Genomic DNA, 57,671 nt, shown 5'->3' on the forward strand with positions numbered 1-57,671 from the left:
CAGCGCGCAGGTGTCCTCGGACAGGCCCGAGCGGCCGCCCGTCGCGTTCACGGCGACGGTCCGGTAGCAGGAGGGCACGCCGGCGGGCGCGCCGGTGTCGGTCCACTCCGGGGAGTCCGTCGCGGGGATGTCGGCCTGCTTGAGGTATTCGGGGTCGGTCTCGGTGCGGCGCCAGATCTCGTAGCGGGCCGCGGCCGGGTCGTTGACGGTCCAGGTCAGCCGGACGCCGTCGGCGGTACCCGTCGCGGCCGGCATGTCGGGCGTCTGCGGGGCGGGAACGGGCTCGTTGCTGACGTCGATCCAGACCGGGTCGCTGTAGTTGCCCTGGAAGCCGCGCACCGTCAGGCAGTAACGGGCCATGCGCCAGGGGCTGGTGTCGACGTAGTGGGAGTCGGCCGTGTGGAAGGTGTCGACGCTCGCGCAGGGGCTGCCGTAGGTCGTGCGGTACAGGTAGTAGAGGTAGACCTCCGACGCGGGCGAGTCGTCCCAGTCGAGGAGGATGCCGGCGTCGACGCGGGTGGCGGTCAGTCCGGTGGGCGTGGGCGGCTTGGGCGCCGGCGGGAGCGGCCGCTGCAGCCGCACCACGGTGCCGGAGGAGCGGTTGCCCGTCAGGTCGACCGCGACGACCCGGTAGTACGGGGTGGCGTCGGCGGCGATCGGGCCGTCGGTGAGGGTGCAGCGGACCCGTTCCTCGGTGTCCGGCACGGCGGCGCACTGGGGTGTGCGGAGGTCGCCGGCGTCGGTGAACGGGCCGTCGGGGCCGGTGCCGCGGGTGACCTGGTAGCCGGCGAAGTCCTGGTCGTAGCCCGGCCAGCCGTTGGTGGTCCAGGCCAGGGTGGCGGTGGTGCCCCCCTCGGGTGCGGTGACCTCGGGCGTGCCGGGCGCGGCCGGCGGGGTGGTGTCCGGCGGCAGCGGGCGGCTGACCTCGGCCGGCTCGGTCCAGGCCGAGTACGCGCGCGGGGTGTCGGCGTCGACGGCCTTGCCGACGGCGCGCACCCGGTAGTGGCGGGTGCCGCCCTCGGGCAGGGTGGTGTCGGTGAACCGCGAGGCGGTCAGCGGTGCGTCGCCGCCGCGCGTGGTCCAGGGGCCGGAGGCGGAGGCGGCGGACTGCACCTGGTAGCCGGCGGTCAAACCGTGCACGGGGCTGCCGACCGGGTTGTCGGCCCAGTCCAGCACGGCGTCGCCGCCGTTCAGTCCGCCGGTGAGGCCGGTGGGCCGCTGCGGCGGGTGGAGGCCGGTGTCGGGGCGGAGCGCGGAGGCGACGGCCGGGGCGTACTCACCGGGCTCGGTGGTGGCCGGGGCGGACTCGTTGCCGGCGGTGTCGACTGCCGTCACCCGGTAGTACGCGGTGACGCCGATCGGGGCGTCCTTGTCGGCGTGGGCGTTGTCCTGGACGACTCGGGCGTCGGCGCTCCGGATCCTCGTCCACGGGCCGCCGGGGGCGGTGGCGCGGTAGACGTGGTAGCCGGCGAACGCGTCCCGCGTGCTGTGGTCGTCGTCCCCACTGGGGCCCCAGCTCAGGTGGTTCTCACCGAGGTCGTCGTCGGGGTCGGGCAGGCCGTTGCCGTTGAGGTCGATGTCGCCGTAGCCGTCGGCGCCCAGGAGGTCGGGGGCCTTCGGCGGGGTGGTGTCGGCCGGGACGGCCGACACTGCTGCCGAGGCGCGGGACTGGTTGCCGGAGCGGTCCACGGCGGTGACGGCGAACCGGTACGTGGTGCCGTTGCGCAGCCCGGTCGAGGTGAACGAGGTGCCGGTGAGCAGAGCGGAACCGCTGACCCGGTGGGCGGTGTCGATCGCCACGGGGGTGGTGGTGGAGCGGTAGACCCGGTAACCGGCGATGTCCGCCTCGGCGTTGCGGGCCCAGCCGAGGGTGGCCCGGCCGTCGCCGCGCGCCGCCTTCACGGAGGCGGGGGCCAGCGGGGCGGTCCGGTCCGGCGTGGTCGGGGTGAGGCCGACGGAGACGTTGGCCGGACCCGTGAGCGCCACGTAGTCGACGCGCACGGTGTGCGTCCCGGCGGGCACGGTCACCTTGACGCTCGTGCGCCGGGTGGAGGTGTAGTCGCGCCACAGGCTGACGCGGCGCTTGCCGTCGATCCAGACCCGGACGCCGTCCTGGGCCGCGGTCTTCAGCAGGAAGGGGCCGCCCCCGCCGAAGTTGCGGCGCATCGTCCAGCGGACGCCGAAACGGTCGTCGGGCAGCGATATGCCGGCGGGATGGCCCCGGCCCCAGCTCTCGTTGACGGAGGTGTCGCACAGGGACTTGCGGGGTGCGCCGGTGAGGGTGGCGTTGGCGTAGTAGTCGGCCTTCCACACCCCGGCGGAGCAGGTCACGGACGCGACCGGCACCGCGTCCGGCGGAGCCTGGGGCGGGGGGTGCACGGTGGCGGCGACGAGGGCGGCTCCGGCGGCGGCCGTGACGGGCCACAGCAGCCGGTGCGGCGCGCGGACACGGGAGTGCGGGGGAACGGGTCTGCCCATCCGGGGCGACATCCTTCCTCGGACCCGGCGCACCGCCTTCGGCATGACGGCTCGGGTGGTCCACCGGGTGATCAACCTCTGCCTCGCGATGATGGCACGGGAACAACAGTTCGCGTGCGAAATCGTACGAACGCGTACACAAATCGCTTCTCGCCGACAGGAGTTCACCGCACCCGAGGGGCAGGGCACCCCAAGGGGCTTACGGAGACGAAGAGTGACGGTGCGTCACCCCCTCCGGCGCGATGTCGACCGAGCGGGTTCGGTGCCGGTCCACCGGCACGATCCGGTCGCCGTTCGTCACGGCCGCGTACACCTGCCCGGAGCCGGCGGACAGGGCGAGGCAGGTCACGCCGGAGAGTCCGGTCGGCGCCGCCTTCACGGCGCCCGCGCAGTCGGTGACGGCGATCCTGCCGCCGGTCGGGGCGGAGACGTGGACGCGCCGGCGGACGCCGTCCACGAGGGCGTCTCCGTCCGACTTCACCGGAAGCGTCCTGGCGGGGTCGGCCACGGCCGTTCCCGCGGTGCCCACGGCGAGGACCGCGGAGCTGAGGACGACCGCGGGGGGCGGGCGGGGTCGTTCCCGGCACCGGCGGGAAGGCCCGGCGGATCCGACGAGAGGGCCCGGCGGGTCCGGCGAGAGGGCCCGGCCGCGCGGGCGTCCGGGCGTCCGGGCCGGCGCGCGGGTGTCCGGGCCGGCGTCCGGGCGTCCGGGCGTCCGGGCGCGCGTCCGGGCCAGCGCGCGGACGTCCCGGAGCGCGGGCGTCCGGGCCGGCGTCCGGGCCGGCGTCCGGGCGTCCCGGAGCGCGTCCGGGCCGGCGGGCGTCTGGGCGCGCGGGCATCCAAGCGCGCGGGCATCCAAGCGCGCGGGCATCCAAGCGCGCGGGCGTCCAGGCCGCGGTCACTCCTCGCCGCGGGCGATCGTGACGGGGCAGTGGGCGTGGTGCAGCAGGGCCTGGCTGACGGAGCCGAGCAGCAGGCCGGTGAAACCGCCGCGGCCCCGGGCGCCGACCACCACCAGTTGGGCCCCTCGGGTGGCGTCGAGGAGGGCAGGGCGGATCCGGGAACGCACCAGCCGCCGTTCCACCTCGACCTGGGGGAAGGCCTGCCGGTGGGGAGCCACCGTCCCGTCCAGCAGGCGCCGCTCCTCGGCACTCAGCCGGTCGGCGTCGGCCACCACGGCGTTCAGGGGGTCGCCGGGGCCCTCGTAGGCGCGCTCGCTCCAGGTGTTCCACACGTGCAGGGCCACCAGCGGCGCCTCGCGCAGTGCCGCCTCGGCGAACGCGAACCCCGCCGCCGCCTCGCCGGCCGGGGAGCCGTCCACCGCCAGCACCACCGGACCGGCCGGATCGGGGCGGCCGCGCACCACCATCAGCGGGCACCGGCCGTGGGCGGCGAGCTGCACCGCCGTCGAGCCGAGCAGCAGCCCGGCGAAGCCGCCCAGTCCCCGGCTGCCGACCACCGCCAGCGACGCCGACCGCGACTCGATCTCCAGCACCTCGAGCGCCTCCCCGGCCACCACCGACCGGGTGATCTCGATGTCCGGCGCGACCTCGCGGGCACGCTCCTCGGCGCGGGCCGGCGCTCCGTGCGTCATCGGCCCCAGGCCGTGGCCGGCCGGGTTCCACGGTGGCGCGCCGCCCGGCAGGTGTCCGCCCCCGTGGCCGAAGGCGTGCACGATGCGCAGGGGCACCCCGCGCAGGTGCGCCTCGCGGGCCGCGACGGCCACCGCGCCGAGGCCGGAGGCGGATCCGTCCACACCCACGATCACCGGACCGGTCACGGGGTCCTCCCGTCCGCGAGGCCGCCGACGTGCGCCTCTTCCTCTTCCCAGCCTCGGCCCGGACACCCGCCGCGTCCACCGGACGCCGGGCCGTTCCGCGGGCCGCTCGGCCCTGCCGGGCACCCCCGCACGGCCGGGACACCGATCACGACCGGCGCGGGCCGGCCGGCCGCGTACGGGGACTTGAGTGCCCGGCGGAGCCTGCCGAAGACGTGGTCACGGCGGGACCGCGGGACCACGGGTCCGCGCGGAAGACCCGGAATCACGAGTGGCGGGGAGATCCACATGGACGTCAACGAGGTGCTGCTGCCCGGCGTGGGACTGCGCTACGAGTTCGTCAACCACGAGGGCGACCGGATCGGGGTCGTCGCCCAGCGCTCGGGCGACTTCGAGCTGGTGGTGTATCCCGGCGACGACCCGGACGAGGCCCAGCCGGTCGTCCGGCTCACCGGTCAGGAGGCCGACGCCCTCGCCGAGATCCTGGGCGCCCCGCGCATCGCGGAGCGGTTCGCCGACCTGACCCGCGAGGTGCCCGGCCTGAGCGCCGGACAGGTCACCGTGGGTCCGGGCAGCCCGTTCGCCGGTCACGCCCTGGGCGACACCCGGGCCCGGACCCGCACCGGCGCCTCGATCGTGGCCGTCGTCCGCGGCGAGGACGTGATCGCCTCACCGGGGCCGGGCCAGACCCTGCGCGCCGGTGACGTCCTGGTGGTGATCGGCACCCACGAGGGCATCGCCGGGGTCCAGCGCATCGTCCAGGGCTGACCGGTGCACACACCCGTCGCCCTGCTGCTGGAACTGGGCGTCATCCTGACCGCCCTGAGCCTGCTCGGCACGGTCGCGCGGCGTTTCGCGCTCTCGCCCGTACCGCTGTACCTGGTGGCCGGGCTGGCCCTGGGCGACGGCGGCCTCGCCCCGGTCCCGGCCGCCCGGGACTTCGTCGACACCGGCGCCTCGATCGGGGTGATCCTGCTGCTGCTGACGCTGGGCCTGGACTTCACCGTCCGGGAGTTCACCGCCAGTGTCCGCCGCCACCGCACCTCCGCGGCCGTCGACCTCGTCCTCAACGCCGCGCCCGGCGCCGTGGCCGGGCTGCTGCTCGGGCTGGACGCGGGCGGGATCCTCGCGCTCGCGGGCGCCACCTACGTCTCCTCCTCGGGCATCATCGCCCGCCTGCTCGCCGACCTGCGGCGGCTGGGCAACCGGGAGACCCCGGCGGTGCTGTCCGTGCTGGTGGTGGAGGACTTCGTGATGGCCGCCTACCTTCCGCTGCTCGCGGTCGTCGCCTCCGGCGGCACCTGGTGGCAGGCGCTGCTCACCGTCGCGGCGGCCCTGGCGGCCGTCACCGCGGCCATGGGCGCGTCCTGGCGGTGGGGCCACCACGTCGGCCGGGTCCTCGCCCATCCCGATCCCGAGCAGGTACTCCTCAGGGTCCTCGGCATCACCCTGATCGTCGCCGCGCTGGCCGAGCTCATCCACGTGTCGGCCGCCGTCGGCGCCTTCCTGATCGGACTCACGCTGACCGGAACCGCCGCCGACCGGGCCCGGGCCGTGCTCAGCCCGCTGCGCGACCTGTTCGCCGCCGTGTTCTTCCTGGCGCTCGGCCTGTCCGTCGATCCCGCCGACCTGCCGCCGATGCTGCCGGCCGCCACCGCGCTGGCGGTGGTCACGGCGGCCACCAAGGTGGTCTCCGGCGGGTACGCCGCCCGCCGCGACGGCGCGGGCCGGCGCGGCCGGCTGCGGGCCGGAACCGCGCTCATCGCCCGCGGTGAGTTCTCCGTCGTCATCATCGGCCTGGCCGCACCCGGCGAGAGCCGCCTCGCGGCCCTCGTCACCACCTACGTGATGCTCCTCGCCGTCTGCGGGCCCGTCCTCACCCGGTTCGCGCCCACCCGGCCGGCGGCCCCCCGCCCGTCCGCACCACGGGACGGCGCGCCGGGGCGCGGGCCGGGCGCGGTCAGTGAGACGGGTCCGCTCCCCGCACCACCGCGACCGGGCAGTGGGCGTGATGCAGCAGGGCCTGGCTGACGGAGCCGAGCAGCAGGCCGGTGAAACCGCCGCGGCCCCGGGCGGCGACCACGACCAGCTGCGCGGACCGGCTCGCCTCGATCAGCGCCTCCCGTGCGCCACCGTGCACCACCCTGTGGTCCACCACCACGTCGGGCCACCGCTCGCGGCAGCCGGCGAGCGCCTCGGACAGCAGGCGCTCCTCCTCACTCGCGAGGGCGCCCGGCGGGTTCGCGTACGGCTGCGAGGCGTCCGGCGGCGGGGGCAGCGGCGCGTTCCACGTGGTCCAGGCGTGCAGCGCCATCAGCGGCGCCTTCCGCAGCTCCGCCTCGGCGAACGCGAAGTCCACCGCCCGCCGGCCCGCCGCCGAGCCGTCGACGCCCACGACGACCGGGCCGTCGGCACGGGCCGGCTCGCGCACCACCAGCACCGGACACCGGCCGTGCGCGGCCAGGTGCACCGCGGTCGACCCGACCAGGAGCCCGACGAACCCGCCCATCCCCCGCGACCCGACGACCACCAGCTCGGCCTCGCGCGACTGCGCCTCCAGGACCGTCAGCGGCTCACCGCTCACCACCGCGTGCCGGACGTCGACCTCCGGCGCCGTCGCCCGCGCACGCTCGACCGCCTCGGCCGTCAGACGGTCGACCGCGTTGCGGATCCCGCCCTCGGGCGGCCCCAGCGGCGAGGGACCCGTGGGCACGTGCATCGCGGGCCAGATGAACGCGTGCACGATCCGCAGGCCCGCACCCCGCGCCCGAGCCTCCCGCGCCGCCGCCTCCACCGCGGCGAGACTCGTCTCCGCCCCGTCCACACCGACGACCACCAGACCGCTCATCGCGCCTCCCGCCACACGCCCGACTCCTGGGGAACGCGTTCGCTCCCACCTCCAGGGTCACCCCGTCGCCGCCCTTCGGCGCGGGGCCGGGTGGTGCCGTCGCCCGGGCCGACCGGCATCTCCCCGCGGCGGCAACGCGTCCCCCGCCCGGATCCGGGGCCGCGCCAGTACCCGTCCGGTCCCGGGCGGGGGACCGTCCGGCCCTTCTGCGCGCGGTGGCGCCCGTGGTGTGCTGTGGGTGACGGGGAGGGGCCCGTACAGGGACGCGGAGGAGCAGCCGGGAGCTGCGCACCGCGTGATCAGGATCCGCGAGAAGCGGGTGGGCCCTCCTCGTCGACCACGTGTCCGCGGGTCCGCGGATTCACGGGTTCGCGGGTTCGCCCGCGCACCAGTGCCGTCAGCGGGTCTGCAGCCATACCGCCAGGAGACCGGCCACGGCCGTGCCGGCGCCGTAGCAGGCACCCCGCAGGAACTGGTCGGCCGCTGTGCGGCGCCGGCGGGAGAGCCACCGCACGAGGTCGCACGCCGTACGGCGGCAGCGTGCGGCCGTGGCGGACAGCCGTCGTCGGACGGCTTCCCGCCGGGGCGGCTCCGTGGGGCACCCCGGTCGGGCGCGCCGTACGTTCATGGCTGCTGCACCTGCCTTTCTGCGGAGAGCCGGTCATCGCCCCGCGAGAACCGGGGCGGCGTGGCCGGCGGTCGGGGCGGGGCGGAGCGGGCGGAAGGTGACGTGGCCGTCGGCGTCGACCCGGGCGCCGTGGACGGCGGGCTCGGGCAGGCTGTTGTAGTGGAACGGCGTGGAGAAGTAGTAGGCGCCGGTGTCCGGTACGACGACGAGGTCGCCGGCGTCGAGGAGGGGCAGCTCGCGGTCGCGGGCCAGCAGGTCGCCGGCGAAGCAGCACGGGCCCGCGACGTCCTGGGCGACGGGCCGGCCCCGCTTGGCGGTGCCGCCGGGGTCGTAGGCCTCGATCCGCAGGGGCCAGGCGTCGGGCGCGAACACGGTGCGGGTGGCGACCTGGGCGCCGGCGTGGGTGATGGCGATGGGGCGGCCGCCGACGGTCTTGGTGTACTCGACGTACGCGGCCATGAACCCGTTCTTGGCCAGGACGGAGCGGCCGAACTCGGTGACGATCTCGTAGGCGCCGGAGAACAGGGCCGGGGCGTGTTCGCGCAGGCGGTCCACGTAGGTGTCGAAGCCGGGGGTCGTCTCGTCGTCGGCGAAGTTGACGGGCAGTCCTCCCCCGATGTCGATGCCGGTGACCTGCCGGCGGCCGAGGCGGGCGTTGACCTCCTCGGCGAACGCCACCGCCTGCGCGACGCCCTCGGCGATCAGGTCCAGGGGGCAGCCCTGCGAGCCGACGTGCGTGTGCACCCAGGTGAGCCAGGGACGGTCGCGGTACGCCCGCAGCAGACGCCGCCGGTTGCCCTCGTCCGTCAGAGGGACGCCGAACTTGGAGGTCGCGGTGGCCGTGCTCATGGCACTGATCGAGCCGCCGCCGACCTGGGGGTTGACGCGCACGCCGATCCGGGAGCCGGTGTCGCGGGTGGCGAGGATGTCGTCGATGCGCGCCAGTTCCTGGAAACTGTCCGCGTTCACGGCGACGCCGAGGCTCAGGGCGCGGGTCAGTTCCGCCCGGGTCTTGGCCGGGGAGTCGAACACGATGTGCGCGGGGTCGAAGCCGGCCTCCAGCGCCCGGGCCAGTTCGCCGGCGCTGGCCACCTCGCAGCCCATGCCGCCCCGGCGCAGTTCCTCCAGGACGGGGACCAGGCAGTTCGCCTTGGCCGCGAACGCGTGCAGGACCCGGAGGGAGTCGGGGAACGCGTTCCGCAGGGAGGCGACGGTCCCTCCGACGCCGTCGAGGTCGACGAACCCGGCCAGCAGCGCCGCGTCGGGGTCCAGGAGTCCCTGCCGGACGGCCGCCCGCAGGATGCGCTCACGCCGGTCCGCCCCGGTCCCGCCCCCGTACCTGCTGTTCCTGGCACTGTTCCTGGCAGAAACGCTCATCCCGCACCTTCCCGGAGCCTCGGGTCACGACCGCCGCGCGCTTGCCGTGCGGCGGGACCACCAGGCTCCCCGCGCGGCGGTGCGGGCGTCTTCGTCGGGAGCTCCGGTGTCGCGCCCCGCGCTTCTCACCGGGGAGCGAACCCGCGGGCGGAGGGCGGCCGCCGTGGTGCGCGGGCACGAAGGAGCCGCGCCTTCTTCGTGGCGGCGCACCACGGCACACGCACCACGGCTCACGCCCGGGGCTCAGGCCTGCTCGCCGTCACGCTCCAGCAGCCGCAGTTGCAGCTGGGCGAGGAGCCGGGCGTCCGGGCTGCCGAGGTCGAGCCCGGACACCTCGGTGAGCCGGCCGATCCGGTGCCGCAGGCTGTTGGCGTGCACGCCCAGAGCCCGCGCGGTGTCCGGCACATGGCCGAAGTGGTCGAGGTAGGCGCGCAGGGTCCGCACCATCGTGCCCCCGCCGTGCCCGGCGTCGTACGCCAGCAGTCGCGCCACCGGCGTGTCCGGGGCCGGCGCCGTCCCCGTCAGCGCGTCCAGCATCTGGTTCAGGGCGATGGTCTCGGCCACCTCGCTCGCGAAGGCGACGGTGCGGTGCTCTCCCGGCGAGAGCAGGGCCCGCAGCGCCAGGTCCGCCGACCGGCGGGACCCGGGCAGGTCCGCCAGGGTCTCGACCACGGTGCCCAGGCCGATCCTCACGTCGGGTCCGAACGTGTCGGCCACCTGCCGCACCAGTGCCGCCCCCGTCCGCGCCACCTGCTCGCGGGCCCGCCGCACGTCCTGGTGCAGCGCGCCGAGCAGGACCAGGGCGCCCCGGTCGACCGGCAGCACCACCGGGGTGACGTCGTACGCGCCGCACCGCACCGCCAGCAGCGCGCACAGCTTTCCGGTCTCCTCGGCCCTGCCGGACGCTCCGGTGCGTACCGCCAGCGCGGCACAGTGCCCCCGCGCCGGTATCCCGGTGCGTTCGGCCAGGACGGCGGCGGATCCGCGCCCGTCGAGCAGGGCGCGGGCCGCGTCCTCGGCCAGGCGGGCGTGCGAGCGGTGGGACCGGTGGTGCAGCAGGTGCGCGGCGGCCACCCGTGCCGCCGACCGCAGGGTCTCGGAGGCGTGCGGCGGGAGGTCGCCGCCCGCGGCCGCCACCCAGATCGAGCCGAGGACCTCGCCGCCCGCCCGGACGGCCACCACCAGGCGTTCGGGGTCGTCCCCGTGCGCCGGACGGTGGATGACGTCCCCCGACCCCCACAGGGCCCGGAAGAACCCGGCCTCCCGCATGGCGGAGACCCGCCACTCCGGCACCCGGCGGCCGAGGATCGTCAGCCGGCGCAGCTCGTCCACCTCCTCCTTCGTGGACGAGTAGGCCAGGACGCGGGACTCCAGGTCCTCGATCGTCACCGCGCCGCCGACCAGGACCGCGACCGCGTCGGCCAGCCCGTTCAGGTCGCCCGGCGGCACGGCGGACACCGCCGGATCGGCGGGCGCCCCGGACAGGACCAGACCGGCCCGCAGCGCCCCGACCAGCTCGGTCCAGCCGCACCACGCCGTCCGCAGCAGCAGCGCCGTCCCGCTGTCCTCGGCCGCCGCCCGCAGCGCCTCGGGGGGCCGCCCCGACCTGCCCTGCCCGAACACCACCGCGACGGCGCCCGATCCGGCGGCTTCGCGCACGGCGTCGACGGCGGCGGCCGACTGCGGGTCGACGCCCACCGCCAGCAGCACCTGCCCCCGTGCCGGCCCCCGGTCCAGCGGGTCCAGCACCGTGACTCCCTCGACCACGACCCCGAGGCCGCGCGGAGCCACGCACAGCTCCAGCGCACCGGCCCCCATGACCGACAGCAGTCTGTCCAGCGTCGGGCCCGGCACCGCGTCGCCCCCCGGCCCGGCCATCGCGTCCGGCGCCATCCGGCCCCCCTCCCGTCGGCACGGTGTGTGACGGCGAGTGTAGGAGGAGTCACCCGGCCGGGTCACCGGAACCGGACCGGTCACCGGAACCGGGCGCGTCACGGGGCCGAACCGGTCACCGGACCGGTGTTCCGCGCGCCGCCCGTCACGGGGCCGAGCCGGTCACCGTGCACCGCCCGTCACGGGGCCGAACCGGTCACCGGACCGGTGTTCCGCGCGCCGCCCGTCAGGCCGGCGTCCCGACCGGGGCCGCCGTGCGCGCCGCCTTCCCCACGACCCGGCGGCGGCGGGTCGGCAGGCCCATGGTGGGGTTGGCCACTCCCCAGGCCGCGCCCTTGCAGACCAGTTCCTTGTAGAGGGCGGCGGTGCGTCCGGTCAGGGCCGCGCGGACGGCCCGGTCGTCGGCGGTGACGTACTGGATCAGGCCCTGCCTGCGGCCCAGGGAGACGCACTGGTTGAAGTAGCGCAGGGGCACCTCCGGGATCTTCCCGCCGGTCAGGCGGGCCGCGATGGCGTCGGCGGCCTGCCAGGCGGTGGGCACGCCCGAGGCGCACGACATGCGCAGCGGCTTGCCGGCGGGACCCGTGACCCCGGCCGCGTCGCCGACGGCGTACACGTCCGGGTGGGAGACCGAGCGCATGGTCCGGTCGACGACGACCTGGCCGGTGTCGGTGACCTCCAGGGTGGTGGCCCGCGCGACCGGGTGGACGGCGAAGCCGGTGGTCCACACGGTGACCGCGGCCGGTACGGACGTGCCGTCGGCGGTGGTGACGCGGTCGGCGTCCACGACGGTGACGGCGGCGTGCTCGTGCACGGTGATGCCGAGTTCGTCGAAGACCTTGCGCAGGTGCCCGCGGCCCCTGGGGGAGAGCCAGTCGCCGAGGCCGCCGCGGACGGCGAGGGCGACGTCGAGGTCGGGGCGGGCCTCGGCGATCTCGGTCGCGGCCTCCACACCGGTGAGGCCGCCGCCGACCACGACCACGGGCTGTCCGGCGTCCAGGCGGGCCAGGCGCTCGCGCAGCCGGAGGGCTCCGGGGCGGCTCGCGATCTCGTGGGCGTGCTCGGCGGTGCCGGGGACGCCCTGGTCGTTCCAGGCGCTGCCGAGGGCGTACACGAGGGTGTCGTACTCCAGTTCCTCCTCGGCGGTGTCCGTACCGGCGTCGGTGCCGGTGCCGGCGTCCGGGCCGGTGACGGCGTCCGGGCCGGTGACGGCGTCCGGGCCGGTGACGGTGACCGTCCGGCGGTCGGCGTCCACGGCGGTGACCCTGGCGAGCTTCAGCTCCACGCCGGTGCCCGCGAACATCTCGGCGAAGGGCCGGGGCCTGAGGTCCTGGCCGACCGCGAGCTGGTGCATCCGCACGCGCTCGACGAAGTCGGGCTCGGCGTTGACGAGGGTGATGGCGACGTCTTCGCGGTGCAGCCGCTTGGCGAGGCGCCCGGCGGCGACGGCTCCGGAGTATCCGGCTCCGAGGACGATGATGCGGTGCTGCATCTCCATGCTCCTGTCTTGAGCGGGTTCGCCCCTTGAACCGGACGGCCCCGCGTTTCCTGACAGGAACGCGATGTGAAGCAGCTCACACCCGCGTCAGAACGTGACGCGGACGGGCTCGCCGTGGCCGGTGGCCGCCCAGTGCCGCGTCGCGCGTTCGAGCTTGTCGGGGTTGACCTGGTTGCGGAGCCCGGCGATGCCCTCCGGGGTGACCTCCAGGCACATGACGCCGACGACGCGGCCGTCGACGACCACGACGACCGCGGGGTCGCCGTTGGCGACCGTGGGGTACATCTCGGCCGAGTCGCCGACCAGGGCGCGCTTGGCCTTGCCGGGCCTGAACAGGCCGCGCAGGAACTTCGCGACCGCGAGCGCGCCCTCGAACGCCCTGGCGCGGGCCGGGACCTTGCCGCCGCCGTCACCGATCGAGACGGCGTCCTGGGTGAGCAGCCGTACGAGCGGCTCGGTCCGGCCGCTGGTGGCGGCCGCGAGGAACTCGTCGACGATCCGCCGGGCGGCGGCCTCGTCGATCTCGGTACGGGCCCTGCCGTCGGCGACGTGCTTCTTGGCGCGGTGGAACAACTGCTGGCTGGCGGTCTCGGTGATGTCGAGGATCCCGGCGATCTCCCGGTGCGGGTAGTCGAAGGCCTCCCGCAGCACGTACACCGCCCGCTCGCCGGGCGACAGCCGCTCCAGCAGCGTGAGGACCGCGTACGACACCGACTCGCGCTGTTCGGCGGTGTCGGCGGGGCCGAGCATCGGGTCCCCGGCGAGCAGCGGCTCGGGGAGCCACTGGCCGACGTAGGTCTCGCGCCGGGCGCGGGCGGAGGTGAGCTGGTTGAGGCACAGGTTGGTGAGGACCTTCGTCAGCCAGGCCTCGGGCACCTCGATGCGCGCGACGTCGGCGCCCTGCCAGCGCAGGAACGTCTCCTGCACGGCGTCCTCGGCCTCGCTCGCCGAACCGAGCAGGCGATAGGCGATGGCCTCCAGGCGGGACCTGGAGGCCTCGAACCGTTCCACGTCGTCCACGGTCAGGGCCATGGCCCGGATCCTAGCCCGCGCGGCCCGCGGGGTGACGGCCGCCTCGTCGGGGACGCCGGCCCGCGGGAGCGGCTGCCGCGTCCCCGGGCCCACCCACGCCGGCCGCCGGACCGTGACCGCCCGGGCGGCCGGTGCAGCGGATGCAGCCGGGGCGGCCGGGGCACTGGAGACCGGCGGGCGGGCATAGGCTTCGAGGGGCGGGCCGTGCGTCGTCGGCGCCGGCACACATGTACGGGAGGCCTGAGTGGATCAAGAGCCGTTGCCCTCGGAGGGGTACGCGGAGGTCCGTATCGTCGCGGCGACGCCGGATGTCGCGCGCCGGGTCGCCGAGGTGCTGCGCCGCTGTTTCGCCTCGGCCGAACAGCGCAGTTACCCGGCCGGCCAGGAGGGCGGGACCCGGCTGCACCTCACCATCGACACCACGCGGGCCGCCGGGCCCGCACAGTCCTGGCTGTCGGCCAGCGAGTCCTCCTCGAAGGACCCCTCGCACACCGACGAGGTCTGACCGCCCGTTCTCAGGCCGCCGGCTCTCGGGCGTCGAGGATCAGGACGTGCCAGGGCGAGGCGGGCAGCGGCTCGCCGCCGGTGTCCGCCTCGGCCTCCCGCCATCCCCAGGACCGCAGCGCCTTCAGCATCCCGGTGTCGGTACGGCTCACCAGCGTGATCCCGGCCGTCGCACCGTGGTCGGCGAGCAGCCGCCGCTGGAGACGCCGGGCGAGGTTCCCCTCATGCCCCTGGTGCCGTGTCCGCACGGTGGGCTGGACGACGATCCGGGAGATCGCGAAGAGCCGCCCGGAGGCGGCCGGGCGGAGCGGGTCCGCCGGCGGGTTCCCGTCCGGACGCAGACCCCGCCACCAGGCCCCGCGGTCGTCCACGGGAAAGCCGTAGGCGCACCCGGTGACCACGGTGGTCTCGGCGATCAGCAGCGCGAACCCCGGCCGTCGCAGGTCGGCGGCGAGCCCCCGCAGGAAGGCGTCCCGGTCCCGCTCCCTCGCCCACGGCTCGCCGCCGGCGGTGTCCGCGTACAGGTCGCCCAACTGCCCCAGCCTGTCCTCGACCTGACCCCGGCTCAGCGCGCGGACGCGGTCGGCGTCCCGGGAGGAGGGGTCCTGGTCCCGGGAAGTGGGAACCGGTCCGCGGTCGCGTCCCGGTTGGAGGGGCCACCGGTGGACACCGGGCCGCGCGGGCTCCCGGGTCGTCGGCCGGCCGGGCATGTTCACGGTCATGGGGCGAGCCCTGCTCCGGGCGCGGACGGATCCGGTCCGGCGTCGTCGGTCACCGGGAACGGCAGCGGCGGGCGGCCGGTGCGCGGGACACTCCCGGCTCCTCCACGGTACTCCAGCACGTGCAGGCCACAGCGGTCGCCGAATCTTTGTTCGCCAATCGTGAGCGGACACCCCGGTGGCGTACCGTGGGGGGTATCGGGAGTTCTCCGTACGACACCTCAGCGTCGTCGTCGTTCTCGATGCACCAAGGCACCGGACCACCGCGACGGCGGCCCGGGGACAGGGAACGCGACATGCACGCGCCCACCGACCACACCGTTGCGGACGGTCAGCTCCGCCGCTCCCCCTCTCTCCACGCTCCTCTCCTTCCTTCCGCGCGGTCCCGGGCCGCCCGGCCCGGCCCTGCCCTCAGACTCCGGCTCGCGCCCGACAGCCAGGTGCCGCGCCGCCTCGACGGGGTCTGGTGGCCACGCTCCGACGACCTCCTCGCCGAACTTCCCGAGCTTCTCGCCGGACTCCCGCGCGCATGGGGGGACATCGCCAGCGTCATGGTCGACGGCACGGCGTGGGCCGGGTCGCCGGGCCGGATGCTCGTGTGCAACCAGGTCGTACGGCTGCGCAGGTCCACGGCGGTGCACGCGCCCGACACCGTCGTCCTCATGGCACCCGGCCGGGGACGCCGGGACCTGCGGGTGATACCGCCCGGCACGACGGAGGAAGCGGCCCGGCCGCTCATGTCCGCAGGGGCGACGGTCTCGTCCGAGTGACCGCCGGCGCTCGCCCGAACGAGTGAATTCTTCGACCGGCCGGGCCCGATCGGCCCGTGCTAGTGTCGATTTGCGGTGCCGTCGCCGCCCGGCAACCGGCACCGACCCGCACTTCACAGCTGGGGCCCGCACCTTGGGGTGCGGGCCCCAGTTCGCTGTATCCGGGGGATGCGGCACCCACCCTTCCCCCACCGCTCACCCTCCCCCTGGCCCCGTCCCCCGGGCCGGCCCCTTCTCTTCGCTCTGTGAGGCAACATGCGCTGTGTCATCGCCCGGTACCCGTTCGACCTGACCAAGAGCGGGGTGCTGGTCGCGATGGCCGGCGTCACTCCCGAGCTGATCACGGGCGAGTCCGTCACCGTCGGCCGCCGCCGCTACCCGGTCAAGCAGGTCGGCGAGGTCGTCACCCGGCAGGACCGGCGGGACTTCAGCAGTGGCGAGGTCGTCCGGGCCATGCGCCGTCTCGGCTTCACCTGCCACGGCCTGCCCGAGGAGGCCGCGCCCGTGAGCGCCGGTTCCCCGAGCGCCCTGCAGTCCGCGTCGCAGATGCTCGGCGGCCCCGACCCGCGGGACGTGTGAGCGCGGACGGGAGCACCACGCCGGCGTCGTGCCCCACGGCCGCGCCGGCGCCCTGAGCACGGCCCCGCCGGGCAGCCCGGTCAGGCGGCCCGGCCGGCACGGAACTTCCCCGCCCCGGCGGCCGTTGGCAGGGTGACGCGTGCGAGCCGCGCGTCGGACCGGAACGACAGGGCTGAAGCCGAGGGTGGCACGCGTGGCGATGTGGGATCGGATCAAGGACCAGGCCAAGGGGCTCCAGCAGACACAGGGGTCGCGGGGCACCGGCGGCCACGGGCGGCCGGGGGCCGCGGGCCCGGGCGGTTCGCGCGCCCAGCTGGTGAGCACGCTCAAGTCCCAGCTCACCTCTCTCAAGACCGAGTTGAAGAGCGGCGCCTACCGCGACGCCAGCATGGCGATGTGCGCCCTGGTGGCCGCCGCCGACGGGCACGTCGACCCGGCCGAGCGACAGCACGTGGAGTCGCTCATCCTGCACAACGACGTCCTGCAGAACTTCCCGCCCGAGCAGCTGCGCCAGCGCTTCAACAAGCACGTCGACCAGCTGGCGTTCGACTTCCCCCAGGGCAAGGCCGAGGTCCTCCAGGAGATCGCCAAGGCCGCGAAGAAGCCGACGGAGGCCAGAGCCGTCGTCCAGACCGGGTTCGTCGTCGCGGGTGCGGACGGGTATGTCGCGCCGGCCGAGGAGCAGGTCCTGCGCGAGGCCTGCTCGGTCCTCGGCCTGTCGGCACAGGAGTTCGGCCTCTGAGTCCCGCTCCGGGCCGACAGCGGTCAGGCTTCGGGGATCAGCGGCAGCGCCGTCGTGACCTCGAAGCCGCCCTCCGGGCGCGGGCCCAGACGCAGTTCGCCGCCGATGGAGTGGGCGCGTTCGCGCATGCCGAGGACACCGAAGCCGCGGCCCGGCTCGGTCGCGGGCGGCGCCTCGGTGGCCGGGCCGTCGTCGCTGACCGTGATCACCAGCCGGGACCCGGAGTACACCAGCCGTACCCGCGCGCAGTGACTGCCCGCGTGCTTGGTGACGTTGGTGAGCGCCTCCTGCACGATGCGGAACGCGGTCAGGTCCGCCCCCGGTGACAGTGGCCGGGGCTCCCCCTCGGTGGTGACCGTGACGGTGAGCCCCGCGGACTCGCACGCCGCGACCAGCTCGGGCAGGCGGGCCAGGCCCGGGGCCGGTTCCAGCGGGCCGGCGGCCGGGTCGTCGTGTCGGCGCAGCAGTCCCAGCGTCGCCTTCAGCTCGCGCAGCGCGGAGGACGTGGTGCCGGTCAGGTCGGTGAGGATCCGCTTCGTCTGCTCCGGGCGGGTGAGCACGAGGTGTGCGGCGGTGCCGGCCTGGGCGTTGGCCAGCGCCAGGTGGTGCGCGACGACGTCGTGCAGTTCCCGGGCGATGCGCATGCGCTCCTCCGTGACGCGCAGCCGGGCCTCCTCCTCCCGGGTGCGTTCGGCGTACTCGGCGCGCGCCTGGACGGCCCGGAGGTAGGCGCGCCGCAGCCGGGTCATGGTGCCGGCGGCGATCGGCAGCATCAGCCAGAAGACCGGGCCGATCGTCCTGAGCAGCAGGGAGAGGCCGTCCATGCTGTCGGAGAAGACGGCAGCGGCCGTCACCGCCAGGGTCGTGCCGACACCGAAGGCGCGGGTCGTCCCGGGGTCGGTGAGCATGGCCAGCCAGTAGAGCGCCGCCATGATCGGGCCCAGCAGCAGCGGGGTGACCAGGTATCCGAGCACGACCGCGATCACCGTGCAGATCGCGGTGACGACGACCGCGGTGCGCGGGTGGCTGCGGTACCGCAGCAGCGCGAGACAGGAGACGCCCATCAGGGCGGTGCAGGTCCCGCCGTGGTCGGGCGGGGCGACGCCGGGCATGGTGAGCAAACTGCCGAGGCTCGCGCAGCCCATCAGTGCGAGGACCACCGCCAGGTCGATGAGGCGGGGGTGGCGGTCCGCGTACTGCCCGACGCGTGCCGAGTACTTCTCGACGCGGTCCGTGTAGCGCTCGAGGCTGCTGCTCATCGGGATTCGGCTCTCCGGTCGGTGGTGCTGGGGCCATCGTGACCTCCGCCGCCGCGGTGGGGCGACGGGACCGCCCGTGGCGTTCACCACGGACGGTCCCGGTCGGGCGGGGGCGGGACAGGCTCAGGTGCGGGCCGGCTCCAGGCCGGCGGCGGCCGGCTCGTCGGCCGGGTCCCGGTCGCCGGGGGCGGGCCGGTGGGCGAGCGCCTCGCCCTCCACGTCGACGCGGGGCAGGATCCGGTCCAGCCACCCGGGCAGCCACCAGGCCTTGGCGCCGAGCAGGGCGAGCACGGCGGGCACGATCGCCATCCGGACGACGAAGGCGTCGAAGAGGACGGCTCCGGCCAGCCCGAACCCGATCATCTTGATCATGGAGTCGTCCTCACCGATGAACCCGGCGAACACCGCGATCATGATCAGCGCGGCGGCCACGACCACCCGGGCGCTGTGCCGGAAGCCGGACGTGACCGCATGGCCGGGCCGCTCGCCGTGGACGTACGCCTCACGCATGCGGGAGACGAGGAAGACCTCGTAGTCCATGGCGAGGCCGAACACGATGCCCACCAGGAAGATCGGCATCAGGCTCATGATCGGGCCGGTCTGTTCCACGCCGAGGATCCCGGCACCGTGGCCCTGCTGGAAGACCACGACGACCGCGCCGAGGGAGGCCAGCACCGACAGCAGGAAGCCGAGGGCCGCCTTGAGCGGGACGAGCAGGGACCGGAAGACCAGCATCAGCAGCACGACCGCCAGGCCGACCACGACGATCAGGTACGGCACCAGCGCGGCCTGGACCTTGTCGGCGATGTCGATGTTCAGCGCGGTGCTGCCGGTGACCTCGAAGGTCGCGCCGGTCTCGGCCTCGATGCCGGGGCGCTCGCCCCGGATGGTCTTCACCAGGTCCTTGGTGCGCTCGTCGGTCGGCGCGGTGGACGGCACGACCGAGAAGACGGCGGTGTCGCCGGCCTCGTTGAAGCGGGCCGGGGAGACCGAGACGACGCCCTCGGTGCCGCCGACGCGGTCGGCGACGGCCTGGGCGGCCGCCTTCGGGCCGGAGTCGCCCCGCGCGTCGACGACGACGGTCAGGGGCCCGTTGAAGCCGGGTCCGAAGCCGTCGGCGAGCGCGTCGTAGGCCCGGCGCTCGGTGGTGGAGGTGGGCTTCGCCTCGTCACCGGGCATGCCCAGTTGCAGGTCGGCCACGGGCAGCGCGAGCGCGCCCAGGCCCACCACGCCGAGCAGCAGCACGGGCAGCGGGCGGCGCAGCACGAACCGGGCCCAGCGGGTGCCGCCGTTGTCACCGGCGCCGCCCTCCACCCGGCCGCTCCTGCGGGCCTTGCGCGCCAGTACGGCGTTCGGCCAGAACCCGAGGAACGCCGGCACCAGCGTCAGCGCGATCAGTACGGCGAGAACGACCGCGCCCGCCGCGGCGAGGCCCATCTTGGTGAGCATCGGGATGCCGACGACGGCGAGTCCGGCCAGGGCGATGACGACGGTGAGGCCCGCGAAGACGACCGCCGACCCGGCGGTGCCGACCGCGAGACCGGTCGCCTCCTCGGGCGTGCGGCCGTGGGCCCGTTCCTCGCGGTAGCGGGAGACGACGAACAGGGCGTAGTCGATGCCGACCGCCAGGCCGAGCATCATCGCCAGGGTGCCGGTCGTCGTGGACAGGCCGAGGGTGTCGGAGAGGGCCGTGATCGTGGCCATGCTCACGCCGACGCCGATGATCGCGGTCAGCAGGGGCAGTCCGGCCGCGGCGAGCGAACCGAAGGTGACGAGCAGGACGACCGCGGCGATCGAGACGCCGATGATCTCGGCGACGCCGCCCGGCCCGGCGCCGTTCTGCAGCGCGTCCCCGCCGGCCTCGACGGTCAGCCCGGCGGCACGGGCGTCCGCGAGGGCCCTCTCCAGGCGGGCCCTGCTGTCGTCGGTGAGCTCGTTCGCCGCGACCTCGTAGGTGACGGTCGCGTACGCCGTCGAGCCGTCCTCGCTGACCGCCTGCGCCCGGAACGGGTCGGCGGCGCTCGCGACCTGCGGCCCGTCGGCCAGGTCGGCCACCGCGTCCTCGACGGCCCGCCTGCTGTCGGCCGCGGTCACCTTCCGGCCGTCCGGCGCGACGAAGACGACCCGCGCGGTGGCGCCGTCGGCGGAGGCCCCGGGGAAGCGCTGCTCCAGCAGGTCGAACGCCTTCTGGGACTCGATGCCCGGCATCGAGAACTGCTCGTCGGCGGCTCCGGGGGCCTTGAGGGCGCCCAGCCCGACGGCGGCCAGGACCGCCGCCCAGACCAGGGCGACGTACCAGCGCCGCCGGAAGGCCAGGCGGCCCACGCGATAGAGGAAAGTAGCCACGACAGGGGTCTCCGCATCTGGTGCCGACTGTCCGCCCAGACTCGCCGCACCACCCCGGCCTGTCGTCGTCCGCCTGCCGACAATCCCTCCTACTGAGAACGCAGTACGGCGGGCCCGCCGGGATCCACCGGCAGGACTACGAGAGGGCCCGCGCATCGGACTCGTGTTCCCACCGATGTGTCCTTCGTCGCATTCGGAGGGAATTCAGGGGTGCGGGGGTTTCGCGCGCGACGGCGCCCGCACCGGCCGTCACAGGAGGTCACGGGGGTGCGCCCGGCGCCTCCGAGCGGAAGGCGAAGGCGCCGGTGGGGCAATATCTACAGTCACCAGGTGAGAAATTGACGCAGCGCCCGGTGAATATTCCCGCACCCCGCTCACCAGGCGAAATCGTGCAACGCACTCGGCCGAACGCACCGTGCTACTGTCGTCGTCAGTTGCAGTTGTGGTTGCCAGAAGGTTTTTCCATCGGGGTGATCATCACGGCGACCGGAGGCACACAGGGTGACTCCGAACCGTCCCGAAGGAGAACAAAATGGCCAGCGGCACCGTGAAGTGGTTCAACTCTGAAAAGGGCTTCGGCTTCATCGAGCAGGACGGCGGCGGTCCCGACGTCTTCGCTCACTACTCGAACATCGCGACCCAGGGCTTCCGTGAGCTCCAGGAAGGCCAGAAGGTGTCGTTCGACATCGCTCAGGGCCAGAAGGGCCCGACGGCGGAGAACATCGTTCCCGCCTGACCCTGCCTGACGCGTGACGCAGCCGGGGCCCGCACCGTGGGGTGCGGGCCCCGGCTCGCCGCTTTTCCGGGTGCCGCGCGGGATTACCTGATTTCCCGCAGGACGGTGACGTCTTTCCCGTCCACCTGTTTCGGCCCCACCCACTCCGGCTCGTTCTCGCAATTCTCCGTGCCTTTCACGTGCTCCGGGAATTCCTTGATACGCGCCGCATCAAGGAAGGTTCCCCCGCATGAACCGTGCACGTTCCGGCGCCCGCTCCTACGGCCGCTCCGCAGGCGCCCCGCAGCGCTCCTCCGGCAACCGCTCCTCCGCGCCCCGTCGTTCGCAGGGCGGCTCCGGCCGCCGGCCGATGGCGCAGCAGGGCGAGTTCGCGCTGCCGGAGACGGTGACGCCCCCGCTGCCCGCCGTCGAGTCGTTCGGCGACCTGGGCCTGCCCGGGCCGCTGGCGACCGCGCTGACCAACGAGGGCATGACCGTCCCGTTCCCCATCCAGGGCGCCACCCTGCCGAACTCCCTGGCCGGCCGTGACGTCCTCGGCCGCGGCCGCACCGGCTCCGGCAAGACCCTCGCGTTCGGCCTCGCGGTGCTGGCCCGTACGGCGGGCCTGCGGGCCGAGCCGCGTCAGCCGCTCGCCCTCGTCCTCGTGCCGACCCGCGAGCTGGCCCAGCAGGTCACCGACGCCCTCACGCCGTACGCCCGCTCCGTGCGGCTGCGGCTGGCCACCGTCGTCGGCGGCATGTCGATCGGCCGCCAGGCGAGCGCCCTGCGGGGCGGCGCCGAGGTCGTCGTCGCCACGCCGGGACGGCTGAAGGACCTCATCGACCGGGGCGACTGCCGTCTCGACGAGGTCCGCATCACTGTCCTCGACGAAGCCGACCAGATGGCCGACATGGGCTTCATGCCGCAGGTCACCGCGCTGCTCGACCAGGTGAAGCCCGACGGCCAGCGGATGCTGTTCTCGGCCACCCTGGACCGCAACGTCGACCGGCTGGTCCGCCGCTACCTCTCCGACCCGGTCGTCCACTCCGTCGACCCGTCGGCCGGCGCGGTCACCACGATGGAGCACCACGTCCTGCACGTCCACGACACGGACAAGCAGCGCACGACCACCGAGATCGCGGCCCGCGACGGCCGCGTGATCATGTTCCTGGACACCAAGCACGCGGTGGACCGGCTGACCAAGCACCTGCTGAACAACGGCGTGCGCGCCGCTGCCCTGCACGGCGGCAAGTCCCAGCCGCAGCGCACCCGGACGCTGGACCAGTTCAAGACGGGTCACGTGACCGTGCTCGTCGCGACGAACGTGGCCGCGCGCGGCATCCACGTCGACAGCCTGGACCTGGTCGTCAACGTGGATCCGCCGACCGACCCCAAGGACTACCTGCACCGCGGCGGCCGTACCGCCCGCGCGGGCGAGTCCGGCAGTGTCGTGACCCTCGTGACCCCGGACCAGCGGCGCGCCATGAGCCGGCTGACGGCCGCGGCCGGCGTCACCGCGCAGGTCACCGCGGTCCGCTCGGGCGAGGAGGAGCTGAGCCGTATCACCGGTGCCCAGGCCCCGTCCGGCATCCCCGTCGTGATCACCGCGCCGGTCGTGGAGCGCCCCCGGCGCTCCGCCTCCTCGGGCGGCTCGTCCTCCCGCGGCCGTCGCGGCCGCGGTGGCGGCGGCGGTGGCGAGCGCGGCGGTGAGCGGTCCGCGCGCGGCGGCGAGCGCGGCGGCGAGCGGGGCCGGTCCTCCGGCGACGCGTCGTCCTCGCGCGGCCGGTCCCAGCGCCGGTCCGCCTTCGGTTCGGCGGCCTGACCCGAGGGAAACACCACGCCCCAGGGCGTGCGGGGGCGGCCGCTGAACCGCCTCCCACCTGCGCGGAAGGGCCTCGTCGGCAGTTGCCGGCGGGGCCCTTCCGCATGCCCGGCCGGGGGCGGTCCGGCGCGGGGGACACCGCGGCGGGGTACCCGTAACGGCGGACCGGCACGGCGGCGGGACCGGTGGACGGTGTTGAATCTCCTCAGGGGCCCGGGTGCCGGACAGCGGCGGGGCCCCTTCTACGCGGCGATCAACGAGGTGACATGACAGCAGACAACCCGCTCAGCGGTCGTCTGGACGACGACGACTACCCGGCGTACTCGATGGGCCGGGCGGCCGAGATGCTCGGCACCACCCCCGGCTTCCTCCGGGCCATCGGGGAGGCCCGCCTGATCAGTCCGCTCCGCTCGGAGGGCGGGCACCGCAGGTACTCTCGCTACCAGCTGCGCATCGCCGCCCGCGCCCGCGAGCTGGTCGACAAGGGCACCCCGATCGAAGCCGCGTGCCGCATCGTCATCCTGGAGGACCAGCTCGAGGAGGCCCGGCGGATCAACGACGAGTACCGTCGGGCCGCGAGCGAGGCGCAGGATTCCCCTTCGCACCCGCGTTCCCACTCGAATTCCCCTTCGGGCTCCGGTTCGGGACGGGGCTCCGGCTGACCGGTGCGAGCACGGCGGAGACCACCGCACCGCAGGAGGCCATGACGTCCGCCACGAAACGCCGGCGTCCGAGGCCGAGCCGGCGCGGTCCCGGACCGTGGTCGACGGCGACGGCCGGCGACGCCCCGAGCAGGAGCACCCGCCACGACGCCGGCACGGGGTGCCGGGCCGCCCGGGGCAGCTCCGCGGGACAGGCGTGCGGCCGCTCGCAGGGGAAGGGCACGTGACGCTGTTCGTCGGCGAGGATCCGGCCGGCGACGTCCGCGGTCAACGGGGCGTCGGTGCCGTCGCGGCTCAGCGGTGCCGGCCGGCCGCAACCCGCCGGACCGGCGGCGGCGATGACGACACATCAGCCGTGGGCGCCGGTCGGCCGGGAGCGGGGCCGGTGGGCGCCCTCCCCGTGGACGGCGGACAATGGGGGCCATGAGCATCGTCAAGATCAATGTGCTGACCGTTCCCGAGGAGCAGCGCGAGACGCTGGAGAAGCGGTTCGCCGCGCGGGCGGGCGCGGTCGAGAACTCGGACGGGTTCGAGTGGTTCGAGCTGCTGCGCCCGGTGGAGGGCACCGACACCTACCTCGTCTACACGCGCTGGCGCAGCGAGGAGGACTTCCAGAACTGGATGTCCGGGCGGGCCCAGGCGGCGCACGGCGGCTCCGGCGAGGGCGGTGCCGAGGGCGCCGGACAGCGGAAGCCGGCCGCCTCGGGTGCCACGCTGTGGTCCTTCGAGGTGGTCCAGCAGGCATCCCCCGGGCAGAGCGGACCCGCCACCGAGTAGGCTCCACACTCATGGCGCACGCTGATGACCTGCTCGTCGACATCGCCGCAAGGGTGGAGTCGGAGCACAACAGTCGGATGTCCCTCACCGTGGTGATCCCCGGGGCCGTGATCACGGGCCGGCTCGCACCGGAGACCCTGTGGAAGCAGCGGGTGGCGGAGGTACTCGAGGCCTCCGATCAACTCGGGGCCTTCTCCTCGGTCTTCACCCGCGCGGACGGCACCGGCACACCTCCCGAACCGCGGACCGGACGACCCACCCACCTGCACTTCCACGTGGCACGCATCCTCCAGGGCAACGTCGGCATCCCCGACACGGGCGGCATGTACCGCGTCGCCCTGGAGGACGTGAGCGCGTGGACGATCGGGGACCTCAGGTACGCGGATCAGTGACGGAGCACTGAGGGGCGGCAGGGCCGGCGGGCCCGGCCCGGCAGGTCCTGCCGCCCCGGTCCTCCCGCACCGCGGCCACCGCCGCCCGGCGCCGGACGCCTGTGGCAGGCAGGTGCGCGGCCTTCCGGTCGGTATCGACCGCACGTTCGCCATCGGTGCGCTTGTTCGTGCCCGTGCGCGGGAGAGCACCGGGAAGGCGACCGGAACGTCACGGGTCACGTACGGCGCGCGACGGCGACCTCACGCACCGGTCACATTTCGTTCAACCCCTGGTAGCCGGGCGGTCGGCGAGCGACCATGGCCCCATGACTCTGGCCGAGCGCGCCATGGCGCGACTGGAAGTCTGGCCCGACCTCAGTACGGGACAGGCCAGTTGTGGCGCAGGACGGGCGTTGCGCTCCGTCCACAGCGAGATACTCCACTTCCACTCCGACCGGGACGTGGACCTGCATCTGACCGTCCCGGCCATCCGGCGGATCCACTCCGACCTCATGGGATCGACGGCGGTGCGGGTGGTGCCCGGTTCCCGCTGGGTCACCGTCCACCTCGACTGCGACACCGACGTGGACCTGCTGATGGGTCTGGTCAGCGTCGCCCTCAAGGCCCACCTCTCGCAGGGCCCGGTCGCCGCCCCGGCACCGTCGCCCTTCACCTGCAACCTGCACCGGGTCACGCTGGTGCCGCGCGACGATCCGGACGACCGCTGAGGCGGGGCCGGGCCGGTGTCCGGCCGGCACCACCGAGGATCGGGTGGCGCGCTCCGGGGCGGGTCCGCTCTGGCGGCGTACGGCGTCGGCGACGGCGTCACGGACCTCGGCCCGGGACGCCGTACGAGCGGGCCCTTCGGCGGTGCGGGAGAACAGCGGTTCGTCCCGGACCCGGTCGGCCGCCGCAGCGAGGTGGATGCCCTGCCGGGTGATCTCCGCCTCGCTCACCCCCCGCCGCGCGGCCGCCTCCCTGATGATCGCCAGGTCCTCGGGGTCGGCGTGGACGTCGATGCGCTTCAGCGACGTGTACCCGGCGTGGCCAGTTCCGTCGCCGTGCCGTTCTCGTCCCACCGGACTTCCAGCACAGCGGTGACCGCGTCACGGTCGAGGGGGCCGAAGACGTGGGGGAACCGGGTGGAGTCGGGGACACCCGGTGGTGGGGCCGGGGCCGCCGCCTCCCACGCGCAGCGGGCGGTCAGGCGGTCCTCGTCGACGAGGAGCGCCAGGAGCGGCCGGGGGGCCGTGCGGTAGAAGGCGTCGGCGACGGCCAGCGTCGTCGCCTCGTCCGGCGAACAGTGCACGAAGCCCTCCTCGCCGAGGGAGGCGGGCGCGTACGGGTGGTCGGGCCGGGCGTCCCACTCCGTCTTCGGAACCAGGTGGTAGATCATCGTCCGGTTATATCCCGGCGCCCCGTTCGGAGGGGACCGGTCGTGCGGCCGTCATGAGCGGCGGCGCCGCGTGACGCCGCAGGGCGGAAAGGGGCGTGCGGGCGGCTGCCGGCATCCCGCCGACCCACGGTCGTGAACCCGATCGGCGGTTCCGGGGAACAGCGGGTGTACGTCACCGACGGCAGACACGGAGACCGCGTGAACGCCCCACCCGACAGAACCGACGACGACGCCTCGTTCATCGGCGGCTCGTTGACCCGACCCGAACTCTTCGGCGAGTTGTACCGACGCCACGCGGCCGACATCCACCGGTACGCCGCCCGCCGCCTCGGCGAGGACGTGGCCGAGGACATCACCGCGGAGACCTTCCTCACCGCGTTCCGCGCCCGCGCCCGCTACGACCTGCGACGCGCCCACGCCCGCCCCTGGCTGTACGGCATCGCCGCCAACCTCATCGGCAAGCACCGCCGGACCGAGGTACGGGCCCTCAAGGCGCTGGCCCGCACCGGTCACGACCCCGTCGCCGACTCCTGGGCCGACCGCAGCGACAGCCGCGTCACCGCGCAGGCCGCCCACGTGCCGCTCGCGGGCGCGCTCGCCGGGCTCTCCTCCGGGGACCGGCACGTCCTGCTGCTCGTCGCCTGGGCCGACCTCACCTACCAGGAGGTCGCGGAGGCCCTCTCCCTCCCGGTGGGCACGGTCCGCTCCCGCCTCAACCGGGCCCGCAAGAAGGTCCGCCGCGCCCTCGGCGACACGGACCCCACGTTCGCACACGACCTTCCGGAGGTGATCGGCCATGGCTGAACCGGTGATCGACGAGATGTCCGCACTCCGCGCCCTGCGCGCCGACGCGCCCCTGCCCGACCACGCCCGACTCACCCCGGCGCGTCAGCGACTCCTGGACGAGATCGCCGGTACGGAACAGCGGCGGGCCCGCTGGAAGCTGAAGGCACTCGGCGCGGTGGCGGCGGTCGTGGCCGCCGCGCTGCTCTCCACGCTGGTGCTGCGGGGCGAGCCGGCCACCCCGGCGGAACCGGCCGCACCTCCCCGGGCGGACCAGTGGGTGTACCTGGAGAGCCGGTACGACCTGTGGCAGTGCAGAACCAGCATCTCCAACATGGGGTACACCGAAGCCGGTCAGATCATCCTGCGAGGGCCGGAACCGTGCAGCACGGAGCCCGCGAAGCCGAGGCTGCAGAGCAGCTGGACCCGCTACGACGGCGCGGAGCAGGCCTACGGGAAACCGGATGCGAGCCGCGCGGAAGCAGAAGAGGTGCGGCCGTGGAACGGTCGCAACACCAATTACCTCACCCCCCAGGAGACGGACGCCCTGGTGGCCGACCTCCCCGACGACCCCGATGCCGCACTGCGGCTCATCCGGGCCCGGTCCATCCCCGACCGCGCGACCTACAAAGTACGGCTCACGCAGGCCCAGCGGGACTTCGAGGAGGTCGTCGACGTCCTCGCCAACGCAACGGCCGTGCCTTCCGACAAGGCCCGCACCATGCACCGCGTCATCACCGGTCTCGCCGGGGTGACCCGGCCCGTCACGACGACCGACGGCACGGGCCGGAAGGTGCTGGCCATCGGCGTCGAGGGCGAGTTCCGTGACTACGCCTGGGAGCGCAACTACGTGCAGGTGCTGCTGGACCCGGAGACCTTCGCCTACCGGGGTGTCCGCTGGGTCGCCGCGCTGGACTACTACGTGGACGGCAAGCCCTCCACCGGCCCGTTCGTCGCCAAGGGCACGGTGATCGGAAAGGCCACCCGCCTCTCGACGGTCGTCGTCGACAAGGCGGGCGAGCGGCACTGACCAGTCCCCGGCGGACACGCGCGGTGACCGTGTGCCGGTCGTCGAACCGGCTCGCGGAGACGGGGAGTCGGGGCGAGGACCGCTGCTCGTCGAGGCGCTCGCCCGCCGGTGGTGGGGCCGGCGCCGCACAAGATCGTCCGGGCCGGAGTCCGACCGTCTCCGGGGCCCGAGAACGCGGGCTCCGGCGCCGAGGGCGATCTTCCCAAAGGACCATCGGAGAGAAAGGAACCCGACCAAGCCCCACCCTTTCCCTCCCGCCGGGCACGGCTCACTCGCGTGGGTGAACATGCCAACTCGGCTGGGTTTGGGGGGTCTTCGGTGCCCTAGGCTCGGCGCAGCAGGTGACCGCCTGCGCCCGGACATGCGTCGGCCCTCGCCGGGACTGCCATCCCAGTGCGAGGGCCTGACCATCGAGTAACCACGGTTCCTCCCCAAACCAGATCGAGGAATCACGCTTCCCGATGGATGCTGAAAACACCAGCGGTCCCGCCCCCTCCGAGTCCCGGCTTGCCGCCGACCGCCACCCGAAGCGGGGGCGACGTACCTCCTGCGGTGGAGGTCTGGAACACGAGCACCACCGCCACACGAGCCGCTTCACGGTGGTCGGCAACGACCTCGCGCAGCATCCGGAGTTGTCGGGGACGGCGATCGGGTTCGGCGCGTACATCCAGTCGCTGCCGCCCGGCGCCCGGTTCGACATCAAGACGCTGGCCGCGCGTCTCCCGGAGGGCAGGGCCCGGATCGCCGCCGCGCTGCGGGAGTCGGAGACGCACGGTTTCCTGCGCCGCACACGGGAGCGGACACCCGACGGCCGGACCCTCCTCGGGACCGCACCGCCACCGTCAGCGCCCCGGAGCGGTCGGTCCCGTCCTTGACGGGGCGGAGGCGTCGGTGAGGTCGGCGCCGGTGGCGGCGTCGCGCTGGGAGTGGCCGACGCCGCGCCAGTCCAGGCACATGACGGTCGCGTCGTCCTGCAGGTGGCCCTCGTTCGCGTCGACGATCGCCGCGATCAGGGTGCGGGCGGCCTCGCGGGGATGCAGCTCACGGGTGCGCACGATCAGGTCGGACAGGTCGAGGCTGCCCGCGTTGTGCTCCAGCATGCCGTCGGTCAGCATCACCAGCCTGTCGCCCGGCCGCAGGTCCAGGGACTGGACCCGGTAGGTGTGAGGGGTGTGGAAACCGAACGGCATGTCGATCTCGGGAGTGATCTCCCGCACCCGTCCGTCCCGCATGCGCAGGGGCCAGGGGTGCCCGGCGTTGATGAACTCGGTCCTGCCGTCGAGCAGGCTGATGCGCAGGAGCTGGCCGGTGACGTAGGTCTGGCGGCCGTGCTCGCGCATGGCCTCGTCGGCCTGGCGGGCCTGTTCGGCGAGGTCGGCACCGGCCCGCCGCGCCCGGCGCAGGGCGCCCACCGCAAGGGTGGCCAGCAACGCGGCGTTGACGTCGTGCCCCATGGCGTCGGTGACCGAGAGCTGGACCGTGTCCCGGTCGATCGCGTAGTCGAAGGTGTCGCCCCCGACGTGGTCGGCCGGCTCCAGCGCCCCGGCCACCGCGAACTGCGCCGCCTCACAGGCCAGCGACGCCGGGAGCAGCCGGTGCTGGATCTCCGCGGCCAGACTCAGGGGGGTGGTGCGGCGGCCCCACTGGTACACGTCGGTGAAGGACCGGTTCGCGATGACGATGTAGGCCAGGGCGTGCGCGGCCTCGCCGATCTCCCGCATCGCCTCCGCGTCCGGCACCGCGGGCAGGAACAGTTCGAGGAGCCCGAGGGCGTCCCCGCGGTTGGTGACCGGGGCGACGATCCGCACCAGCCCGCCCTCGCCCTGGTCCGCCACGCCCGGCCGCTGGGTGCGGATCACGTCGTCGTAGAGGGTGTCCCGCAGCTTGATGCGCCGGGCGGGTTCATCGGTCTCGACGCTGCCCGCCGCCCCCAGCCGTACGACCGAGCTGCCGCTGAAGTCGGTGATCAGGAACGACACGGACGCGGCCCCGAGGTACTCCTTGAGCATGCCCGCGACCACGTCGAGGGACTCCACGGGCGCCGCGGCCTCCGCCGCCTCCAGCATCCCCGCCAGGGTCGTCGCCGTGCCTCCTCGGCTCCCGCCCCCGGGAGGACGGGAGGCCTGTCCGTCGTCCGGTCCTCTTGCGGTCACAGCGACTCCTCACCGCTCGATGACGCCCGGGACCGCGTCCCGGATGCGCGACAAGCCCCGTCCCGCGCCGGACAGGTCGCATTGCATTGCACCACGGGAACCCGGCCCGCCCCGCCCGGCAGCGCTCCCGGACCGTGCGCGGCCGCGGTCCGGCCCTCGCGGCCGCGGTCCGGCCCTCGCGGCCCGGCCCCCGCGGCCCGCGCCCGTGTCCCGCACGGGTGTCACGTGGCCGACAGGAGGATGGCCGTGTAGTGCGCGGCGAAGGCGGCGATGGTCAGGGCGTGGAAGACCTCGTGGAAGCCGAACCAGGCCGGGGACGGGTCGGGGCGCTTGAGTCCGTAGACGACGGCGCCCGCCGTGTACAGCAGACCGCCCGCGACGACGAGGACGACGACCGCGGTGCCGCCGGTGCGCGCGAAGTCGGGCAGGTTGAAGACGGCCACCCAGCCCAGCGCGATGTAGCACGGCGTGTACAGCCACCGGGGAGCCCCGATCCACAGGATGCGGAAGGCGATGCCGGCCAGGGCACCCGCCCACACCACCGCCAGCAGCACCCGCTGCCGGTCCGCGTCGAGCAGCAGGACCGCCAGCGGCGTGTAGGTGCCGGCGATGATCAGGAAGATGTTCGCGTGGTCGAGGCGCCGCAGGACCGCCTCTCCGCGCGGGCCCCACGTGCCGCGGTGGTAGACGGCGCTGGTGCCGAAGAGCAGGCAGGCCGACAGCGCGTACACGGCGCAGGCCGCCACGGCCGCGGCCGAGCGGGAGACGGCGACCAGGACGATGCCGCCGGCCAGCGCGAGGGGGAACACGCCGGCGTGCAGCCAGCCGCGCATCCTCGGCTTCAGCGCGGCCGCCGCGCGCTCGACGCCGTCCTCCAGGGCGGCGGCCGCGGTCGGCCGGGCGTCCGTGCCGGCGGGCGCGTCGGCGGCAGGGGGGCGGAGGGGGTCGGGCGGGGTGCCGGGGCGGGGCCGGGACTCCCGTCCGTGGGCCGGCGGCTGAGCGTCTTCGGCGATCATGCGTCCATATTCTGGGGTCGGCTGAAGCGGGCGGCCCGGCGCGACGCCGCGGGGTGCGGATCGGACGCCGGCGGCACCTCTCCCTGGAACACGTGGAGGGCCCTGGCGCCGTGCGGCGCCAGGGCCCGAAGGAACTGCTACACCATCTGCCGGCCTTGTTACTGCGCCGGCCCTCTGTTTCCGCAGACCCGACGGGGACACTGTCGGGTGTGCCGGGATCGCGGTTGCTCGACCGGAGACCACCTCACTATCGATGTCCTGCGGTACCCGGGTTCAAGGCACTCGCCCGGGCGATCCTGATGGCGTCGGCTCCTCCGTTCTTCCCTCGGTGATCAACTGCTTGCCAAACGGGGGACTGCGTACTGCTCTACTGCGTACCGCTGGTACTGCGTACTGCTCGGCGGCCTGTCACAGCGCCGCCCTCCGGCAGCCAGCCCCGTCGCCCGTCCTGCGTCTGCTCTGGCTTGGAACCCCACTGCCGGACCTCCCGGTGCGCGCGCCCGCAGCCGACGCCTTCACCGAGGTACCGCTCACTCACTTCACTGCTGGGTACCGCGAACCTCACTTGCGGGTACTGCCACTGCATCTACTGCGGTACTGCTCGCGGCGGCCCCTGATCACTGCGGGCCACCCGGTCCGGTCGTCAGTCCCGTCACCGTCCTGCGACAAGCCTGGCTTCGAAACTCCACCACCGAACCGTCCTGCGCACTGCAACTGCGGTACTACTGCCCGGCAGTTCGTGTCTGCCGGGCCCTTGGTTCCTTCTGGCTACGAGAGAAACCATAGCCGCACCACCGCCCAATGTCTACTCCGGCCACAACAGATTTTTGCGCGCCGGACAGTGAGGTAATCGCCCCGGAGGGCAAGGGGAGGCGGGACGAGGCGACCTCCGCCGGGTTCGCGACCGAGGGCGGGGGCACGTGCGGCCCCCTGGCCGTCCCGCAGCTCGCCACTCGCGCCCCGCGCCCCGGCGTCCGCGCCCCGCGCCTCGGCGATCGCGGCGGCCGCGCCGGCCGGGGCGACCGCCGCGATCCCGGCGGCCACCCGAAGGCTCGACCCGCGAGTACCGTCCGCGCAGCGCGGGCGGCCGGTTCCGGTGCGGCGGATTCACCCGTCCGAGAGCACGGAAATAATCGGAAATATGAATCAAGTTATTTCCGTAACGCTGTGCGCCACTCGAATGAGCGGAAATTTCCCCCGGTCCGGTTCGACTTGGCGCCAGAATATTTCTGCTTAATATGCGGCGGCAGTAACGAACAAGGTTTTCCGGGCGTCCGGGAGGGCCCGGCACCCCACGGCCCCCACACAAGGAAATGGCCTTTCGATGAAGCTGAAGATTCCTCAAGCGGCTCGCCGCCGCACTATGTCCGGCCTGCTGGCCTCGGCCCTCGCCGCAACGGTTTCCGCCGCGATGGTCTTCATGACGCCGACGGCCGCGTCGGCCATCGCGTTGCCCGTACCGCTGGGAACGGCCGCCAGTTACTCGGTTCTGGCGGGTGCGGGAGTGACCAACACCGGCAACTCGGTGCTCGCCCACGACCTCGGGACGCACCCGACCCCGTCCATCACCGGGTTCCCGCCCGGTCAGGTGGGTGGCGCCATCCACGCCGCGGACGCCGCGGCCCTCCAGGCCAAGGCCGACCTGCTCGTGGCGTACAACAACGCCGCCGGCCAGGCGCCGGACTTCGCCCTTCCGGCGGGAATCGGCGGGGGCCCGGCGCTGCTTCCCGGCGTCTACCGCGCCACGTCCGGCGTCGGTATCACCGGCGACCTGGTCCTGGACGGTCAGGGAAGCTCCGACGCGGTCTGGGTCTTCCAGATCCCCGAATCGCTGACGACGGCGACCTCCAGCCGGATCCTCCTCACCAACGGCGCCTCGGCCTGCAACGTGTTCTGGCAGATCGGCGAAGACGCGTCGCTCGGCGTCACCACCAGCTTCGTGGGCACCCTCATGGCCGAGAACTCGATCACCGCGAACCAGGGAACGAACGTCGAGGGCCGACTGCTGGCCCAGGTAGGTTCTGTGACCCTCAACAACAACAGGATCTTCCTCGGCGGCTGCGCGGCCTCCACCACCGGTGGGACGACGGCCGGAACCACGACCGGCACCACCACCGGCACGACGGCCGGAACCACGACCGGCACCACGGCCGGAACCACCACCGGCACGACCACGAGCGGCGGCCTCCTCGGCGGCGGCCTCCTGGGCGGACCGCTCGTCACCACCGGCGGCACTTCGGGCAACACGTCCGGGAACACCGCGGGCAACAGCGCCGGCAACACCGCGGGCAACACGACCGGCGGGAACACCGAGGGCAACACGATCGGCGGCAACACCACCGGCGGTCACGGTGGCGGTCACGGTGGCGGTCACGGTGGCGGTCACGGTGGCGGCCCCGGCGGCGGTCACGGCGGCGGCCCCGGCGGCGGTCACGGCGGCGGCCCCGACCATGCGCCGGGCGGGCCGGATCACGAGGGCGAGGGGCAGCCGGGCCACGGCGGCAAGGACGACCACGGCAAGCCGGACCACGGCGGCAAGGGCGACCACGGCAGGCCCGACCACGGCGGCAAGCCCCACCCCGGCGGATACGACCACGACAAGCAGTCCGACGGGAACTTCGGCTACGACGACGTTCCCGAGGGCCACGAGGGCGACGACCACTCCAAGCGTCACGAGGGCTAGGCGGCGCGCTTCGATCAGCGCGCTCACCGGATGACGGCGCGCGGCGGAATTCCCATCGAGTCCGCCGCGCGCCGTCGGTGGCAGCCGGTGCAGAACGCGGGTGCGGGCAGCCGGAACGAGAAAGACAGGGTGTGCGGTGTCGGGCGGAATTCACTCAGCGGACGCGAAGGAAGTTCAGCACTTCGCATCGGATCCGGTCGGACGGGAACGTCCTGACGCCACGGCCGCACCGCCCGGGTCGCCGAGACGTGCCCGTGCGCTGACCCACGGACTGCGCACCGCCGTGGTCCTTTGTCTCACGGCGAGTGTCGTCCACGTGGTTCTGGTGTTCCTTCACGTGGCACCGGCCAATCCCGTCTCCAAGCGATACAGCCCGATGATCAATTCCTGGGTGTACCCCTACTTCGAACAGAATTGGCGGCTTTTCGCACCGGATCCCGAATCCGTCAACCGGCAGATCCTGGCGAGAACCGCACACACCGGCCCGGGCGGATCGATGCGGGTGAGTTCCTGGTTCGACCTGACCGCCGTGGACGCTTCCGCGGTCGCGCACCAACCGTTCCCGAGCCACACAGCCCAGAACATGCTGCGCCGCGCCTGGGCCGGATACGTCGACTCCCACGGAGGGGACGACAAGGCGCGCACGGAACGCGCCCTGATGATGCGGAAGTACCTGGGCAACATCGCCGCGGACCGCGTCGCCGCCCACGGCGGCGGAGCCTTCGGCTTCATTCAGCTGCGCGTCGTCACCCTGCCCGTCGCCGCGCCCGGCACCGCCGACGGTGATCGTCCCCCGACGCCGGTCGAGAACCGGCTCCTGCCCTGGTGGAAGGTGAGCGGCCATGGAGAGTGAGGCCCGAAGGACCACGTCCGCCGTCGGCCGCCGGTGGCTCGCCGACCGGACCGGCGCCGCCTGGGAGCTGGTGACCGGTCGGCCGGTGTCCCTGTACGCCGCGTCGGTGCTGCGCATCGGCTACGGACTGCTCTACCTGGTCTTCCTGCTGCGCGAGTTCCCCCACCGTGCCCAGATCTGGGGCCCCGACTCCCCGTGGACGCCCGCCCTGGCACGGCAGCTCTTCGAACAGACGGGGTGGAGGAGCGTCCTGGCCCTGTCCGAGGAGCGTGCCTACTTCGAGCTCTGCTACGCGCTGGCCCTCGTCACGTCCGCGCTGTTCCTGCTGGGCTGGCGGACCCGCGTGACGTCCGTCCTCTTCGCCGTCGTGGTGGCCTCGTTCCACGGCCGGGCGATCTTCATGACGGACGGGGGCGACAACCTGGTCCTGCTGATGTCCCTCTACCTCGTCCTCACCGCGTGCGGCCGGCGCTGGTCCCTGGACGCGCGCAGGAAGAGGCGCGAAGCGGCCCGTGCGGGCAGCGCGCCGGAACCGGCGGGGAGCCCCTTCGCCGGGCAGCTCCGCGACGCCCGGACCACCCTGGTCACGGTGGTGCACAACTGCGGCATGTTCGTCATCGCGGCGCAGGTCTGCTTCCTCTACGGGTCGGCCGGTCTGTACAAGGTCCAGGGCGCGACCTGGGGCGGCGGCACCGCTCTCCACTACGCCCTGAACCTCGAACTCTTCCGGCCCTGGCCCGCGCTCTCCCACTTCGTGGACCAGTACACCCTCCTGGTCGCGGTCGCGGGCTACCTGACCGTGCTCCTGCAGGTGGCCTTCCCGTTCGTGCTCTTCGGCAGGCTCAAGTACCCCGTCCTCGCCATGCTGCTGAGCATGCACGTCGGCATCGCGGTGCTCATGGGGCTGCCCCTCTTCTCCGGCGCGATGATCATCGCGGACGCCGTGTTCCTCCCTGACCGCTTCTACGCCTTCCTCCCCCGCCTCTGGCGACGCGCGGCCCGGCGGACGGGCGGGTGGCGTGCCGCACCCGAACAGACGGCGGGGCCCAAAGCCGTGCCCGCGCAGGGACGGCCCGGCGGCGCACCCGGCTCCCCGCAGCGAGTCGTCCTTCCGGCGGGCCGGAGGGACACCACGCCCGGTACCGGACCCGCGTCCCCCCAGCTCCCCCCGAAGAGCGGCTGAGCCGGGCGGCGCCGTCCGGTCCCGGCCCGGCCGGGGAGACATCGTGGCCGCCCGCCGCGCCGCCCGCCCACAGGGTGGGGAAGCGGCGGGCGGCCGGACGCCGTGACCGTGCCGCACGGCAGGCGGTCCGCCCACCCTGTGGACCGGCCGGACGGCCGAGGCGGACGGTCGTTCCGGGCAGCCGCCGACGGGCCGGCGGGGCACCGGCGGTGGCCGTCCCACCTGGGCTTTCGTGCTGCGCGGCCGCTCCGTCGACCGTTCGGCGTACGGGAGTTGAACATTCGCCCCAGGGCCCGTTCCGGCCGCCCGCGCCTCCCTACGCTGACGCGCGTGCATGGACAGCGGCGGACGACGGACGACCACCGGCAGGGCGGCGCCCCCGAACGGGCCCCCCTGCCCCCGCGCGTGGCGACCGCGGCGAACCCGCTGCTCGGGCTCCAGCAGGCGGCGGGCAACGCGGCGACCGCCCGCGCCGTGACCGCGGGCGGGCCCGCCGGGGCGCGAGGGTCGCGCGGACGGCCGCTCGCGGTGCCCGCGCCGGTCGCCGAGGTCGCCGACGACTCCCTCGAACTCCCGCCGTACCTGCGGGACCTGGAGGCCGCCGGGCTCTCGTCGGCGTACCGGCTCACCGGGCACGAGTTCGTCGCCACCACCCTCGTCACCGTCATCGGGCACCGCGACGGGACGATCGCCGACATCGCCGCCGAGCTGGCGGGCCGCCCCGAGACCTTCTACGGCCGGGGCCGCGCCTTCGCCGTCACCGGGCCGAAGGGCCGGGACCGCTACGACGTCACCGTCACCCTGACCCCCGCCGACGACGACCGGCCCGGCACCTTCGCCCCCGGCGGCGGGGACCCACTCGGCGCCGCCACCAAGATCGACGTGCACCACAACACCTCCGCCTCCGTCGCCCGGTCCACCGGCTCCTCCGCCGCCCAGGGCGCGACCTTCACCGGCTTCGGGCTGGCGCCCGTCGCCCCCGGCGTCTGGGTGGGCGGCGCCATGACCGCGTCCGCACAGCCCTTCCAGTCCGCACGCGACACCCGCACCCAGCGGGGCACCGCCGAGCCGCGCGTCCTGCGCAGCGACAAGGGGTCCGTCGAGGTGCCCCGCCGGGTCCGCTACGGCGTCCGCGTCGCCAAGGACGGCACCCCCGGCGCCCAGACCTTCGCCGGCACCGGTTCCCTCACCATGCGGGTGCCCACCGAACACCTGGTGCCGGTGACCGCGGGGGCACCGCGCCGCCCGCGCCCGCTGAGCGCCGAGACCGCCCGCGCGGTGTCCCTGGCCGACTCCATGGCTCCCCTCGCCGTCGCCGACCGCGCCGCCCCGCACGGAGGCGGCGGCGGCCTGTTCGACGCGGTCGCCTCCGTGCTGCACCCGTCCCTGACCCGTCCCGGAGCACCCGGCCGGGCCCGGCTGTACGAGGCCACGGCCACCTCGACCGTCCTGGAGGACATGCCCCGGCTGCTGCGCGACGGCGTCGTCGGCGAGGACCTGACCAGCCGGGACGGATCCACCACCGGGACGTACCGGATGCGCGCCGCGATCACCCGGCTGGCCCCCGGCTGGGCCACCGGCAAGACGCAGTTGCGGACCCACCAGCAGACCCAGCACTCGGTGACGGACACGGCGGGCAAGGGCCGCGGCGGCACCCTCGGCGTCGGGCCGGCGATCGGCGTCGGCGTCCTCGGCAACGCCGCCGCCGTCCGCGCCACCGCCATGCCGCTCGCGGGGGCCCGCAAGGCCCGGTTCACCGTCGCCGACCAGACGGTGTCCAGCCGGCAGGGCGCGGAGGTCCGCGGCGACAAGGTGCTGTACCTGGGCACGGTCCGGCTCACCGCCGAGGGCACGGGGCCCGCTTCGCCGCTCGTGCGGGCGGGCCGCGGCGACCGTACGGCCCACCACACCATGAAGGTGTGGATCAGCCTGCGCGCCGACGAGGCACGGGAGCTGGGGCTGCCGCTGCCCGAGGGGGTCGGGGCGGGGGACTTCCTCACCCGGCCGGAGCGGAAGGCGGCCGGGACGGCACCGGTCCGGGACGGCCAGCCCGGGAGTTCCACCGGGCCGGGGACCCCCGCCGGGCGGGAGACGGCACGGCCGGGTGAGGAGGCCGAGGTGCCCGAGGCACCCGCGCACGTCGTGCGGCACCTTCCCTTCGGGGCCATGGGCTCCAGCGTGGCCATCAGCCGGCTCGACACCGCGCCGATGATGAAGGCCGTCCTCGACCTGTTCGGCACCGATCCGCGCCTGGCCGGCTATCTGCCCGCCTTCGGCGCCGAGCGGCAGGGCGGTGACGTCGGCGCGGAGGAGGCGGAGGTCCAGCGGCGCAACTACCGCGAGCTGGTCACCGTCCTGTCGGAGACCAACCTCCGGGTCAACAAGGACCAGTTGCTGTCCACGGGCGTACGGGTGCGGCTGCGCCGCAAGAGCCGTTTCCACGCCCACGACGTGCAGCTGCGGGTCACCGGATCGCTCCGGGAGACGGGCTACCTCGGCGACGCCAAGGACTGGCTGGTGCGCAGCCACACCGGTGTCACCTCCACCACGCAGAGCGGGCGGGCGAGTTCGCGGACCATCGGCGGGATGGCCCTCGGCCAGTTCCGGCTGATCCCCGGCGCCCTCACCGCCTCGGTCCGCGCCGACCGGACCCGTACGACGACCCGGCGCGGGCAGGGCGGGCCGACCGTGCGCACCGACGTCCTGACCAACGGCTCCGAGGACGCGAGCGCGTTCGGCGCGGCGCTCGGGCTGAGCGTCGACGTCACCATGACCAGCCGGCAGCGCAAGGCGGCCCGCGCGCTCACCCCCGGCGCGCCCGGCCAGGACACGCCCGAGGCCCGGCTCGTCGGCGGGCTGCGGCTGGACGAGCAGGACGTCCGGCTGCTCACGCCGACCGCGTTCACCCTGGACGGCGCGGGCAAGGAGCGGCTGGACTCGGCGACCGCGGCGCGGGCCGCCCGGCACCGGGACGTCCCCACGGAGTTCGCGGCGGCCGGCATCGGCGACCTCGCCGGGCTCGCGCCGCGGCAGACGGGCGGCAAGGGGGTGCGGGACTGGACTCTGGTGGAGACCGTCGGCGACGCCCAGCCGGTACGGGACCTGGCGTTCGAGCTGCTGGCGAAGGCCGCCGCCCGCAACAGGGAGGCCCGCGAGGACCGGGCCCTGCAGACGGAGGGCCTCGCGCCCCGGATCACCCTGGAGGAACGCTTCAGCCCGCAGGCCGTCACCGCCGCCCTGCGGCAGGGCGTCTCCGCCGGGTGGGTCGTGAAGAACCTGCGCCATCCGCGCCGGCTCGCCGGGCTGTCCGGCTCGGTCGGCACCCGGTTCGCGCTCACCGGCCCGCGGATCGTGCACCAGGGGACGGGGCCCGGCACCGAGACGTTCGTGCTGGGCGGCCACCAGGTCACCGGGCAGGAGGGGGTCAGCCGCAACACCGCCGTGCAGGGCGGGCTGACGGGCTCCGAGAACGGCGGCGAGTGGCGCCTCGGGCAGGGCGTGTCCGCCGGCCGCGGTCTCGGCAGCGGTGACAGCTCCGCCCTCACCCTGTCCGGCACGGTCGAGCGCAACGCCCACACCTCCCGCAAGAGCCCGCTGTACCTGGTCCAGTGCGATCTCGTGCTGCGGATGGTCGCGGAGGTCGCGGTCACGGGCGGCGGGCCGTACGTCGCGCGGGGCGGGCGCACGGTGCCGGGCGCGGTCGCCGTATGGCTGACGGAGGCTCAGGTACGGGCGGTGGGACTGCGGGTGCCGGGGGCGGAGGCCAAGGGGCCGGAGACCAAGGGGCCGGAGACCGCGCCCGCGGGGCGGGCCCCGGCGAAGGACGGGGAGCCCGCGCGGGCCGGCGAGACGTCGGCCGCCGCCGGGGCCCGCCCCGGACCCCTCGTGCCGCCCGCCCCCGTGCCGGGGCTGGCGCAGCACCTGCCGCTGGGCTTCGGGATGATCGAGGACCTGCCCGACTTCGTGCCGCTGCTGGAGCGGATGCGGGGCCGCCTGGACCGGTCCCTCGCCGACGACCTGCTGCCGCGCACGCAGTCGGCGGACCGCAACGACAACGTGCAGCGGCTGCTGCGGGTGCTGGACCGCGACGGTGCGGCGGGCCTGCTGTCGAGCGCGATGGACGGCGGGGTGGGGGTGGAGCTGTTCGACGGACGCAGACGGCCCTACCGCGCGGTGTTCACCGTACGGCGGACCGGACCCGGCAGGTACGTGGAGGCGGCGTCCGACGGACGGGACATGGAGTACATCACCTCCGCCGCCGTGCAGCAGGCGTCCGCCCACGACGAGAGCGACTCGCGGGGCGTCGAGGCCGTCCTGGCCGGTGCCGGGAAGCCGGACGGCGGGGCCGGACAGCTCAAGAGCGTCGGCGGGGCGGCCGGCCTGGGCCTCGGCTGGAGCGACACGCGCCGTACGGCGTCGACGGGGCGGGCCCAGCTGGGCACGAAGACGGTGGCCGAGGCGAAGGCGCCGTCGTCGCGGATGAACGTACCGGTCCAGGCGAGCCTGGAGATCTGGTCCGGCGACCGCCGGGTGGCCCTCACCCGCCTCGACGGCCTGTCCCTGACCCACCGGGTGCTCGACGCCGACCTGAACGCCCTGGCCCGGACGGCACCCGTGCCGCCCGCACAGGCCGGAGCCCACCGGGCCGCGGGGGCGGACGACGCGCGCGCCGACCGGCTCGGGCCGTGGCGGGCCGGCGGTCTCCGGCTGCCGATGGAGGCGCAGGTCAACGGCTTCTCGGGGGCGCCGAGGGTGCGGCAGGCGGTCGACGACGCCGTACGGCGGGCGGGTGGCGGTGACCGCTTCCGGACCCGTGGCGAGGCGGCGTACCACCTGCTGCGCGAGGCGGTTTCCACCGAGTGGCTGATCTCGGCTCTGCCGCTGCTGACGGCGGCGGGCGTGGACCTGCCGCCGGTGCACGCGACCGGTGCCTCGGGGCAGGACCTGCGCGCCTCGCTGCACGCCCGGCTGCGGAGCGGGCGGGTGCTGGGGGGCGGTGACGAGATGACGTTCGAGACGGTGGCGCAGAGCGGCCTGGACGCGCCGCGTCCCACGGGCGCGGACGGACAGCAGGCGAACGAGCACGGTTCGTCCGCGCGCGGGCTGTTCGGCGCGGGCGTGCTCAACGCCGACGAGTTCCGCATGAACCAGCTCCTCGGCACCGCCGACGGCTCGGGCAGCGCGACGGCGACCGCCGCGAACGCGGCCGGCTCGATGCCGGTCCACAAGCCCAAGTTCCGTTCCGTCCTGGTCCAGTTCACGCTGGACGTCCGCGTGGTCGCCCGTGTCACCGACCGGGTGCGGGGCGGACGGCCGTCGACCGCCGTCCAGGACGTCACCCTCCCCACCCCGGTGGTCCTGCGCCTGCCGGCCCCGGCCGCCCGCGCCCTGCTGACCGACCCGGCGGGCGGGGCCCACCTGGAGGACCGGGACGACCTGCTCGGGCTCCGGGCGGCGGCGGAGGGTGCGTAGGGTGCCGGGCCGGTACTGGGCCGGTGCCGGGCCGATGCTAGGCCTCCCCCCGCAGCGCCTGTTCCAGCTCGCCGCGGCGGCGTATGCCGAGCTTGCGGTAGGTGCTGGTCAGGTGGGTCTCCACGGTGCGGCGGGCCACGTGGAGGAGGTCGGCTATCTCGGTGTTGCTGCGGCCGACGGCGGCCAGTTCGGCGATGCGGCGTTCGCTGCCGGTGAGGGAGGCGGAGCCGGTGTGCGCGGTGGCGGCGCGGCGGGCGCCGCCCGCGCGCAGGGCCTCCTCGGCCCGGGAGCGCAGGCGTACGGCGCCCAGGCGTTCGGCGCGTTCGGCGGCCTCGCGGAGGCTTTCGCGGGCGCGGGACCGGTCGCCGGTGGCGGACAGCAGGCGGCCCCGGGTGAGGAGGGCGGCGATCAGTTCGGCGTCGGCCGGGGAGTCGCGCAGCAGGGCCACCGCCTCCTCGGCCAGGTCCAGCCCGCGTCGGCCGCCGGTCACGCGGGCCAGGACGCGCAGGGCCCGGCCGACCGTGCGGGGGGTGTCCCACACGCGGGCCAGGCGCAGTTCCTCCTCGGCCAGGGCGAGCGCCTCCCGGGGGCTGCCGAGGGCCAGTCGGCAGCGGGCCGCCGCCGTCCGCCAGGGGGTGACCACGGGGCTGAGCACGGTGCGGGCCGACTGGCGGCGGCCGCACTCCAGGAAGTCGTGCAGGGCGCCGGCGGTGTCCGCCTCGGCGAGGCGGAGGGTGCCGCGGGCGTACAGGAAGCGGTTCAGCTCCCAGGAGTCGGGCGCGTCGCGCAGGTCGAAGCGGGCCGCGAGCTGCCGTGCCCGTGCCGTGCGGCCGGTCTCGACGAGGGCCAGGAGGGTGTGCGCGTCGGCGTTGGTGGGGCCGCCGGTGGGAGTGGGGTCGCCGGTGGGGGTGAAGCCGCCGGTGGGTGTGCCGAGGTCCGTGAGCAGGCGGGCGTACTCGCCGCGGGCCGCGGTGATGTCCAGGCGGACGTTGTGCAGGGCCCGTTGCATGGGGTGCAGGAGGGAGCGGCGCTGGCCGGCCAGGCCGCGTTCCACCAGGCGTTCCGCCTCGTCGAGTTCGTCGGCCCACTGGGCGACGGCCGCCGTGGTGCCCAGCAGGAAGGGCTCGGCGAACGGTTCCGCCGGTTCGGTCAGCAGGGCCCGCAGCCGGGCCATCGCCGCCCGCGCCGAACTCGCCCCGGCGGTCGCCGCGTACCGCACGAGCAGGGCCTGGCCGGTGGCGCCGACCAGTTCCGGTGAGTGCCGAGCGGTGTCGGCGAGCCGGCGGTAGGCCTCGCGGCGGACCGTCTGGTCCTGGTCGGACAGCAGCGCGGACGCGGTCCGCACGGTGCGGAGCAGGTCGGGGTGGCCGGTCAGCCGGTCCTCCAGTGCGTGCAGCACCTCCACCGCCGCCCGGACCTCGCCGCGGCCCGTGAGGGCGGTGCCCAGCGCGAGGGCGGTGCGGACCCGGTCGCGGGGTTCGGCCGGGAGGTCGAGGGCCTCGGCGAGCCGGGGGATGCCGGCGGGGGTGTCGGCGGAGGCGTACTCCAGCGAGCCCAGTTCGGTCAGGAGCCGCCCGCGCAGGTCGGCGGGGAGGGGTTCGGCGAGGGCCCGGCGGAGGTAGCCGACCGCGTCGTCGGGGCGGCCCTCGCGGACGGCGGCGGCGGCGGCGTCCCGCAGCACCCGCAGTACCCAGGGCGGTCCGGCGGGCCCGCTGCCCAGCAACTGGCGTGCCACGCCGTCGGCCCGGTCCCCGCGCCGCAGCATGGCCTCGGCGACCGCGAGGTGCGCGGCCCGGCGGCGGGCGGCCGGCCAGCCGGCGAGCACGGCGTCCCGCAGCAGGGGGTGCGCGTAGCGGGGCCGGCCCCGCGCGTCCGCCCGCAGCAGCCCGAGCCGGGTCATCGCGGTGAGCCAGCCGGCCACCCGGGCGGGGTCCGCGCCGGTGGCGTCGGCGAGGAGGGCGGCCGTGGCGGCGAGCGGGGCGACGGCGACGGCGGAGACCGTGGGAGCGGCGGAAGCCGTGGGAGCGGCCGCCGTCGTGGGAGCGGCCGCCGTCGTGGGAGCGGCGGAAGTCCGGTGCGGGGCCTCGGGGTGGTCCCGGTCCGCCCGTTCCAAGGTCGCCAGGGTCGCCAGGGTGCGGGCGGTCTCCGCCGTCGCCGGGCCCGCGCTCTCCAGCCACCAGGAGACGGCGGCCGGGTAGGAGCCCGGGTACAGGGCGGCGCAGGTCCGCGGCACGGGGATCGGCGGCGGGGTGTCGCGCAGGTCGTCCAGGAGGGCGTGCAGGAGCAGCGGGTTGCCCGCGCCGGCCCGGACGCAGTCGGCGGTCCAGTCGTCGGGGGCCGCGGGGAAGGCGGTCCGCACGAGGTGGACGGCGGCGTCGTCGGTGAGCGGGGCGAGGGTGTGGGTGCGGACCAGGGACGGCGAGAGGGCGTGGGTGAGACCCGCGGGCCGCTGGTCGATGTCGTACTGGCTGCGTTCGGTGGCCACCACCAGTACCGGTAATCGGTCGAGCCGGCGGGCCGCCTCCACGAGCCAGCGCCGGGAGGACTCGTCCGCGAGGTGGATGTCGTCGACCGCCACCAGCACCGGGGACCGTTCGGCGTACGAGCGCAGCACCCGCCACAGCCGGGCCGCACTGCCGCGGTCGTCGAGTCCGGGCGTCGGGTCGGCGAACTCCGGTACGGGGCCGAGGAGATGGAGGACGGTGGAGAAGGGCACGGCGGTGTCCTGGGGGGAGCAGCGGGCGCGCAGCACGCGCAGGCCGCGGCCGGCCGCGTGGGCGACGGCGGCCTCCAGCATGGCGGAGCGGCCGGTTCCGGTGGCTCCGCGCAGCAGGACGAACCGGCCGCCGCCCGCGCGGGCGCGCTCGGCCTCGGCCGCGAGCAGCGCGTGCGCCCGCTCGCGTTCCCGCAGCGGTCCGGTCATGCCTGCCTCCTGGGCTGGACGCGAAAACCCGTACGCGGGTTCCGCCGAGGGCGTACGGTCGTTGTGGCGATGCTCACGGCCGGGCGCGGAAGGTTCCACGACTCCCGCACCTCACCTCCCGCACCCCCTCTGACCTGCCGCGATGCCCACGCACGGAGTCTCTCGTGGTGGCCGGTCCGCTGGTCTCGTGGTGCGCCTCGTGGTGCTCCACGATTGCGCCCGCCCCAGCCGTCACAGAAGGGTGGAACACGTCCTCCCGCCGCCGGTCCGCGCCGGACGGCGGGCTCGCGAACAGGGGGGAAACGGTTGCTCAGCGCACCCCGGACACCGGAAACCGCCACCGTCGCCATCAGCGCCCACCTCGGTACCCGTACCGGCGCGGGCCTGCACGGCCGCCCGCGCCGTACGCCGGTCTCCGTGCAGGCCTGCGACCCCCTCTCCCTCGAGGGGGCCGTCAGCCAGCTCCGCACCCGCCCGGAGGTCGAGATCCGGGCGGAGCCCGGCGTCGGCACGGTGACGCTGCTGATCGAGGACTCCCTCGACGAGGCCGCGCTGGCCCGGCTGCGCCGGGTCGTGCGCAGCGAGGGCGGGCGGGCCGTGCTGGTCGTGGGCACGATCCGCGAGAACGAACTGCTCGACGTCATCGAGTGCGGGGTCGGGGCGATCGTCTGGCGCCGCGAGGCCACCGCGAACCGGCTGGTGCAGGCGGTGACGGCCGCCGCGCGCGGCGACGGCGACCTGCCCGCAGATCTGCTCGGCCGGCTGATCAGCCAGGTGGGCAGCCTGCACCGGGGGGCGGCGAACCGGCCCGGCGCCCCCTCGCTGGGGCTCGCGCCCCGTGAGGTGGACGTGCTGCGGCTGGTCGCCGAGGGCCTGGACACCGGAGAGATCGCCAGCAAGCTGTCCTACTCCGAACGGACCGTCAAGAACGTCATGCACGGGCTCACCACACGACTGCACCTGCGCAACCGGGCGCACGCCGTCGCACATGCCCTCCGGGAAGGCTACATCTGACCGAACGGGCAATCGAAGGCGGACACGCGGGCAACGGCCGCTGCCCGCCGGCCGACCCCGGCGCGCCTGCGGTCCGGGCCACCCGGACGGCACACTCGGCGGGGTACGCCGTACGGACGGAAGAAGCGGACGGAAGAAGCCGCCCGGCAGGGCGGTCGAGGAGCGCGCGAAGGTGATCCACGAGGTGGACGAGGTCCTCAAGGGCCTCCTCGGCGGGGGCGCGCTGACGGATTCCGGCATCGACGTCTCCTTCGAGGCACCGACCCGCGACTGGGCGGCCCGCCGCAACGCCCCCACGATCAATGCCTACTTGTACGACATCCGCGAGGACGTGTCCCGGCGGCAGCGCGGCCAGGTCCCGGTCCGCGACGAACGGAACATCGTCGTACGGCGACGCCAGCCCCCGCGCTGGTTCCGGCTGTCGTACCTCGTCACCGCGTGGACCCGGACCCCGCAGGACGAACACCGTCTGCTGTCCGCCGTGTTGGCGACCCTGCTGCCGCGCGAGCTGCTCCCCGCCGACGAACTCCCCGGCGCCCTGGGCGCCCTCGGCCTCGCCGTCCCGCTGACGGTCGCCGGACTGCACACCGAGTCGCGGTCCCTCGCGGAGATCTGGTCCGCGCTCGGCGGTGAACTCAAGCCGTCCCTGGACCTGGTGGTGACCGCGCCCTTCCCGGCGTTCCCCGAGTACGACGCCGGACCGCCCGTCACCGAGGGCGCGGCCGTCCGCGTCCGCGGCCTGGACGGCGACCCGCCCGCCTCCGGCGAACGCGCCCACCGCCCGCACCAGGTGGCGGCCGCCCGAGAGGCCCGCAAGCCCCGATGACGGACGCCCCCCTGCTCGCCCGCCTCGCCGGCCTGCGCGCGCGGGTCGCCGACCTGGTCGCCCACCGGTCCGCCGGCGACCCCACGGCCGACGACCCGCTGCGCGGCCTCTACCTCTCCGAGGAGGCGGTACGGCACCTGCTCACCGCGGAGCCGCCCGCCCCGCCGCCGGACACGGTCCCCCCGCCCGCCGACGGCGACCCGCTCGACCGGCTCGCCGGCCGGCTCGCCCTCACCCCGCTCGACACGGCGGTCCTGCTCATCGCCCTCGCCCCCGACCTCGACCGGGGCTTCGAGCCGCTCTACGGCTACCTCAACGACGACGTGAGCCGCCGGCGGGCCACCGTCGGACTGGCCCTGGAACTGTGCGGGACGCCCGCGCACCTCGCGGCGGCGCGGGCCCGCTTCCACTCCGCCGCGCCCCTGCGCGCGCTCGGCCTGCTGGACGTCGAGGAACCCGAACGCCCTTTTCTGTCACGTTCGTTGCGCGTGCCCGACCGGCTCCTCGCCCACCTCCTCGGTGACGACACCCCGGACGCCGCCCTGCACGGCCACCTCCTGCCCATGCCGCAGGTGCTGCCCGCCGGGGACGACGACGGCCACGCCGGCTTCGTCGCCCGGCTCGCCGCCCGGCTGCGGCACGGCCCCCTCACCGTCCACCTGCGCGAGCACCGCGAGGGCGACGGACTGGCCGGCATCGCCGCCGCCCTGGACGCGGCCGGTCTCGGCGCCCTGCGCTACACCGGTCCCGAGGACCGCGTCCCCGAGCTGCTGCGCGAGGCCCGGCTGGGCGGGCGGGCCGTCGTGCTGTCCGCGCTGCCCGAACAACCGGCCGCGCTGATGGCCGCGTTGACGGCGGCCACCGACGTGACCGTGCTGCTGACCGACCCCCGCCCCTACGACCCGCACTGGTGCGCCCACGACCCGCTGGTCCTGGACGCCCCGCGCCGGCAGGCGGGCTCCACGGCGTCCTGGGCGGCGGCGCTCGGTCCGCAGGCCGAGGCGTTCGACCTGGCGAGTGCCGTGGCGCCGTACCGGCTGGGCGGGGAACGGGTGGCGCGGGCCGCCCACGGCGCCCTCGCGCTCGCCGCCTTCGACGGCGGCCCGCTCACCGCCGCCCACGTCCGCCTGGCCGCCCGGCAGCAGTCGGCGTCCGGGCTGGAGCGGCACGCCCGCCGGATCCGGCCCGCGGTCGGCTGGGAGGACCTCGTCCTGCCCGACCGGCCCCTGACCCAGCTGCGCGAACTCGCCCTGCGCGCCCGCCACCGCGACCGGGTCCTCGGCGACTGGCGGCTCAGCGCGGGCGGCGGCCGGGGCCGGGGCGTGCTCGGCCTGTTCGCGGGCGAGTCCGGCACCGGCAAGACCCTGGCCGCCGAGGTCGTCGCCGCCGAACTCGGCCTCGACCTCTACGTCGTCCAGCTCTCCTCCATCGTCGACAAGTACGTCGGCGAGACCGAGAAGAACCTGGAGCGCATCTTCACCGAGGCCGACCGCACCGACGCCGTGCTGCTGTTCGACGAGGCCGACGCGGTCTTCGGCAAACGGTCGGAGGTGAAGGACTCGCACGACCGCTACGCCAACATGGAGAGCGCCTACCTGCTCCAGCGCCTGGAGTCCTTCGACGGCATCGCGCTGCTCACCACCAACCTGCGCGCCAACATCGACGAGGCGTTCACCCGCCGGCTCGACCTGGTCGTCGACTTCCCGTTCCCCGACGCCGGGCAGCGCGTGGCCCTGTGGCGGCACTGCCTCTCCCACGTGCCGTGCGCGCCCGGCATCGACCCGTCCCCGACGGCGAAGGACTTCGAGCTGGCGGGCGGCTCGATCCGCAGCGCCGTCGTGACCGCCGCCTACCTGGCGGCCGGGCGGGGCGAGCCGGTCTGCGACGAGGACCTGATGGAGGGCGCCCGCCGCGAGTACCGCAAGGCGGGACGCCTGGTGCCGGGCGGGGCGGGCTGGTAGACGGCCGGCCCGTCAGGGGGCCGGGGGGGCGGGACCGCTGCCCGGAGGGGACGGGCGGAACGTCCCCGTTCCCACCCGCCCCCGGTGACTTCGGACGGCTTCGGACGGCCTCAGACCGTGAAGCGGACCGCCTCCAGGTTCTTGGCCTGCTCCATCGGGCTGCCGCCGTACATCCAGTCGCCCGGCTTCGTGCAGCCCAGGCCCATCCAGCCCTTGTCGGCGACGTGGGCGTTCTGGCAGACCGAGCCGTCGTTGACCTTGATGGTGTAGCCCTGGAGCGGGGAGAGGGACTCCTTGGTGGACCCGAAGTACATGTCGACGCCGTCGGCCGCCGAGGCCCACTTGTCGCCCGTCTTCCAGCCCTCGACCACGTAGGCGCCGTTGCCCGCCGTGCCCTTGACGCCCGACACGGCGATGTTGAGCGCCTTGATCGGCAGGTTCTTGCCGACCGTGCCCGCCTCCGCGCCGTCACACACCGGGTCCTGCCAGCCGCGGTCGGCGACGTAGGCGCGGTAGCAGATGTGCCGGCCCTCGCTGCGGGCCGCCAGCTCCTGCACGGCGGTGGCGGCGGTCCGCTCCTTCGACTCGGGCTCCTCGGAGGCGCCGCCCCCGCCACCGCCACCGCCGTCCCCGGCGTCCGGGGTGGCCGAGGCCTCCGGCTCCTCCTCCGGCTCCTCGGCGGGGGGCGGCGGCGGAACGGCGTTCGCCTTGCTCGGGGCGCTCGGGCTCGGCGCGGGCAGGGCGGTGGCCCCGGCCTGCTCCATCTTCTCCTTGGCCAGGCTGGTGACCTGGGGCCGGTAGGCCAGCCAGATCATCACGAACGCGATGGCCAGCGCGAGGCTCAGGCTCAGGGCGGTGGCCAGCCAGCGCGGCAGGAAACCGCGCTGCACGAACGTGCCGTCCACCTCCAGGGGCTGGGCCCCCGACCGCCGTACGGCCAGGCTGTACGGCTGCTCCTCCTTCGAGCCGAACCAGATGATCTGGCGCGGCCGCAGCGTCGCGTCGACGAACGCCGCGCGCCCCGGCTCGATCTGCACGTTGCCCGGCTGGAGGTCGTAGGCCAGCCGGTCGCCGGTGTCGGTGCCGCTGAGGGAGGCGGTGACGCGGGTGTTGCCGAGGTTGTCGATCGCGAGGCGGGGCCGCCCCCGGAACCGCCCCTTCACGGTCGGCGGCACCAGCTCGGCGCGGACCTCGGTGAACGGCGTGACCGTCAGGTTGCCCTCGGGCACGGTCACCGCGTCCGGGTGCTCGGTCGGCGTGACGCGCACGGCGTACGGGTTCGGGCCGGCCGTCGCGTCCGGGGTGCGGGGCGGCGAGAACGTCAGCTCCACCGTCCCCGTCGTCCCCGGGTAGAGCCGCAGCGTCGGCGGCTCGACCCTCGTCCAGGGCGCCACGCTCCCCACCGGTTCGAAGCGGTACTCGTCGACGACGTCACCGGTGTTGCGCACCCGCAGCCGCACACGGGCACTGGCGCCGGGATCGACGGTCACGGAGGCGGGTTCAAGAGAGGTCCACAGGCTCACGGACCCACGCTAGGGGGTCCCCGCGGAGGCGGTCAGGGACTCCGGGGCACGATCACTGCCCCCGGACGCCGCTTCCCCTGCCCCCGCCGCCCCCGCCGCCGGCCTCCGCGCAGCTCCCGCCGACCGGCCACCGGTCGGCGGCCGGTCGGTCACCGGTCGGCGGCCGGTCGGTCACCGGTCGGCGGCCGGGGCCGGCGGGTAGGGGTCGGCGGTGATCTTCCCCGGGCTGTCCTGCGACCTGACCTTCCCGCCGTGCAGCAGCGCGAACGTCGCCCCGTCGATGGTGCCGGTCGCGGGCAGCCCCATCGCCTGCTGGTAGAGGAGCACCCGGGTGCGCAGGGAGTCGTCCGCGAGGGCGTGGGCGCGGTTCTGGGAGCTCTGCAGGTACTGCATGTTCGCCCGCAGGTGCTGGATCTGCGCCGCGACGACGTCGTCGCCGTAGGTGTCGTGACCGGCCCACAGCAGCGCGCTGTTGACCCACACGATCTCCGGGCTGTCGTCACCTGGCTGGACGCCGGAGACGTCCGTGCTGAAGTGGGCCATCACCAGGGCCGTCATGGTGGACCGGCCCAGGTTGCCGAGGCCGTCCGTCTTCACGATGACGCCGTCGTAGACGTCGTCGAGCTTCTTCTGGGAGCACTTCAGCGCCGCGACCGTCGCCGCGTCCATGACGCCCTTGGTGTGCGGCGCGGTGAGCCGGCACGGGTCCTCCGACCGGAACTTCTCCATCCTGACCTGCGCGAACTGCACGAAGAGGTTGGGGCCGTCACCCGGCCTGAACGGCAGCGGGCCGCTCGGCTGCTCGTCCTTCTCCTTCGGCTCCTCCCCGGCGGCCGCACCGCCGCCGGCCGACGAGCCGCCGCCGTCCTCCCCGCCCCCGGCTTCGGCCGCGAGGTCGGGCAGGGCCGCCTCCGAGGCCTTCGGCGCGGGCGCCGACGCCTGCGGGCTGGGCAGGACGGGCAGTTCGACGGCGGCGGCCTTCTCCGTCCGCTCCACCGCCCCGGTGATCACACGGGGCTTGTGACCGATCCACAGGAAGAGGAACGTCAGGGCCAGCGCCAGCGAGATGCTGAGCGCGGTGGCCAGCCAGCGCGGCAGGAAACCGCGCTGCACGAACGTGCCGTCGACGGCCACCGGGCTCTTCCCGGACCTGTGCACGGCCAGCGCGTACGGCCGCTGCTCCTTCGCGCCGAACCAGATGATCTGCCGCGGCCGCAGCGTCGCGTCCACGAACACCGCGCGCCCCGGCTCGATCCGCACGCTGCCCGGCCGGATGTCGTACGACAGGTGGTCGCCCGTGTCGCTGCCGTTCACCGACGCCGTCAGCGGGGTGTTGCCGAGGTTGTCGACGGCGAGCCGGGGACGGCCCCGGAAGCGGCCCTTCACGGTCGGCGGCACGAGTTCGGCCCGCAGTTCGCTGAAGGGCGTCACGGTGAGGTTGCCCTCGGGCACGGTCACCGCGTCCGGGTGCTCGGTCGGCGTGACGCGCACGGCGTACGGGTTCGGGCCGGCCGTCGCGTCCGGGGTGCGGGGCGGCGAGAACGTCAGCTCCACCGTCCCCGTCGTCCCCGGGTAGAGCCGCAGCGTCGGCGGCTCCACCGTCGTCCAGGGGGCCGTCGGGCCCACCGGCTCGAAGCGGTACTCGTCGACGACGTCACCGGTGTTGCGCACCCGCAGCCGCACGCCGGCGGTACTGCCGGGATCGACGGTGACGGAGGCGGGTTCGAGGGAGGTCCACAGGCTCACACGAGGACGTTACGGGAAGCCCCGTGAGGGGTCGGGGATCGCCGGGGGCAGACCTCACTGCCCTTGCGGACAAGGGTTCTCGGGGCGGCACGCCGTGGACGAACGCCTCGTCCGGCGGGTGGGGGAGCGTGGCGGACCGGGGCGGGTGTTCCGCCACCGGACCGCGGAACGGCGGACCCCGGACCCGGCGCGACCGCGCGGACGGCCCTTTCGGGCAGAAAGTCTGCTCGGGGCGGGGCCCTCGAACCCTTGCGCGACCCGGGGCGGCCGTTCGCATCATGCTCACGGCAGTGGTGTAACCGCAGTCGGGCGGCCGCACCTGGGACTCCGGACCACCGGAAGGCGGATGATGCGGGAACAACAGGTGGACGAGGCGCGGAACAGGGCGGGCAAGCCCGCCCCGCGGACGGCCGCGCGGAGCACGCGGGGCCCCTCGGAGGCGCCGCTCGGCACGCTGCCCGGCGGGGGGTTCGCCCCGGCCGCCGTCACCGCCCTGCAGCGTGCGGCCGGCAACGCGGCGGTCACCGCGGCCATGGCGCGCGGCAGCCACGAGCACGGCCCCGGCTGCGGGCACGCGGCCCCGGTGCAGCGGTCCGCGGTGCACGACGTGCTGCGCGACGCGGGCACCCCGCTCGACACCGGGACGCGCACGGAGATGGAGGCACGGCTGGGCGCCGACTTCTCCGACGTGCGGCTGCACACGGACACGGTGGCGCAGCGGTCCGCGGCCGAGATCGGGGCCCGCGCCTACACCTCCGGCAGCCACGTGGTCCTCGGCGAGGGCGGCGCGGACAAGCACACCCTCGCCCACGAACTGACGCACGTCATCCAGCAGCGGCAGGGCCCCGTGGCGGGCACGGACAACGGCGGCGGCCTCCGGGTCAGTGATCCCTCGGACCGGTTCGAACAGGCCGCGGAGGCCAACGCCCGTCAGGTGATGGCGGGTCCGGTACCGCAACGGCGGGAGGGCGAGGGCGGGCCGGGTCCGGACCGGTCCGCGGGCCACGGGGAGGCGGCCGTACAGCGCATGCGGCTGCCCTGGCAGAAGGGGGCGAAGCAGGAACAGCAGGGCCCGGCGACGATCTCCCTGCGCGTCGGCGACACCTCGATCGCCACGACCCGTCAGGGCGCCTACTACCACTTCACGACCCCGGCCGGCGGGAACGCCTTCATCCACGACGTGGCGGTGAACAACGGGGCCGTCGATCCGGAACTGGCCGGGCACATCACCCGCTACCTGAACGGCGGTCTGGTGCTGTACCGGGGCATCCCGCGCTGGCACCCGACCTGGCACCAGGTGATCGGGGAGGGTGTCATCCCGCCCCTGGGCTCCGGGTGGCTGCCGGACTTCGACACCCACAACACCTCGTTCATCCCCTTCGCCCCCCGGGAGGACATCGCCCGTGGTGCCGCCGTGGGCGCCTCGGGCATGGGGCCGGGCGACCGGGCCCAGTTCGTGGAGGGATACAGCAGGCAGGGCGAGCACGAGGTCGGCATGATGGTCACCGTCCAGGTCGGTCCGGAGCACGACGTCGGCTTCTACAACGGCGGCGAGATCCAGGCCCGCGGCCCCGTGGACCTGCGGAGCATGCAGGTGTTCACGATGGGGACCGACGTGGAGGAGGCGCTGACCGGCACCCCCGGCGCCCAGCACGAGCCCCTGCGGAACACCCGTCCGGCCACGCCCACGAACGCCGAGAAGGACGCGTACCGCGCGGAGTACGGCGGGCTGCGGAAGTAAGGACGCCCCCGCATTGCCCCTACGGGCACGCTTCGTGCCCTCGCTCCGGCACCGGAGGACGTTTCGACGGGCGCGCTTCGCGCGTGAGGGTGAGAGCCGACCTGACTCGTACCCCGAGGAGAGCAGAGCATGCCGTCCTACCTGTCGCCCGGCGTTTACGTCGAGGAGGTGGCCAGCGGCTCACGCCCGATCGAGGGGGTGGGCACCTCGGTGGCGGCCTTCGTCGGGCTCGCGCCGACCGGTCCGCTGAACGAGCCGACGCTGGTCACCAACTGGACGCAGTACGTGGCGGCGTTCGGTGACTTCACCGACGGGTACTACCTCGCGCACTCCGTCTACGGCTTCTTCAACAACGGCGGCAGCGCCGCGTACGTCGTCCGCGTGGGCGGTGCCGCCGGCGGCGCCGCCGGGGAGGCGTCCGCCGCCCCCGCCGCGGTGACCGGCGGCGACGAGCGCGCCGCGCTGCCGCAGGGCGAGCCCCGGCAGCTCGGGACGTTCACCGTGACCGCGGTGGCCGGTGGCTCCGGTCCGCTCAGCGTCGAGGTCGCCGACCCCGAGGGCGAGGGCCCCGCCGAGCGGTTCAAGCTGATCGTCAAGGACGGCGACAAGCCGGTCGAGACCTTCGACGTGACCGCCAAGAAGGGCGGCCGCAACTACGTCGTCACGCAGGTGAAGGAGCGCTCCAAGCTCATCACCGTGCAGGAGGCGGCGCCCGCCGCCCAGCTGGCCCGCCCGGACAACCAGACCGTGGCGCTCGCCGCCCCGCCCGCCGCGGCCCCGGCCACCCCGGCCGCCCCGGCCGCCGGTGCCCAGCAGGCCGGCCCCGCCCAGTACCTCGGCGACAGCGCCGACCGCACCGGCTTCGGCGGTCTGGAGGCCGTCGACGAGATCTCCATGGTCGCGGTGCCCGACCTGATGGCCGCCTACCAGCGGGGCGCGATCGACCTGGAGCAGGTCAAGGCCGTCCAGCTGGGCCTGATCGCGCACTGCGAGCTGATGGGCGACCGCGTCGCGATCATCGACCCGCCGCCGGGCCTCAACGCCCGCCAGGTCCGCGTCTGGCGCCAGGAGACGGCCGGCTACGACTCCAAGTACGCCGCCCTGTACTACCCGTGGATCAAGTCCTTCGACCCGGCGACCGGCCAGTCCCGCCTGGTCCCGCCGAGCGGCCACGTCGCCGGCGTCTGGGCCCGCAACGACTCCGAGCGCGGCGTCCACAAGGCCCCGGCCAACGAGGTCGTGCGCGGCGCGGTGGACCTGGAGATCCAGATCACCCGCGGCGAGCAGGACCTGCTCAACCCCATCGGCGTGAACTGCATCCGCGCCTTCCCGGGCCGCGGCATCCGCGTCTGGGGAGCCCGCACCCTCTCCTCCGACCCGGCCTGGCGCTACCTGAACGTCCGCCGGTACTTCAACTACCTGGAGGAGTCGATCCTGATCGGCACCCAGTGGGTGGTGTTCGAGCCGAACGACCACGCCCTGTGGGCGCGGATCCGGCGCAACGTCTCGGCGTTCCTGGTCAACGAGTGGCGCAGCGGCGCCCTGTTCGGCGCGAAGCCCGAGGACGCGTACTACGTCAAGTGCGACGAGGAGACCAACCCGCCGGAGTCGGTCGACGTCGGCCGCGTCGTGTGCGAGATCGGCATCGCGCCGGTCAAGCCCGCCGAGTTCGTCATCTTCCGGCTGGCCCAGTTCTCCAGCGGCAACGGGGAGCTGGAGGAGTAACCGCTCCTCCCGCCACCCCCGACCGCAGTCAACTCCCCTAGAAGGAAAGCCAGATGAGTCTCCAGCCGGGTGATGCTCTCACTTCGCACAATTTCGGCCTCCAGATCGACGGCGTGATGGTCGAGTACCTCGCCGAGGTCAGCGGCCTCAGCCTGGAACAGGACGTCATCGAGTACCAGCAGGTCTCCGCGCAGGGCAAGCCCGTCACCAAGAAGCTGCCGGGCGTGAAGAAGGCCGGTACCTGCACGGTCGTCCGCGGCATGACGCAGTCCGCGGCGTTCAACCTGTGGATCACCGAGTCGATCAACGGCGTGATGGGCTCCGCCCGCAAGAACGCCACGATCATGGTGATGGACTACCAGAACAACCCGGTCAAGCGGTACAACATGCGCAACGCCTGGTGCAGCAAGATCGACACCAGCACGGTGAAGGCCGGCGAGGCGTCCGCGCTGACCGAGACGGTGACCATCACGTTCGAAGAACTGGTCATCGAGTAATGCGACGTTCCGCTGTGCGGGCGGCGGCGCCCGCGGGCGGGGAGCAGGAGAACACCCCGCTCCCGCCCGCGGCGCCGGCGCCCGCGCCCGTCGCGCAGCGCCTGCGGACGGAGTTCCCCTTCGAACTGCCGCGGGGCTACGTCGACGAGGCGGGCACCGTCCACCGCGACGGCGTGATGCGGCTGGCGACGGCACGGGACGAACTCGTCCCGCTGCGGGACATCCGCGTCCAGGAGAACCCGGCGTACCTGTCGGTGGTCCTGCTCGGCCGGGTCATCACCCGCCTCGGCACGCTCCCGCTCGTCCACGACGGGATCGTGGAGAACATGTTCGCCTCCGACCTGGCGTTCCTCCAGGACTTCTACCGCCAGGTGAACGCGGAGGGCCACACCCGCGCGACCGTCGAGTGCCCGCACTGCGCGGAGCCCTTCGAGGTCGAACTCGGCGGGAGCCGCCTGGGGGAATCGTGACGTACGCGACCGACCGGCTGTACGAGGAGATCGCGTACGTCGCCTTCCACTTCCACTGGGGCCACGACGAGATCCTGGACCTGGAACACCACGACCGCCGCCGCTACACGGACAGCATCGCGTCCCTCGTGACGCGCGCGGAGGGCTGAGCGATGGGCTTCCTGGACCGCTTCCGCCGCCCCGCGGACCGCGGGGCGGCGGGCGGCGCACCGGCGCCGGGGCCGGACGTCGCGGGCGCCGGTACGGCGTCGGCGGCCGGCGCGGGCCCCGCGCCGGTACGCCCGCGTACGGCCGCCTGGTCCTCCCTGCCGCCCGTGCAGCGGACGGCGGGGGGCGGGGGTGCCGCCGGTGTCGCCGACCCCGGCTTCGGCGGCCGCCTGGCCACCTGGCAGAACCCCTCGTTCACCGGCGCGCCCTCGCCGGCGGTCCTGGACGGCCGGTCGGGCGGCCTGCTGGACCACCTGACGTCGGTTCCGCCCCGGCAGCCGGCGTCACCGGCACCGTCGCCGGCCGAACGCCCCGTGCCGGTGGTGCCGGTGGCGGGACCCGTCCCGGGACCCGCGGTGGACCGTGCGGTGAGCGGGGCGGGCGGGGCTCAAGCCCCCGCGTCCGCGCCGGCGGTGGCGTCGGCGCGGCCCGCCGCCGTCCTTCCGGTGCCGTCCGCTCCTCCCGCGCCCGCCGCCCCGGCGCGGGGCATCCGGGTGCAGCCGGCCCCCGCCCGCCCCGCCACGGCGCGGGCACCCCTGACCAAGTCGACCGCCGCCGCCCCGGTCCAGCGACGCACCCTGCCCGCACGGGTCCCGTCGGCCCCGAGACCGGCCGCCGCCGGTACCGGCGGGGACACGGGGACCGGCGGCGCACCCGCGGCACCGGGCAAGGAGCCCGTCCCACCGGGTGCGGTGACGCCCCTGCCCGCCCCGGTGCCGGCGCCATCGCCGTCGTCGGTTCCGGCACGGACACCGGCCGGTGCGCCCGTGACGCCGTCCGTGCAGCGGGCGGGAGGCGGGGAGGCCCGGGACCGAAGCGGTCCGGGGCCGGTGCCTCCGGCAGGCCGGGCGATCGGCCTGGGGCCCGCCGCGGGCTCGGGTCCGGTCACCGGCTCGGGGCCCGCCGCGGGTTCGGGTCGGACGGCCGGCGGAGGGCAGGCGGTGGCCGGAGGGATGGTGGCCGGAGGGACAGTGGCCGGCGCGGGTCCGGCCGTGAGCCCGCCGTCCGACGCCGCGCCCGCGCCCGTCGTCCAGCGGAGTCCCGCGCCCGGTACGGCTGCTGTTCCGCGTCCCGGACCGCCTGGCGGTCCGGGCCCCTCGGCACGCCCCGTCGCGGTCCCGGCTCCGACCGGTGCCGGTACGCCGGGCGGCGCGCCCACCCCGTCCGGCGGCCGACCCGCGTCCGGCACCGGACCGACCACCGGCGACGGGCCCGCACCAAGTGCCCCGCGCACGGCCGCGTCCGACACGCCGTCGGCCTCCGGCGCGGGGCCCGCCTCCCGTGCCGGAACTCCGGGCGGCACACCGGGCCCCGTCGCCGTCCAACGCACCACCGGCCGCCCCGCTTCCGGCGCCGGTCCCACGTCGAGTACCGCGCCCACGCCCGCACCTGACACGGCGACGGCGTCCGGCAGCAGACCGGCGTCCCGTGCCACGCCCACGCCCACGCCCGGCAGCGGACCCGCGTCGGGTACCGGGACCCCGAGCGGCACGCCGCACCCCGTCGTCGCCCCACGCACCACCGACCGGACCGCCCCGTCCGGCGGCCGACCCGTGCCCGGCACCGGACCGACCACCGGCGACGCGTCCGCGTCGGCATCCGGCAGCGGGCCCGCGTCCCGTGCCGGGACCCCGGGCACCGCGCCGAACCCCGTGATCGCCCAGCGCACGAC

At 74.8% G+C, this 57,671-nt stretch carries 44 protein-coding genes and 2 pseudogenes (1 of these 46 running past the window's edge); 27 read left to right on the forward strand and 19 right to left on the reverse strand.

Annotated elements, in window-relative coordinates; genetic code table 11:
* The 3 genes from ACGFQC_RS10290 to ACGFQC_RS10300 all read right to left on the reverse strand — a co-directional run.
* On the reverse strand, nt 1-2,478 hold the 5' portion of the coding sequence (locus ACGFQC_RS10290; protein ID WP_363087538.1) for a fibronectin type III domain-containing protein. 621 nt of this gene lie to the left of the window's left edge; 2,478 of the gene's 3,099 nt are visible here — the first part of the coding sequence; the start codon lies at nt 2,476-2,478; the stop codon falls past the left edge of the window.
* Between the two features lie 199 nt (nt 2,479-2,677).
* Entirely contained in the window at nt 2,678-2,959 is a 282-nt protein-coding gene (locus tag ACGFQC_RS10295) for a hypothetical protein (RefSeq protein WP_363087539.1), read from the reverse strand.
* Between the two features lie 417 nt (nt 2,960-3,376).
* Nucleotides 3,377-4,258: a universal stress protein gene (locus ACGFQC_RS10300; protein WP_363087540.1), complete on the reverse strand. Its 882-nt coding sequence runs from the start codon at nt 4,256-4,258 to the stop codon at nt 3,377-3,379.
* 285 nt (nt 4,259-4,543) lie between these two features.
* Between ACGFQC_RS10300 and ACGFQC_RS10305 the strand changes: the two genes are divergently transcribed.
* Complete coding sequence (locus tag ACGFQC_RS10305) at nt 4,544-5,023, forward strand: cation:proton antiporter regulatory subunit (RefSeq protein ID WP_363087541.1); 480 nt, start codon at nt 4,544-4,546, stop codon at nt 5,021-5,023.
* 3 nt (nt 5,024-5,026) lie between these two features.
* Nucleotides 5,027-6,286, forward strand: a complete 1,260-nt coding sequence (locus ACGFQC_RS10310) for a cation:proton antiporter (RefSeq protein ID WP_363087542.1) — start codon at nt 5,027-5,029, stop codon at nt 6,284-6,286.
* Here the strand turns inward: ACGFQC_RS10310 and ACGFQC_RS10315 are convergent.
* The 5 genes from ACGFQC_RS10315 to ACGFQC_RS10335 form a co-directional block, all read right to left on the reverse strand.
* Complete coding sequence (locus tag ACGFQC_RS10315; protein ID WP_363087543.1) at nt 6,216-7,103, reverse strand: universal stress protein; 888 nt, start codon at nt 7,101-7,103, stop codon at nt 6,216-6,218. The two genes, ACGFQC_RS10310 and ACGFQC_RS10315, sit on opposite strands and share 71 nt — an antisense overlap.
* A gap of 661 nt (nt 7,104-7,764) precedes the next feature.
* On the reverse strand, nt 7,765-9,108 hold the full coding sequence (locus ACGFQC_RS10320) for a diaminopimelate decarboxylase (RefSeq protein WP_363087544.1): 1,344 nt from the start codon (nt 9,106-9,108) through the stop codon (nt 7,765-7,767).
* A 243-nt stretch (nt 9,109-9,351) separates the two neighbouring features.
* Nucleotides 9,352-11,001: a helix-turn-helix domain-containing protein gene (locus tag ACGFQC_RS10325; RefSeq protein WP_363087545.1), complete on the reverse strand. Its 1,650-nt coding sequence runs from the start codon at nt 10,999-11,001 to the stop codon at nt 9,352-9,354.
* 226 nt (nt 11,002-11,227) lie between these two features.
* Complete coding sequence (locus ACGFQC_RS10330) at nt 11,228-12,493, reverse strand: FAD-dependent oxidoreductase (RefSeq protein WP_363087546.1); 1,266 nt, start codon at nt 12,491-12,493, stop codon at nt 11,228-11,230.
* A gap of 93 nt (nt 12,494-12,586) precedes the next feature.
* The gene (locus ACGFQC_RS10335; protein ID WP_363087547.1) at nt 12,587-13,531 is read right to left on the reverse strand and encodes an RNA polymerase sigma-70 factor; all 945 of its coding nucleotides are present in this window, start codon (nt 13,529-13,531) and stop codon (nt 12,587-12,589) included.
* Nucleotides 13,532-13,775: 244 nt separating this feature from the next.
* Between ACGFQC_RS10335 and ACGFQC_RS10340 the strand changes: the two genes are divergently transcribed.
* Nucleotides 13,776-14,036, forward strand: coding sequence for a hypothetical protein (locus ACGFQC_RS10340; protein WP_363087548.1), 261 nt, complete (start codon nt 13,776-13,778; stop codon nt 14,034-14,036).
* Nucleotides 14,037-14,046: 10 nt separating this feature from the next.
* Here ACGFQC_RS10340 and ACGFQC_RS10345 read toward each other — a convergent pair whose 3' ends face one another.
* A complete protein-coding gene (locus ACGFQC_RS10345) occupies nt 14,047-14,757 on the reverse strand; it encodes a hypothetical protein (protein WP_363087549.1) in 711 nt (236 codons plus the stop codon).
* A gap of 293 nt (nt 14,758-15,050) precedes the next feature.
* Between ACGFQC_RS10345 and ACGFQC_RS10350 the strand changes: the two genes are divergently transcribed.
* The 3 genes from ACGFQC_RS10350 (at nt 15,051) to ACGFQC_RS10360 (ending at nt 16,845) form a co-directional block, all read left to right on the forward strand.
* Nucleotides 15,051-15,524 carry a DUF5994 family protein gene (locus tag ACGFQC_RS10350; protein ID WP_363087550.1) on the forward strand — a complete coding sequence of 158 codons (474 nt, stop codon included), beginning with the start codon at nt 15,051-15,053 and terminating at the stop codon, nt 15,522-15,524.
* Between the two features lie 255 nt (nt 15,525-15,779).
* On the forward strand, nt 15,780-16,103 hold the full coding sequence (locus ACGFQC_RS10355; RefSeq protein WP_363087551.1) for an SCO5918 family protein: 324 nt from the start codon (nt 15,780-15,782) through the stop codon (nt 16,101-16,103).
* 193 nt (nt 16,104-16,296) lie between these two features.
* Nucleotides 16,297-16,845, forward strand: coding sequence for a tellurite resistance TerB family protein (locus ACGFQC_RS10360; protein WP_363087552.1), 549 nt, complete (start codon nt 16,297-16,299; stop codon nt 16,843-16,845).
* Nucleotides 16,846-16,868: 23 nt separating this feature from the next.
* Here ACGFQC_RS10360 and ACGFQC_RS10365 read toward each other — a convergent pair whose 3' ends face one another.
* Nucleotides 16,869-18,104, reverse strand: coding sequence for a sensor histidine kinase (locus ACGFQC_RS10365; protein ID WP_363087553.1), 1,236 nt, complete (start codon nt 18,102-18,104; stop codon nt 16,869-16,871).
* 123 nt (nt 18,105-18,227) lie between these two features.
* Nucleotides 18,228-20,450, reverse strand: coding sequence for an MMPL family transporter (locus ACGFQC_RS10370; RefSeq protein WP_363087554.1), 2,223 nt, complete (start codon nt 20,448-20,450; stop codon nt 18,228-18,230).
* 532 nt (nt 20,451-20,982) lie between these two features.
* Here ACGFQC_RS10370 and ACGFQC_RS10375 point away from each other — a divergent pair.
* The 3 genes from ACGFQC_RS10375 (at nt 20,983) to ACGFQC_RS10385 (ending at nt 23,649) form a co-directional block, all read left to right on the forward strand.
* Complete coding sequence (locus tag ACGFQC_RS10375) at nt 20,983-21,186, forward strand: cold-shock protein (RefSeq protein WP_363087555.1); 204 nt, start codon at nt 20,983-20,985, stop codon at nt 21,184-21,186.
* Between the two features lie 229 nt (nt 21,187-21,415).
* Complete coding sequence (locus tag ACGFQC_RS10380; RefSeq protein ID WP_363087556.1) at nt 21,416-22,987, forward strand: DEAD/DEAH box helicase; 1,572 nt, start codon at nt 21,416-21,418, stop codon at nt 22,985-22,987.
* 266 nt (nt 22,988-23,253) lie between these two features.
* Complete coding sequence (locus ACGFQC_RS10385) at nt 23,254-23,649, forward strand: MerR family transcriptional regulator (RefSeq protein ID WP_363087557.1); 396 nt, start codon at nt 23,254-23,256, stop codon at nt 23,647-23,649.
* A gap of 1 nt (nt 23,650) precedes the next feature.
* Here ACGFQC_RS10385 and ACGFQC_RS10390 read toward each other — a convergent pair.
* Nucleotides 23,651-23,941: pseudogene (locus ACGFQC_RS10390) on the reverse strand (ferritin-like domain-containing protein); the annotation flags it as partial.
* Between the two features lie 131 nt (nt 23,942-24,072).
* Here ACGFQC_RS10390 and ACGFQC_RS10395 point away from each other — a divergent pair.
* The 3 genes from ACGFQC_RS10395 (at nt 24,073) to ACGFQC_RS10405 (ending at nt 25,525) form a co-directional block, all read left to right on the forward strand.
* The gene (locus ACGFQC_RS10395) at nt 24,073-24,426 is read left to right on the forward strand and encodes an antibiotic biosynthesis monooxygenase (protein WP_363087558.1); all 354 of its coding nucleotides are present in this window, start codon (nt 24,073-24,075) and stop codon (nt 24,424-24,426) included.
* Between the two features lie 11 nt (nt 24,427-24,437).
* Nucleotides 24,438-24,818, forward strand: a complete 381-nt coding sequence (locus tag ACGFQC_RS10400) for a hypothetical protein (protein WP_363087559.1) — start codon at nt 24,438-24,440, stop codon at nt 24,816-24,818.
* 305 nt (nt 24,819-25,123) lie between these two features.
* Nucleotides 25,124-25,525, forward strand: a complete 402-nt coding sequence (locus ACGFQC_RS10405) for a luciferase family protein (protein WP_363087560.1) — start codon at nt 25,124-25,126, stop codon at nt 25,523-25,525.
* Nucleotides 25,526-25,588: 63 nt separating this feature from the next.
* Here ACGFQC_RS10405 and ACGFQC_RS10410 read toward each other — a convergent pair.
* Together ACGFQC_RS10410 and ACGFQC_RS10415 are read right to left on the reverse strand one after the other, a co-directional pair.
* Nucleotides 25,589-25,825, reverse strand: a pseudogene (locus ACGFQC_RS10410) (hypothetical protein); the annotation flags it as partial.
* Nucleotides 25,822-26,193 (reverse strand): DUF952 domain-containing protein, encoded by a 372-nt coding sequence (locus ACGFQC_RS10415; RefSeq protein WP_363087561.1) that lies wholly within the window; start codon nt 26,191-26,193, stop codon nt 25,822-25,824. The pseudogene ACGFQC_RS10410 and the gene ACGFQC_RS10415, both read right to left, overlap by 4 nt.
* A 198-nt stretch (nt 26,194-26,391) precedes the next feature.
* Between ACGFQC_RS10415 and ACGFQC_RS10420 the strand changes: the two genes are divergently transcribed.
* From ACGFQC_RS10420 to ACGFQC_RS10430, 3 genes are all read left to right on the forward strand, one after another.
* A complete protein-coding gene (locus ACGFQC_RS10420) occupies nt 26,392-26,997 on the forward strand; it encodes an RNA polymerase sigma factor (protein WP_363087562.1) in 606 nt (201 codons plus the stop codon).
* A complete protein-coding gene (locus ACGFQC_RS10425; RefSeq protein ID WP_363087563.1) occupies nt 26,990-28,006 on the forward strand; it encodes a hypothetical protein in 1,017 nt (338 codons plus the stop codon). The genes ACGFQC_RS10420 and ACGFQC_RS10425 overlap by 8 nt, the downstream gene beginning before the upstream one ends.
* A 461-nt stretch (nt 28,007-28,467) precedes the next feature.
* On the forward strand, nt 28,468-28,881 hold the full coding sequence (locus tag ACGFQC_RS10430; RefSeq protein WP_363087564.1) for a hypothetical protein: 414 nt from the start codon (nt 28,468-28,470) through the stop codon (nt 28,879-28,881).
* Here the strand turns inward: ACGFQC_RS10430 and ACGFQC_RS10435 are convergent.
* Both ACGFQC_RS10435 and ACGFQC_RS10440 read right to left on the reverse strand, forming a co-directional pair.
* Complete coding sequence (locus ACGFQC_RS10435; protein ID WP_363087565.1) at nt 28,849-30,072, reverse strand: PP2C family protein-serine/threonine phosphatase; 1,224 nt, start codon at nt 30,070-30,072, stop codon at nt 28,849-28,851. The genes ACGFQC_RS10430 and ACGFQC_RS10435 overlap by 33 nt on opposite strands.
* A gap of 308 nt (nt 30,073-30,380) precedes the next feature.
* Nucleotides 30,381-31,175, reverse strand: coding sequence for a hemolysin III family protein (locus ACGFQC_RS10440; protein ID WP_363087566.1), 795 nt, complete (start codon nt 31,173-31,175; stop codon nt 30,381-30,383).
* Nucleotides 31,176-32,499: 1,324 nt separating this feature from the next.
* Between ACGFQC_RS10440 and ACGFQC_RS10445 the strand changes: the two genes are divergently transcribed.
* From ACGFQC_RS10445 to ACGFQC_RS10460, 4 genes are all read left to right on the forward strand, one after another.
* The gene (locus ACGFQC_RS10445) at nt 32,500-33,858 is read left to right on the forward strand and encodes an ice-binding family protein (RefSeq protein ID WP_393288043.1); all 1,359 of its coding nucleotides are present in this window, start codon (nt 32,500-32,502) and stop codon (nt 33,856-33,858) included.
* Nucleotides 33,859-34,195: 337 nt separating this feature from the next.
* On the forward strand, nt 34,196-34,711 hold the full coding sequence (locus ACGFQC_RS10450) for a DUF5819 family protein (protein ID WP_363087568.1): 516 nt from the start codon (nt 34,196-34,198) through the stop codon (nt 34,709-34,711).
* On the forward strand, nt 34,701-35,894 hold the full coding sequence (locus ACGFQC_RS10455) for an HTTM domain-containing protein (RefSeq protein WP_363087569.1): 1,194 nt from the start codon (nt 34,701-34,703) through the stop codon (nt 35,892-35,894). The genes ACGFQC_RS10450 and ACGFQC_RS10455 overlap by 11 nt, the downstream gene beginning before the upstream one ends.
* Nucleotides 35,895-36,224: 330 nt before the next feature.
* Entirely contained in the window at nt 36,225-41,366 is a 5,142-nt protein-coding gene (locus ACGFQC_RS10460) for a hypothetical protein (protein ID WP_363087570.1), read from the forward strand.
* A 37-nt stretch (nt 41,367-41,403) separates the two neighbouring features.
* Here ACGFQC_RS10460 and ACGFQC_RS10465 read toward each other — a convergent pair whose 3' ends face one another.
* Entirely contained in the window at nt 41,404-44,289 is a 2,886-nt protein-coding gene (locus ACGFQC_RS10465; RefSeq protein WP_363087571.1) for a LuxR family transcriptional regulator, read from the reverse strand.
* A 348-nt stretch (nt 44,290-44,637) separates the two neighbouring features.
* On the opposite strand from ACGFQC_RS10465, the gene ACGFQC_RS10470 reads away from it, so the two are divergent.
* From ACGFQC_RS10470 to ACGFQC_RS10480, 3 genes are all read left to right on the forward strand, one after another.
* Entirely contained in the window at nt 44,638-45,303 is a 666-nt protein-coding gene (locus tag ACGFQC_RS10470) for a response regulator transcription factor (protein ID WP_363087712.1), read from the forward strand.
* A 172-nt stretch (nt 45,304-45,475) separates the two neighbouring features.
* A complete protein-coding gene (locus tag ACGFQC_RS10475; protein ID WP_363087572.1) occupies nt 45,476-46,129 on the forward strand; it encodes a DUF4255 domain-containing protein in 654 nt (217 codons plus the stop codon).
* The gene (locus ACGFQC_RS10480) at nt 46,126-48,090 is read left to right on the forward strand and encodes an ATP-binding protein (protein WP_363087573.1); all 1,965 of its coding nucleotides are present in this window, start codon (nt 46,126-46,128) and stop codon (nt 48,088-48,090) included. Before ACGFQC_RS10475 ends, ACGFQC_RS10480 begins: the two co-directional genes overlap by 4 nt.
* Nucleotides 48,091-48,200: 110 nt before the next feature.
* On the opposite strand, the gene ACGFQC_RS10485 is transcribed toward ACGFQC_RS10480, so the two are convergent.
* A complete protein-coding gene (locus tag ACGFQC_RS10485; protein ID WP_363087574.1) occupies nt 48,201-49,613 on the reverse strand; it encodes a hydrolase in 1,413 nt (470 codons plus the stop codon).
* 171 nt (nt 49,614-49,784) lie between these two features.
* Nucleotides 49,785-51,359, reverse strand: coding sequence for a peptidoglycan-binding protein (locus ACGFQC_RS10490; RefSeq protein ID WP_363087575.1), 1,575 nt, complete (start codon nt 51,357-51,359; stop codon nt 49,785-49,787).
* Nucleotides 51,360-51,708: 349 nt separating this feature from the next.
* On the opposite strand from ACGFQC_RS10490, the gene ACGFQC_RS10495 reads away from it, so the two are divergent.
* From ACGFQC_RS10495 to ACGFQC_RS10515, 5 genes are all read left to right on the forward strand, one after another.
* Nucleotides 51,709-53,100 carry a DUF4157 domain-containing protein gene (locus ACGFQC_RS10495; RefSeq protein WP_363087713.1) on the forward strand — a complete coding sequence of 464 codons (1,392 nt, stop codon included), beginning with the start codon at nt 51,709-51,711 and terminating at the stop codon, nt 53,098-53,100.
* Nucleotides 53,101-53,229: 129 nt separating this feature from the next.
* A complete protein-coding gene (locus ACGFQC_RS10500) occupies nt 53,230-54,825 on the forward strand; it encodes a phage tail sheath subtilisin-like domain-containing protein (protein ID WP_363087576.1) in 1,596 nt (531 codons plus the stop codon).
* A gap of 53 nt (nt 54,826-54,878) precedes the next feature.
* Nucleotides 54,879-55,322: a phage tail protein gene (locus ACGFQC_RS10505; protein WP_363087577.1), complete on the forward strand. Its 444-nt coding sequence runs from the start codon at nt 54,879-54,881 to the stop codon at nt 55,320-55,322.
* On the forward strand, nt 55,322-55,792 hold the full coding sequence (locus ACGFQC_RS10510) for a hypothetical protein (protein ID WP_363087578.1): 471 nt from the start codon (nt 55,322-55,324) through the stop codon (nt 55,790-55,792). Before ACGFQC_RS10505 ends, ACGFQC_RS10510 begins: the two co-directional genes overlap by 1 nt.
* Entirely contained in the window at nt 55,789-55,941 is a 153-nt protein-coding gene (locus ACGFQC_RS10515; protein ID WP_363087579.1) for a DUF6760 family protein, read from the forward strand. The genes ACGFQC_RS10510 and ACGFQC_RS10515 overlap by 4 nt, the downstream gene beginning before the upstream one ends.
* The last annotated feature ends 1,730 nt before the right edge of the window (nt 55,942-57,671 follow it).

The sequence above is a fragment of the Streptomyces sp. NPDC048734 genome (assembly GCF_043198675.1).
Lineage (GTDB): Bacteria > Actinomycetota > Actinomycetes > Streptomycetales > Streptomycetaceae > Streptomyces.

Excerpts from the sequence above, each read along its gene's own strand:
- ACGFQC_RS10305 (WP_363087541.1), top strand. The coding sequence starts at position 4,544 with ATGGACGTCAACGAGGTGCTGCTGCCCGGCGTGGGACTGCGCTACGAG.
- ACGFQC_RS10315 (WP_363087543.1), bottom strand. The coding sequence starts at position 7,103 with ATGAGCGGTCTGGTGGTCGTCGGTGTGGACGGGGCGGAGACGAGTCTC.
- ACGFQC_RS10320 (WP_363087544.1), bottom strand. The coding sequence starts at position 9,108 with ATGAGCGTTTCTGCCAGGAACAGTGCCAGGAACAGCAGGTACGGGGGC.
- ACGFQC_RS10325 (WP_363087545.1), bottom strand. The coding sequence starts at position 11,001 with ATGGCGCCGGACGCGATGGCCGGGCCGGGGGGCGACGCGGTGCCGGGC.
- ACGFQC_RS10330 (WP_363087546.1), bottom strand. The coding sequence starts at position 12,493 with ATGCAGCACCGCATCATCGTCCTCGGAGCCGGATACTCCGGAGCCGTC.
- ACGFQC_RS10335 (WP_363087547.1), bottom strand. The coding sequence starts at position 13,531 with ATGGCCCTGACCGTGGACGACGTGGAACGGTTCGAGGCCTCCAGGTCC.
- ACGFQC_RS10345 (WP_363087549.1), bottom strand. The coding sequence starts at position 14,757 with ATGACCGTGAACATGCCCGGCCGGCCGACGACCCGGGAGCCCGCGCGG.
- ACGFQC_RS10350 (WP_363087550.1), top strand. The coding sequence starts at position 15,051 with ATGCACGCGCCCACCGACCACACCGTTGCGGACGGTCAGCTCCGCCGC.
- ACGFQC_RS10355 (WP_363087551.1), top strand. The coding sequence starts at position 15,780 with ATGCGCTGTGTCATCGCCCGGTACCCGTTCGACCTGACCAAGAGCGGG.
- ACGFQC_RS10365 (WP_363087553.1), bottom strand. The coding sequence starts at position 18,104 with ATGAGCAGCAGCCTCGAGCGCTACACGGACCGCGTCGAGAAGTACTCG.
- ACGFQC_RS10375 (WP_363087555.1), top strand. The coding sequence starts at position 20,983 with ATGGCCAGCGGCACCGTGAAGTGGTTCAACTCTGAAAAGGGCTTCGGC.
- ACGFQC_RS10380 (WP_363087556.1), top strand. The coding sequence starts at position 21,416 with ATGAACCGTGCACGTTCCGGCGCCCGCTCCTACGGCCGCTCCGCAGGC.
- ACGFQC_RS10385 (WP_363087557.1), top strand. The coding sequence starts at position 23,254 with ATGACAGCAGACAACCCGCTCAGCGGTCGTCTGGACGACGACGACTAC.
- ACGFQC_RS10395 (WP_363087558.1), top strand. The coding sequence starts at position 24,073 with ATGAGCATCGTCAAGATCAATGTGCTGACCGTTCCCGAGGAGCAGCGC.
- ACGFQC_RS10400 (WP_363087559.1), top strand. The coding sequence starts at position 24,438 with ATGGCGCACGCTGATGACCTGCTCGTCGACATCGCCGCAAGGGTGGAG.
- ACGFQC_RS10405 (WP_363087560.1), top strand. The coding sequence starts at position 25,124 with ATGACTCTGGCCGAGCGCGCCATGGCGCGACTGGAAGTCTGGCCCGAC.
- ACGFQC_RS10415 (WP_363087561.1), bottom strand. The coding sequence starts at position 26,193 with ATGATCTACCACCTGGTTCCGAAGACGGAGTGGGACGCCCGGCCCGAC.
- ACGFQC_RS10425 (WP_363087563.1), top strand. The coding sequence starts at position 26,990 with ATGGCTGAACCGGTGATCGACGAGATGTCCGCACTCCGCGCCCTGCGC.
- ACGFQC_RS10430 (WP_363087564.1), top strand. The coding sequence starts at position 28,468 with ATGGATGCTGAAAACACCAGCGGTCCCGCCCCCTCCGAGTCCCGGCTT.
- ACGFQC_RS10435 (WP_363087565.1), bottom strand. The coding sequence starts at position 30,072 with ATGCTGGAGGCGGCGGAGGCCGCGGCGCCCGTGGAGTCCCTCGACGTG.
- ACGFQC_RS10440 (WP_363087566.1), bottom strand. The coding sequence starts at position 31,175 with ATGATCGCCGAAGACGCTCAGCCGCCGGCCCACGGACGGGAGTCCCGG.
- ACGFQC_RS10445 (WP_393288043.1), top strand. The coding sequence starts at position 32,500 with ATGAAGCTGAAGATTCCTCAAGCGGCTCGCCGCCGCACTATGTCCGGC.
- ACGFQC_RS10455 (WP_363087569.1), top strand. The coding sequence starts at position 34,701 with ATGGAGAGTGAGGCCCGAAGGACCACGTCCGCCGTCGGCCGCCGGTGG.
- ACGFQC_RS10465 (WP_363087571.1), bottom strand. The coding sequence starts at position 44,289 with ATGACCGGACCGCTGCGGGAACGCGAGCGGGCGCACGCGCTGCTCGCG.
- ACGFQC_RS10480 (WP_363087573.1), top strand. The coding sequence starts at position 46,126 with ATGACGGACGCCCCCCTGCTCGCCCGCCTCGCCGGCCTGCGCGCGCGG.
- ACGFQC_RS10495 (WP_363087713.1), top strand. The coding sequence starts at position 51,709 with ATGCGGGAACAACAGGTGGACGAGGCGCGGAACAGGGCGGGCAAGCCC.
- ACGFQC_RS10500 (WP_363087576.1), top strand. The coding sequence starts at position 53,230 with ATGCCGTCCTACCTGTCGCCCGGCGTTTACGTCGAGGAGGTGGCCAGC.
- ACGFQC_RS10505 (WP_363087577.1), top strand. The coding sequence starts at position 54,879 with ATGAGTCTCCAGCCGGGTGATGCTCTCACTTCGCACAATTTCGGCCTC.
- ACGFQC_RS10510 (WP_363087578.1), top strand. The coding sequence starts at position 55,322 with ATGCGACGTTCCGCTGTGCGGGCGGCGGCGCCCGCGGGCGGGGAGCAG.